We start from the raw sequence: 57,671 nt of genomic DNA on the forward strand, positions 1-57,671 counted from the left end.
TAATCATGCCATACACTGATGGCTTAACACTGTGATTTTATTATTATCTTCTTTTTTAGTTATTAATTTAAAAACTATTCTGTAATAACTCGTTACTTTTTATCGCATTTTCGCCATCTATTTAATGATGATTTTTAATTTATTAATATAAAATTGAGTTATTTAATTATAATTCAGATTGAGTACAGATAATCTCCTTATCTTGATACTGACTATTCTCTACTTTAAATTTCATTTCTAACATTGGGATCTCAATATCATTTTTAATTTTGCTATGGAATTTACATGAAGGGAAATAATTTTCTTTATCAAAAGATAATTTTATATAAAAATAGCCTTTTCCACGGGAAAAAATCCTAAAATCTGCGGAGTATAACTGATAATCTGAATAACGCTTATCTATTTTTCCATAATCTATTAATGGTAGTCTGTACCTTTCATTACTAATGGTTACGGGGATCTTAGATGTTATTTTGTACATGGTGTTATCACGGTAATCAAGATTTAATGATGTGGTATATTCCTTATCATCAGGTAATGTAAACTCAATCACACCAATATTTTCTTTGGAGAGTAGAAGGTCTTCTTGTGTTAATGTAATTTCTGTTTTCATTATTATAGTTTTTCTGTTTTGGTAATACTTATTTACCTCTTTACTCCTTTCTTGATTTATTCTAATTAAATCTATAGGGCCAATAAAGATAAGTCCTCCATAAGGTGAACCCATAATGCAACCACTTAATAAACTAACAATGATAATAAGGATCAATCTTCTTATAAAGTACATATTTTTCCTTATTTAGAACGCAATAACGAATATCGATTTAATAGTTGTTTAAAATGATTATCTATCTGTTGATATTCATAGTCTGAAACTGCATTTTGTGTTGGTTGCTTTTCAAGTAAGCGTAGCTCTTCTTCTAAGGGTTTAGCTTGATTGAAATGTTGGCGAGCTTTGAAAATAATAGATTTAAGTTCAGAGCCTGTAATGTAATTTTTAGGATTACCATCAAAGCTATCTAACCTTTGGCTTAATCCATCAAGTTCAGTCATGCCTTTAGACCATTGATTGAGTTGTTCATCCGTTGTGGCATTTATTTTTAGATTATTTTTCCAGAGCTGCGTAAATGATAAAAGCTCTGGATTATCTTCATACTGTGCATTCAAATAACTGATTACTTCAAGTCCATAATTTTGTGCCCATGTGGGAGAAAGTAATGCGAGTTCATCTAAACGTTGTTGTATCACGTCAATCTGTTCAGAATTGAGCGTTCTTATTATGTTTCTACCATTTGCGGTTTGTTGTTCAATAAGAGAGCCTGCGTGGGCATTAATGGTTGGAATATAAGGAAATGCATCTGTTAGATTGTTATTTTTTAATTCAGATAACCAAAAATAAAATAGGATAATAAAAAATAAACTACTGGTTAGTGTGCCAATTAAAATCCCTCGCCATAACTCCTGACGATATGTCTTTTTTATGGGAGGCTGTAATGAGATGGAAGAAGATATATAGGTTTTGGGGGGTGTAATACTTTCATGAATATTTTTGGGTGTAGATAAAATCACATCGATAATTTCAGATGGCTTTTCTTCTTTATTGACAGTGGAGGATAATTCAGGAATATTAAAATTACTATCTAATGTGTCTGCATTCTCTAATTGCTGTGCTTGAGCAATAACTAAGTTCTCTAAATAATCAAATTGAACAAGATGTTTAATTTCTAAAGTTTGAAGGTGATGATTGATATTCTTTAATAATTCTTCAATTTGATAAAGAATAGATAAGTCGGAATAGACAAAAGTTGTACCACGAATACCAGAGACTAACTGTTGGCTTAAGGATGAAAGAATATTGATACGAGTATGTGTTTGTACTGGCCATAATGTTTGCCAATGTTGAGTCAATAGTTTATGAATAAGGTAAAGCCCTTCATTTAGGCCATCAAGTCCAGCTTGGTGTTGACGACATACGACAAACCAAGAGGCGGTCTGAAGATCGACACCATTTTGATTAAATAAAGAGATACACAATTCATGGACATACTGCCAATTAATATCTGGGCGAGCTGGATGAAAACGTTTATCAATTTCTTCTTTAATAGCAAGAAATTGATTAAATACACGAGGATCACCTCCAATTGAAAGTGAATCTAAGTAAGAATTCATAGTTGCCTCAGTTAATTTAAGGTCTCAATAATATAAAAATAAATCTAAATAAAGAAAATTAAGAATAAATAGAAAGAAATAACATCATGATAAATAAAATTGTTTTTTTAAATGGTGGAGAAATATTCTTCCATCAGGTGAAAACTCAGTACCATAACGTATAAGTCCTCTTTCATGTAATTCAATATCTAAAGAATAACACAATTTTCCAAATTCATTTTCAGGTAATATACCTAGTGTTACTGATTTTATTCTAGGTTCATATTTTAGTAATGTTGTTGATAATATAGACATTACTTTATGCGAACTTCCTGGTAGTCCTTGAATTATTTTGCTCATATCAGGTAAACCGTAATCAGGCAGATGTTTTAGTGTTCCTGCTCGTGAATTTAATATTCGACGAATATTATCCATAACAGAAAGAATAACCTGATCTTCTTCTGATATAGAATCAACAGGTAACCCACCTGAAAAATAACCCGTTAGCATTTCATAAAGAGAGGGTTGTGGCATCGTTATTTTTTATCCAAAGGTTGTAATGTAAGAGTATTTTCAGCAAGTTCAATTTTTCGTGCTTTATCAGGATCGAGTTCATTTTTAGGAATAACAATTCGCCAGTTATTTTTAGCTTCATCTGGTGTGTGAAACATTGTGGCAATAGCAACAAATTCGGTTTCTTTCTCCATTGGCATATCGAGAGAAATAGATTCTCCTGGTCGAATGCGTAGATCTTTTTGTGCTAATAAAGAGGATTTTAAAACATCATTATTTTGATTAAATAGTGAGAGGTAATCACTATTATTAAAAGTATCTTCTGACTTTAGTTGGAATACTCGAACAATAACGGAAAGTGATGAACCATTATCATCGGTATTAAGTGCTTCTCTTGCAATAAAATCCAAATGTAATGTTTTGATTTGTTTATAAAAAATAGATTTAGTTAAAGAGACAGTACCATCACTGATGGTTTGAGTTAAACCACAACCTGCGATTGCAAATGTTACTATAAATAACAGTGCCAATCGGTGGGCGCGAGAAAGAAATGTTTGCGATTTAAAATTGATAATTGCCATATTCATCACTTTTATAATGTTGAGTGCGGGGGGTTAGATATTGGTAAAAGCCAAGTCCAATGGTGATAAAAGACGCTGTTAGTGTTTCAATCGGTTTGTGAGGTCGCATGACCGCGGTTCTACCTAATTGCACGCCTTGGTTTTTAGAAGTACTCAATGTTGCATCAGGTAATAAATTTCTAGGTAATGTTAAACGGAGTCGCGCATTAACCCTTGATCCCAAATAAACGCGAAGTAGTGCCATAAAGTCTTGATAAATACTGCCATCAGGTAACCAACCTTTTGCTTCTTCCTTATTTTCAGTGTGTAGTTTTATTAATACTTGGCTATTTACATCAATAGCATAGCGACCTAAAACGGGCTTATTTTCTAGTGTTATCGGTTGTAAGCACGACATGGTTATGGGGGGGGCGAGCGCAATTCTTCGAGGATCATGAGGCACAATACTGACTTTTGTTGATGGCGCTAATAATTTTACTAACGCGCTAATACCTTCGGCTGTGCGTGTTGGTAAACGTAAGATCCCTAATAGCGCTAAAAAGCGAGATAGGGGGGATTGCACATGATTAGCACAGCCCGGAATACCTAAACCAATTAAGCCATAAAGATATTGCGATGTTTTATCTGATCCTCCTTCCCCAAACGTGGCGGGATAAGAGTATTTTCGCCAGATCCGATAAAACTGAGTTGTAAGGCGATGGTTAAAAATATCTAAAAAATCAGTGAGTGAATCCGTACCATCTCGATATTGTGCAATATCGTCAAGGTAAGATGTTGGAAGTGGTGATGTGATACCATAAAGTCCCAAAAAAGTAGTATGTAAGCTTGGTACTGTACTTTTTCGGTATTTATCTAGAGGATCAATCCCTTTGATCTCTGTCGCAGGAAAGCCCATACCACGATGTGGTCGAAAGCGAATGGGATCGGTTTTTGGATCATGAGAACTTCCTAATTCAGGTAATTCGGGGCTAGTTTTTTCAAGTAATTGACAAAAGCGATAAAAATTCACATAAGGTAATTTTTCGCCTAACGCCTGAATTAACGGGGTAGCTGTGGGTTGTGGCTTTCTTTCCATTGAATTCGTTTTCCTGTTGGCAAGATAATCAGAGTTAATTGATTAAAAAGATGAACATCGGCATAAAGTGCAAAAAAGCGATTAAGCATTTCACCAAATAAATGAATATCACCTTCACCATTAAAGCCATTGCTATCAATCGTGACTTCGATATCAATACCTCGTTGTAAAAAACCTTTTTCAAAGCGTTCAATTAAATGATGTTCAACATGAATAATGGCATCGAGTTTTCGATGGTTCATATCATCATCTCGCCAATCGTAAAGTGCGAGAGTGCCTCGCAGTACTTCAGCATTATCCATCATGTTTAGAAAGCTTGAACCTAAATGGCTTAGCACTCGCCAGTGGAAACGATCTTCTGAAGGAGGATAAAGAGGAAGTGTTGGCTTACACAAATTACATACAGTGAGTGGGATCTGTAAGGTTTGTTCTGTTCTATCAAGCAAGGTACTTTGTAATGCTTTGCGCGGTAATTGCCCATTAGTGCCAGTGAGTTGCAATGAAAGGGTTTCTGGCTGAGTTGCTAAATCAATCTCTTGTTTTTCTCCCCCTAATATAAGCCAAGTATCATGAAGTCCCGTAACACCACGTTTTACTCGGGTATGATAATAACGTTCAGGTGCGTTATGGCGTAACATACCTCCACGATGGCGAAAGCTGGTAAAGGGTACATAAATCGCTTCATTTGTACGTTGAGAGCCATGTACGCTATCAACGCTATAGATTTCAGTGTGTCCATCTTGAACACGACGCGGTCGTAATAAATATTCGCTTTCTAATCCATTAACAGTGAGTGGATCAGCTTCTATATTGAAAAGGTTAATAACGGGTACGCAATGTAAACGGATATTTTCCTCATTTAATGTAAGAGAGTTATCCCATAATGTATTGAGAACAATATCTAATTCAAATTCAGGTGTTTCTTCAGGAAAATGAATATCATCTAATCCATTAAGTGAAACAAACATAAACTTTTCACGGAAAGAAAAATATTCGAGTAATAATTGATAGCCACTAAATGTGGTATCTCCTTTAGGCCAAAGAGTGTCTGTATCCTGAAATCCTCCCGGTGAAAAATAGAGAGGAATTACTATTCTATCTTTTGATTGAGGGAGTTTTAGATAAGTTTTTGCAACTTGTTTAGTTAATGCTAAATGCAGTGCATTGGTTGTCGGAATATCGCCAGATAAATAAAATGAGAGTTTATGAAGGTTAATTTCAGACCAATTAATCATTTCACTGCATTTAAATTTCAGTCGAATAGTTGAACGGCCATCTGGCTCAGTCGTTAAGTTTACAGCGACAATTTTTATTGGATTAAGCGTTAAATCTTGAGTTGTTCGATAATGACAAATCGTTCTTTTAGGGCCAATAGGGCGAGAAAGTACCTCAAATTGAGCAGGAACCTTATCTGCTATTTTCATTTTTTGAATATCTGGGGCCAATTCAATAATTGATAGTGAAGGAATTGTTTGTAAATAGTGAGGCCATAATAAGCTGACAAGACCTTCTGTTAATTCAGGCAAATCATCATCAATTTTTTGTCTTAATTGCCCCATTGAGAAAGCAAAGCCTTCAAATAAGCGCTCAACAAAAGGATCGGGCGTACCTGCTTTATCTAAATCGAGCATCGCAGCTCTATCAGGATGTGCTTGTGCAAACTCTTTGGCAGCTTCTCTAAGATAACGCATTTCTGCATCAAAATAGCGAAGGGTTAAATCGTCCATTAATTTGATACCTTGATTTGTCGAGTAAAAGATTAGGAATATAAAATCGCAGAGCGAACGGGATCGATAGCGGTTAGTTCACTGAGTAGCAATTCCATTTGTTGTTCTATGTGGGACTTATCTGAGATGTTGCGTTGGATTTTTGCTCGGTAAAGGTGAAGTTGTCGTGCTTTCACTTCAAAAATATAGTTAGGCTCCCATTGTGTTAATGACATCGAAAGCGCTTTTTTATCAAGTTCTCGTAATAAGTTTAATGCCAAATCGTGACGAGCAAATTGTTCTGCTACTCGCGCCATAACGAGGTTTAATAACCATTTTTGCCTTGAAGTGCTGATATCAGGACGGTGTTGTAGCCATTTTAATGCAACCTCTATACCTTCATTATCCGCTTGAGTGATAGCTTCAGTTTCTAATGCCAGTATCGGTTCATCTTCAGATTGATGAGAGTAACTATTTGATAACCCTTGCATGGCATCAAAATTTTCTTCCATAACATGTTGTTTGATCCAACTTAATGTTACTTCGTCAGCAAAGGGCGTACCGTCTTCCCATGATAATTTTTCTAAATCAGGAAGGCGGATAAGAAACTGTTTTAAATCGTTTTTTATAATGTCAGACCATGCATTCCAAGGAGCAGGTGATTTACTGAGTGCTTGATAGAGATACCATTGCACATCTAACCAAAAATGATTAACACCTTCTGCAAAAAGCTTATCAGCTTGTTCTGCAAGTTCACCCCAACTTTGTTGTAAATAGAGACGTTTAAGTTGTGCTCTTGCATCAGTTCTTGGGGGAGAAAGGCGAGTGCAACCTTGCTGATCTTGTGGGGGAAGTTGATGAAGCGTGTCCCATCTCACTACTTTCATTAGTCTATGTCCTGCTAACCAGCCGCTAGGTTGATTGCGTAAGTAGTTAGCAAGCATTTTAGATTGATCTAATAATTCACGACCTGATTGTATTGTTTCTATTGGCGTGCTTTGTGATAAAGAAGAAGGCGTTGAAGATGGGCTATAAGTAGATTCATTTCTGCTGATATTTTGTGGTACTAATGAACTTGTGCCACCCGATTGAGCAAGGCGTTTTTCGAGTGCTTGATGTAATCCTGCAAGCTGTGGTCTTTCCGCTTCACTCCATGTTTCAAGCTCCGTTTCAATGGTGGCTAATAAGGCGATAATACGTGAAAATTCATGACGATCGACTTCAGGATAAAGAGATAAGCTATCTAAAACGCGTTGTCCTGATAACCACTCTAAAGCAGATTTTCTACTCGTGGCTCGGCTAGGTAATAGCGTGTCGTGATAGCGAATAAGCAACCCACTTAAAAGCCCTAAAGAATCGGCAAGTCCGTGTTCACCTTCTTTGTGCAAGCGTGCCCAAATATAATAAGTGACAACGCGTACATCTTTGCAGGAATTGAGCAGTAAGTTTTCAGCAAGTAAACAAATTAGCTCAGTATCTGCTCCAGAGAGCTTATTGACTTCTTCTTTCATTCGTTCAAAGTCATCTTCATAACTGGGATCATCACCCACAGGTTGGTTAGGGGTGATCGGTAATAACCAACGATCCCACAAAGCAATTTGTTGTTGAGCAAGTTGTTGCACTTTGTTTGTATCATCAGCAAAGCATGATGAGATTAAGGTATCCAATAAGGACATAGTGAGCGTATTTCCTTTTGAGATATTAGGGATGTGATTTTTATTTAATCTAAAAAGATCTTTTCTGGTAAAACAAAATTGCGTAGTTGCAAGAGTGCGATTGGACCCTCGCCCATTTCAGTTCTTAAGGTGTAATTGAGGGATTGCCCATTTAAGGTTTTCCAACTGACAGAGTAACTACTGGTGCTACCGGCATAAGGGGTAATTTTGGCATCTTCCAATAAACGAATAATGCCCCAGACGCCACGATAATCACCATAAATACGTGTCCCAGTGTTGGTGGTGATCCAGCTGAGTGATGCACCAGAGGCAACCGTATCCGCTGGCCAAACAAAGCGTTGCCATTGCGGTTGTTGGTTATCATAGATAAGAGATTGTTTATCTATCATTAGGTGGGTTTGCATAATGTCAGGTGATGTACCTGGACGTAACTCAAAGTAAAGACGCGCCTCACCATTCGCAAAAACCACATCCCCTAGGTAGCTTAATTTATCTAAGGCTTTTAAGAACTCAGGGTTAAAGGTTAAACCTTGTGCATTTGTGGTATCGGGTATCCAATGTGTACCTTCTTTATGTAAAACACCGTTAAGATGAGTTTCAAGGAAGCGCTGAATACGACCATTATCAGGGCGTAGATATTGCGCCATTAAAGGTAATGAGATTTCACTTTGTGTATTTTTGAGTGGATAGCGACCACCGAACGCCATATTCCAGTCATTAACCACGGCATTTCGCCATTGAGTGTTAATACCTTGCGAAGTGGGCGCTAATAACTGTTGCCATGCTTGAGACATGGGTTGCACAAGCAATGTATCCCCAAAGCTATTCCACTCTTGCCCAAAGCTTGCTGCAATCAAACTGCCGTAATCTCGAGTTTCTGATAAATCGACCGTTTTTCCTTCAAAAACACTTCGAGCCAACGCTTGAGACATGGCTTGTGGATCAGGGGCATTAACAACTTGTTGAAGTTTTAAGCGAACTCGAGTCACGCGTGTGAGGTAGGCTTGCAGGCTTAACGCATCACTGTTTTGCGCTGAAGATTGAGGGTCGGTAAAGGCCAGTATTGGCGCAAAAACAGGCTCTAGAGGGCCGGTAAATTCCGCTTTTTGACTAATAACCGGCTGTTGTTCTTTGTTTAATAAATCTTTGGCTGAGTTAACAAAAGAGTCTGCTAGTTTTTCTTGTTGGCGACCAGTTTTGCCTTGATAAGAAAGTGTATTCATTAAGGCAATAATGGGGGATTGTCTGACATCGCTCATTAAGGTGAGTTGATCAATAGTATCGGAGAGACTTTGTGTTTCTCGCCACTGTAAGCCATTGAGAAAGCTTAACCAACTGCCTGAAAAATCATTAAAATAGCGTTCTGTGAGATTTTGCTGGAGCTTTTCAGGTGAGATATCAATATCGGTCTCTTTTTGTGTGTCACTTAACACCCAATCTATTTCTTCTCGTCTCTCATGAACGGCTTTTTTAATCGCGGGTTCAATCGATTCTTCCCATGCTTTACGCGTAAAAATACCGGGTACGGTTTCAGTGGTACTGAGTAAGAAACTGACATCGGTATCCCCCGTCATATCATCTAAGGTCATATCCGCAAAGTTATGCTGTGCTTGTTGTAAGATTTTTTGGTAAAGCGCAGATTCACCATTACGTTGACCAATTTGGCGAATAAGAATAGTTCGGCTTCCGGCAACTAACGTACGATTAGGCTTGATTGTCCATTCATGGTGATAAGGTAATTGAGAGGCATAGAAGGTTAATAATTCCGTTCCTAATGTTTGCCATTCCCCTTCTTTTAATCCGTTATAGTCAGGCCAAATACTTAATGCACTTTCAGTGAAGAATGCAGGGTCAATACGAGAAGGATCACCCATCATCAAATAGGCTTTTAAGGCTTGATAAGCGGATTGAGCGCCTTCAATTCGTTCCGCACTGTCAGGTGGGAACCGCATAAACGCGTGAAGATAATTTTCAAGATGTTGTTGGGTTGAATCGCGTAATAACGGCAACATGGATTGGCTATAAACCGGCCATAGATGACTAAGCAATGCGTTATTACTGCTTAATCCAAATCGTAACCAAAATGGGACAGAAGTTTTCTCTCGATAGCTTAATAAACCGAGTGTTTGTTGTAAGCCATATTGTGCCTGTAGGCGGGCAAATTCAGATTGATGATTGTCTGTTGCCAACTGCGCTTGTTGCTGACTTTGGGTAATTAATTGGCGATTCATAAAATAAGAGACCACCATTCCAATTCCCCACAGCGTCATAGCGATTGCGACGGTATATTGCAAAATACGTTTGGAATTTAGACCTAAAGGCGAGGCTTTTAACTGATAGGGTAGTTGTGAATTTGCTGTAATTAACGCTTTCCAATGGGGATTGGATGTCCACTGATTATTCTTTGATAAAGTTGCAGACACATTATCATAAATAGGTGTACTAAAGAGTACGCCAGCGAATGGCAATGAGCGATAACCCGATAAAAGTGGTGCTAAGTTATTGGCGAGCTTTTCACATCCTTCATGTTGAAGAAAACACGCTAATGCTAGTAGGTAAGTTTGAGTTGGGTTATGCAAGACAGCGTGTGTGCCTTGTTCCATTAATGCGGGTAAAAGCGTTTTTAAGTCATTAGAAAGTGTTTCAGATGTCGCTTTTAAAGGTGCTGAATAAAGAACTGTGGGCGCTTCATTTGTTGTTATTTCACCGTTGTTACTGATATTCCAAAGCCAAATGGGGGCTTGCCAGCGTAATTGACGAAAGAGCTGGTGGAAATAACGGCTAGCGGTATCTGTATTGGTCGGATTTAAGTGATTAAATAAGGAATGACCAAGCGGTTGTTGCGATAAGTTATTTTCTGACACCCAAATAACCGCATCGAGCGGACGACGACGGCGCAGTTGTTTTAAATCTTGGATTAAATTTTCATCAATACTTTGATGGATATCGCCACCATAGATAAGCAACGTTCCATTGTTTTCTTGCCAGATATCCGTTGTTAGATTAGGAGTGAGTTTTTCTATAGAAGTCGAGGTGCCGATGAGGAGTATGCGTATTAAATTTTTTGAATTACGTTGACCATATTGTTTAAATATATCATCAATAAATGAATTATTTTGTTTGTTTATTTCTGGTAATGTTTTTGTATTATATAAGAATGGTTTACTGAGTAATGGAATGACTTTTTTCCAACCATAAATAAAAAAAGGAAAAGCTAATAATAAAACAACCCAATTGGAAAAAGTAAAAAATACAATTTCTTTAGGTGAGTAACTGGTTTCTAATATTTCATTACCAAAAAGGTAATAAAGCATACTTAGTGTAAAAAGGGATATTGTAAGAACAGTAGCATAAATAATAAATAAATCCCGAGTTGAAGAAAGCTTATCATTGATTTTCATCTTTGAGAATAACCCCTGCTATATATTGATCGTTACAATATCCAGAAATCCATCCACAACTATTAACATCGTTATGCATGCAGTGTAGAGCAGCAAACGAAATAGCGATAAATGGTGATGAGCAAGTACTATCACCGAAGTAATCCTGTACAATATTGTCGGCTGAATAGAGTGATGTTGATAAAAAAGCATAAGATGCTTGAGTATTAATCGATATATTTATTTCTGGTAATTTCTCCATCCCTGAATATTTAATAATTTGAGACGCTAATTCATTAGCATTTTCATTATTTGATATTTCACAACGATGTAAATGATAGGCTTTTTTATCAGGAAGTATTGTCCATAAAAAACCAGTTTCACTTAATTTACCTGCATTGATATCATCAAAAATATTAGAACCGCCAACAAGGTTGTAATGTTCTGACTTATAATGAAGATAGTAGTTATCAATAATGATATCTAAAGAATCTATTGAATCGATAAATATGGTTTTTAATGGTGGTAATATATGATGATCTTTTAGATGCTCAATAAATTTATTTAGACTACCTTGACTACCTTTCCAGTAAAAATTATCTATTTTGATATTATCAATATTATTTTCTTCAGTATTTATAAAGTGATTAGCTAGTAATTTAGCAATCATTTCTTCTCTGTTTTTTTTATCTCCGATGAGTGCTGAACAGGGAATGCACTCTTGCTCCTCCTCTATTATAGAAGATGGAGGTATCGGTTTATCTTTTAAAGCCTGATGCCATTTATATTGGTTTTCACCCAAAGAGCCAATAACAACTGAATTTTTTATTGGTATTGAAGCACTATGGTATAACCACCATTTTTTACTGTCTTCATCAAATTGTTTTTTAAATAACTCATTGTTATGATTGTTTAATACTTTTAAAAATAAATAAATTAAAAATAAGAATGATGAAATAAAGATAGGAATGATAACACTAGAGATTAAAATAAAATATTTATTCTCTACTTTACTATTTGATAAAATAATATTAGTGAAAAAAAGAGAGAAACCAATAAATATCAATAACCACTTTAATAGTTTTTTCCAATTTATCGGTTTGTCTTGGGTAAACTCAGGGTAACGCGGAGGATATCTCACGATATATCTCCTGATCTTTTAGAGATAAAGTTAAAATAAATGGGATTAATGCTAATTTAAGCAATTGATAAGACTTTTTTAGTATCAATAACTTGAGTTAAACTATTTATAACACCTTCTGTTTTTTCAACAATAGATTGAGCTATGGCAATTGATTGTACAGGGCCCGCATTTTTAGTAGGTTTAACATCTTCAGGATTAAGGGGAAGTGCTAATCCTGTTATTGCATTTACTACTTCATATTCCATTGACATAACGCCTAATGTACCTGTAAAAGCACCTAGTGCATTTTTAATGTTTTTTTGCCTCACTACATACGCCATACCACCAATAAATGTGGCTATACCAATTAATTTTCCCGCTATTGCGACAGGTGATAAAAATTTATTTGTTTCACTATCAGCATAGATCATTCTATAACTAAAATAGCTTGCCCAAGGTTCTCTAGATTGTAATGCATCATGCATAAACCAAGCACGAGAATCATGAAATTGGTTATCAAATAAATCTCTTGTTAATAATGCATCAGGATCAGGAGTGTTATTTTCTTTAAATAAAGGAAATCCATAACCTTTTTTATAAATATCATCACCACTTTGTTTCATATGAAAATATTCAGCTTTCTCATCGTCAGTATTTACTAAGCACATTATATTAGTTAATAAATTATCGACAGAAAACTGTTTCCAATTTCTGACTTCTCTTCGTTCATCGTAATAGTCCGCTTTAAATTCTTCAGCACCTTCTCTTAATTGTGTTTTACCTAGCATGGGCTCATAAATACGAGGCCCCATAAGATCTCCTGGTGAAATGGTATCTGTACCTTGTTTTATTTTTTCTTTCTGTTGTTCTTCTATCTTCTCTTTAGTTTTCTCCCATTTTTCTTTATCTTCTTTGATCTTTTCAGTGCCATGCTGTAATGCATTTTTATAAAAATCTTGATTAAACAGATTCATATCGGCATATCTATCGATACGCCAAGCTGTCATCCATGCCATTTGTTTTTCGACGACTTTTTCTAATGTTGTATTTGCACGGCAAGCATTGAAAGTTTCCGAAAAATGAGTAGTAGTCACTTGAGGTAATTCTAAAGTAATTTTTCGCCATGCGTTAAAGCGTTGAATTAGAATTGGGTTGATTTCAAATAAATTGAGAATTTCTGGTTCTACAAGCTCACTCATATTCTTTTTTGAAACTGTTAATGGAGATTTTACCGCCACATTAAGGGGGGAACCCGCTTGAAATGCTGAAAGATAAAGGTCATGTAAGACGATTTGTGAAGCTAACATTGAAGGATCATTAAAGGCTTTTCCTTGATCTCCTACCAAATATCCCCCTCCAATATCGGAGTGAACACCTGGATAAACCACTTCTTCAATATCGGATATTTTGGGATAACGGCCATAATTATTACCATTAATATTCTTATTATTCACAGATGTATCTGCTTTATTTTTTTCATTCTCCCAATTTGAGGGTCGTCTTACTGTATCTAGAGGAAAACAGAAACGTTGCTCATGAGCAGAAACAAAATGGCGACAGCACTTAATAAAGTTAGGAAAGATTTTTTCACTGGGGAGTTGTTGAGTGCCATTTGCCCAATCCATATGACCTGAAAAGAAAGGTGCTAAATGCACTATACCCACAGAGGGCACCGTATCCAAAATACCAAAAAATTCAACTTTTACATTAATACCACATAATTGCTGAGCGGGTTTATCAGCGCCTTCAGGGGTATCGAATAACTGTGTTACCCAATTAACAAAGGTTCTTGCTTCCGCCGCGCCACGTGAGAAACCGTAAACATAAAGTTTAATCGTTAAAGTTTTAGGTTTAAGTTGCAATCCTTCAATAATCTCTTTTTTATTAATTAGAGAATGGATAACCGCACGGCGACGATCTTTACCACTAATAGGGAGATATGTTGGGGTTGCCATATCTTTCAAATACATTCTACATTCAGATATCTCTAACCTCTTATTACCAGAAGCTACACTTAATGTATTGGCTAACATTAATAATGCCCAATTAATACGATTTTCTCCCCCTGTTGCAAATATTAAGCCCATATTAGTAAAATTATATTCTGCTATTTCAGGGAAGGCAGTACCAACACCGGGCATATAATATTTAAAATATTCTCTTTGTTTTTTATCTGGGTTATTTTCATCTTCATACGTTGTTTCAAATAATCGGGTAATATTGGTGGCGGTTTTAGGCTCAGCCGCCATATCTTTTTCTCGATTATTATTGGTGCCATCAAAAAAGAAACTAATATGCAGATTTCGACAGCAGTTATTTTTTACACTAGCAAGGCTAGAGTTATGATTTCGTTTCTCTTCTTCTCGTATTTTATAATTATTTTCTATTTGTTGTTGAGATAATTCCAATCGCCCATCATCAGGGAAATGATTAGGTACCCAAACTGGTTCTGCTTTTATTTCTTCAAACATACGGTGGGCTCCTTCATATTATGAGGTTCATTAATCGGGTATTCAGGATCACCATAGCTATAGCAAGAAGTGGTAATTTTCACCTCATTACAAGGTAAAAAATGAACATCGACACCACACACTTCTTTATCATATTGTGGGATTGGCACCCAAGTTTCGTGACTGGAGGTATTGTCGCGTAACTCTTGTTTCCAACGTTGATAAGCTTCTACTTGACTAAATTTAGGGGCAGGAGAGAGTTTATTTTTATCCACTTTATTCCATTGAATATGCGCGACTAAATTAGGACGCCATTTTTCGGGGATCATCACACAACAGACCGTGCCGCCAATACTGCCATAACCTTCATTAATCGAAAAACCGGTAATACTGTATTGAGTGTGGTTATAGCCTTGAAGCCCGGCTCCCAAGAGGGAGTTTTCTGGTTTTGTGCCCCAAGAGCCCGCATTGGCACAACCGGAAAGTAACAGAGAAATGATCAAGAGCGTGGCAAGTTTAGGGTAAGTGTACCAAAAGGTTATTTTTGAGGACATACGGTTGGCTCCTTCATTTTCATTGGTTCGGTTATTGGATATTCGGGGTCGTGATAGCTATAACAGGAAGTAGTGATTTTCACTTCATTACAAGGTAAGAAATGCACTTTGACGCTACAAGGTTCATCATATTGTGGGATTGGCACCCAAGCTTCGTGACTGGAGGTATTGTCGCGGAGTTGTTGTTTCCAGTGTTTATAGGCTTCTACTTGGCTAAATTTTGGAGGTGGTGGAAATTTGCTGGTATCGACAGTTTCCCATCGAATATGCGCGACTAAATTAGGACGCCATTTTTCGGGGATCATCACACAACAGACCGTGCCGCCAATACTGCCATAACCTTCATTAATCGAAAAACCGGTAATACTGTATTGAGTGTGGTTATAGCCTTGAAGACCTGCTCCCAAGAGGGAGTTTTCTGGTTTTGCACCCCAAGAGCCCGCATTAGCACAACCGGAAAGTAACAGAGAAATGATCAAGAGCGTGGCAAGTTTAGGGTAAGTTTGCCAAATGGTTATTTTTGAGGACATACGGTGGGCTCCTTCATATTATGGGGTTCATTAATCGGGTATTCAGGATCACCATAGCTATAGCAAGAAGTGGTAATTTTCACCTCATTACAAGGTAAAAAATGAACATCGACACCACACACTTCTTTATCATATTGTGGGATGGGCACCCAAGCTTCGTGATAGGTCGTATAGCGGTCTAATTCTTTTTCCCAGTGATTATAGGCTTCGACTTGATCAAAATCAGGAGCAAGAGGTATTTTGCTCTTATCGAGTTTCTCCCACTTTATGTGAGCGATTAAATTAGGACGCCATTTTTCAGGGATCATCACACAACAGACCGTACCGCCAATACTGCCATACCCTTCATTAATCGAAAAACCGGTAATACTGTATTGAGTGTGGTTATAGCCTTGAAGCCCGGCTCCCAAGAGGGAGTTTTCTAGTTTTGCACCCCAAGAGCCCGCATTGGCACAACCGGAAAGTAACAGAGAAATGATCAAGAGCGTGGCAAGTTTAGGGTAAGTTTGCCAAATGGTTATTTTTGAGGACATACGGTGGGCTCCTTCATATTATGGGGTTCATTAATCGGGTATTCAGGATCACCATAGCTATAGCAAGAAGTGGTAATTTTCACCTCATTACAAGGTAAAAAATGAACATCGACACCACACACTTCTTTATCATATTGTGGGATTGGCACCCAAGCTTCATGACTGGAGGTATTATCGCGTAGCTTTTGTTTCCAGTGTTTATAGGCTTCTACTTGGCTAAATTTTGGAGGTGGTGGAAATTTGCTGGTATCGACAGTTTCCCATCGAATATGTGCGGTTAAATTAGGGCGCCATTTTTCGGGGATCATCACACAACAGACGGTTCCGCCAATACTGCCGTAACCCCCATTAATTGAAAAACCTGAAATTTCAAATTGAGTATGGTTATAGCCTTGAAGCCCGGCTCCCAAGAGGGAGTTTTCTAGTTTTGTGCCCCAAGAGCCCGCATTAGCACAACCGGAAAGTAACAGAGAAATGATCAAGAGCGTGGCAAGTTTAGGGTAAGTTTGCCAAATGGTTATTTTTGAGGACATACGGTGGGCTCCTTCATATTATGGGGTTCATTAATCGGGTATTCAGGATCACCATAGCTATAGCAAGAAGTGGTAATTTTCACCTCATTACAAGGTAAAAAATGAACATCGACACCACACACTTCTTTATCATATTGTGGGATTGGCACCCAAGCTTCATGACTGGAGGTATTATCGCGGAGTTGTTGCTCCCAGCGATTATAGGCTTCGACTTGGTCAAAATCAGGTGCTGGTGGAAATTTGCTGGTATCGACAGTTTCCCATCGAATATGTGCGGTTAAATTAGGGCGCCATTTTTCGGGGATCATCACACAACAGACGGTTCCGCCAATACTGCCGTAACCCCCATTAATTGAAAAACCTGAAATTTCAAATTGAGTATGGTTATAGCCTTGAAGTCCTGCTCCCAATAGGGAGTTTTCTGGTTTTGCACCCCAAGAGCCCGCATTGGCACAACCGGAAAGTAACAGAGAAGAGGCGAGAACTAATAATATTATTTTTAATTTAATCATTTTATCCACTTTATTTTTATAAAATAAGAATGACATATAAATAATTAATTTATGATTTGATACTTATATTAGAAAGTGAACTTACTAAAGTACAACCACAAGCACAATGGTGCCCTTCTAATGCAACTGCTCTTTTATTTATTGTTGAATTTTTTGCGCCTTCAATAATTCTATTTTCACCATGCTTATTACAAATAACCTTATCGCCAACACAAGCAACAGACTTTCCATATGCTAAATAGCTTCCTGTAATCACTTTTCCACCATAAGGATTTAAAGTATCTCCGACTCTAATTATTTTTTTCATTTTATGTTCTTTTTAAGCGTGAATTTTAAAAATAGTAATCTGAGTGGGTTAATTATTAGAATAGTATTTGCGAACATATTCTTCTATTGTACCCAAATGGTCACTATTATTGGCTTGAATAGCAAGAGCATATAGATGGTTGAAATTTTCTTCTTGAGTTATCGATGTGTTATTAAATTCAGAATATGCTCTTAATTCCTCTGCATCACTTATACAGCCAATTTTATTAATTTGTTCATCGTTAAATTGCATTGTTGGAAAAGACTTATCTTCAATCTCTGGATGATAACTCCCTAATAACCAACTCATATCATTGTCTCTATCTAGCAAGCCCCAAATAAAAGTAATATCAGTGAATCTTTTTTTTTGCTCAGGTGTGAGAATATCTTTTACTAGTGTCGGAAATACCCGTGTATCATAAAAGCGAAGTAAGCAAGATTTAAAGCCCCATTCAATTTCTGCAAGAGAAAGTAGAAATGTAGATAACATATTAAATGGAAGAGGGGATGATGTTATTAATAATCGAGGCTCTGAATAAAGTAATTCAAATAGCTCTTCTAATAAGATTAAATGTGTACTTTTATTCCACTCAATACGAATAAGTAGAGGAGCTTGTTCTAAAAAACCTTCTTCCGGCATATTAGTGAAAAGCGAAAACCATCTAATATCATTATCCATCTTGATTAAAGCTGGAACGATGGGATTTTCTAACCCAGCTTGGTCAATAACAATATCGAGATAATCTAGATGTGTTTTTTCTGAGATCAATTTTAATTGTTTTATCCATTGATCCGTTATTTCTTTTGATGGGGATTGTAATGTATTATTCACGGATAGCGACTCCCATAGCATTTTCTTGGGCTTTCTTTAAACACTCTTTACAAACAGATTGAGGAAGGTCTGGTAATGGGAAATCTTCACTCGCTGGCTCACTCCAAATATGTTGCCCTTTGAGGCTTAAACGACTCGGTGTATGAATTTCAATTTGGCCATCAGGCATTATTTTAATATATCCACCGCCACAGCCTAAAGTAATTCCATTTTTAGCAGTTAATTGAATATGACCTTGAGTTGATTGTACCGTAATATCTTTAAGTGCCGTTGCTTCGAAGATATCGCCATGTGATTCTAATTCAAAAGGACCTTTTCCAGAGACAATGCGTATTCCTTCTTTTTGAGACAACATCGAGATTTGTTGATATGCATTTACTGCTATTTTCTGTGTACTTGATAGGTGCATTTCACCTTTTGTTTGAGCATAGAGTGCTTCAACACTTTGCATAAGTAGTGTTTCATTGGTAACAATACCTATTCCTTCTGGTGCATGCATTAAAATAGAAGGTGATGCTAGTTTATCGGTGTTTTTTAAAAGATTATCTAACCCTTCTTTTTCTGGTTGGAGATTGTGATGTGCTTGTGTGATTTCTCTACAATCATCTAACTGACTTATTGCTCCCTTGACTAAAGATATTGCAGGGTCCATTGCCAGCACTTCACCACCTGCTTTGGTTTGATTATCTGCACTAATAAACAATCCTTTACCTGCTCTTATTGCTCCCCAACTATCAGTGCGTAACTCAAAACCTTCACCACGTTTATCACGATTGGCATCGACAATATGACCTAAGCTTAATTGAGATTTACCCCCATATTCGGTACTGAGTTTAATATGCTCTTCACCGCGTTTATCTTCCATTCGCAGCTTATTATTTGCAGGAGTACGAATAACGTTACGTGTATTGTTTCTATCCGTTACATGATCGGGATGGCGCGAATCATGCAATGCATGGGCGATATAAGGTCGGTCTGGGTCGCCTTCATGAAAGGCGATAGCGACTTCAGTACCTTGAATTAACGGAAAATGCATCCCATAGGTATCACCCGAATAAGGTTTTGCCAAGCGAACTGGCATACTTTCATAGCCCATGGGTTTTTCATCACGGTCGGTATCAAATTTTACCCAATAAAAACCATGTTCATTTTGGTGGGCGTAAATATCGTTATCTTTTGCACTCGTAATACGCGCAGTCAGTGTGCCTGTAATAATTGGACGAGGTTTAACAACTGGACGCCAACAAAGTGTTTCACTGTAAGGAATGGCATTAAATCGCACTTGTAGTGCTTTTTCCCGACCACCACTAAAGCGTAGGCGAGTGATTAAAATAGGTGATTGAAACACTGACGGTAATGATGAAGGTATTGCGTTATCAGTGATAGAAAGCACTTGGAGCGGTGATAAAAAGTCGGCATTACTTTCACCTTTTAAGCGGGTTTGCCGAGTAAGAAAACGTTCATGATCGAGTCTTGCCCAAAAGTTAGCAGTTTCTGCTTCAGGTGTGAGTTTATCGCCACGAGTAAGATGTCTTGCTTGGTAATGATAAACTTCACCATAGTGGATTTCATCACCTTCACCACGTGTCATATCAGCAACCGCAGATAATAATGTGTCTTGCGCTTGTCGATGGTTATAGTCTTTTGTTAATACATTTTGTTCGACCACTTGATGGTGTAATGATAATCCCCACACACTTTCTTGGTGGTTATCGCTCATACCGGAAGGGCTATTGAGTGGTAATGTTTTATCAAATATATAAGCACTTTGGCGATCGGCAAAATGGATAACTTCAGTTTGTGTTTGGTCTTGCAAATAGAATGAGTAAAAAATACCAACTTCACTTAATAGTCGTTCTATAAATTGACGATCACTTTCATTGTATTGATTAATTTGCTCGCGTTTGGGATATTCATTTTTAAGTGTAAATTCAAACTCCCAATCTTTAAAATTATGCTCACGTAAAATTTGGCTTACAACATCGGGTACAGATTGATTAAGAAAAAATCGATGAGAGCGGATTTGATGACGTAATAATGCAAAGACAGGCTCAATAACGAGTTGATAACGTGCTTCATCCACAGATCCAGATAAACGCCGAAATTGTGTGATAACACCATGAACTTGTTTGGTGATAGGCTCTTGCGTTGCCAAATCGGTAATACTGTTAATTGGCGGTGTAAAAGATAGGGTTGCACTACGACGCAAGAGTTGTTGTGGCTGTAAATCTTGAGCTTGGCAAGTAAAGGTAATTTGATAATGGTAGGTATCACTTATAGCTTCGCGTCCTGTGAAGTGTTCTACATCAAATAAAACATCACATCCTTGTACATTAAGATGATAGCGATTTTGTCCATTAAGTAGAGTCTGAGTTGTTTTTTTTAAGTTCATAGCTGAATTATATAAACACATCCCGTTTGTTTATTATTAACAAACTTTCGGTGTTTATCCTTGTGAAGGAGTTTTAATTGATATAATAACGTTTAATAATTGTAGATATTATTTTTCAATAATTACTTGTAAATCTTGCATAGTATTATTTAATTCTTCTTTTTTTTGTTGCTTAATAAGTTCTGATATTTGATTAACTAAATAATATGTTGGAGGAGGGAGTTTAGTTATATCTATAGGAGTTTCTTTTCCTGTCGATAAGTCTACAAATATAATTCCATATAAAGGTTTATATGCTATACCTAGTAGTATTATTGTATCTAAATAACTAGATGTTCCTTCAGGTTGCATAATTAATTGCATTGATTTATTTGATTTGTAACCAAAGTAGATCATTCTTGATAAAAAATAACTACTAAAAGGCTCACGAATACCACTTTCAGAGTGCATAAACCATGCACGGGAATCATGTATTTGATCATCAAGCAAACTAATAACGTTTTTAAGGTCTACATCTTGAGTTATTTTTCTCATTGATAAAGACATTATTTTTCTAAATATGATACTACTAATCGCTTTTAAGCTTAAGTATTCTTGCCTTTCATCTTGAGTTGTAGCTATGTAAACAAGCTTATTAGTAGATTGAAATGCTTTTAGTAAATCTGATTTTAATATAACGTCAGATGGAAAGGTTATTTCAGGGGCATTTTGACATTTTTCTAGATTTGTTTGGTATATTGATGAGCTTTCACCATGTACTTTTTTAAACCATTGTGCCTCTTGTTGACATTCTACTTTTGATTTTTGGTTTATTTTTATTAGAGGTGTAGGTCTGGATACTCCTTTTAAATCTTCTAATTCAAATTTAAATTCTAAAGATGCCTCCCATAACTGACCTCTAGCATTTGTTGCATCAAAAAGTGGTGGCCCTATATTTTTATCACTTGGTTTCCAATTAGAAAGGTCGGTTATTGTCTTTTTTTCTTTATCTCTGAGTGATGTTTTCTCAGCGATATCTTTTGCTTTTTTCTCATATTCTAGAGCTAACACAGCTGTAGCTTGTCTTGAAAACTTAGCATCATAGGGTTCGACTGAAATGTCAGGGTGTTGCGGTGCATTTGTAAAAAACGGTTGATACGTTAAATTAATTTCTTCACTTTGTTTTGTACCATAGCGGCCAATTCTCCAGGCTGTGATTAAAATAAGCTGAATTTCCATAGCATATTCTAAAGTACTCGTTACAAAACGTGGGGGTATAAAACATAAGGTTTCATTACTAGTAGCAGTAATATGATTAGATAAAGCAGGCTGTTCAGGTAAAGTATAGTTTCGCCAAGAATTGAATTTATTAACTAAATCTTCTGATATTGCAAATTCCTCTAGTGTCTCTGTAGATATTGTCCGAAAAAAATATTCATTTTTAATTTCTGGTAATTGTATAAAAATATCTTCTCTAATCGCTAATGGTGCCCCGGCATCAATTGCTGAGGCATACATATCATGTAATGTTATTTGTGATAATAACTCTTCACTGCCATTCATTGCTTTACCTTGATCACCTGGCGGATAACCTCCACCAATATCAGAGTGTACTCCTGGGTAAATGATTTCAACAGAATTCAAGGGATAATGGCCTTCTGGTGTCCGAATTGAGTCAACAGTAAAACATTGTCTCTGTTCATGGGCGGCAACAAGATGACAAACATTTTTGACAAGTGACGACTTTGGCAACTGCTGTGTACCACTTGCCCAACCATTATGCCCTGTAGCACCAGGAACTACATTAGCTAATCCCACTGCGGCAACAGTGTCAAATAAGCCTAGAAATTCAACGGAAACAGGTAAACTATAAATGGTTCCCAAAGGACACGGTTTTTTCCATGCGTGAGGTAACTCTTCAAAATGATAATTTAAAGATTGATTAAGCCAGTAAACAAAAGTACGTGCTTCTGCTGCACCTCGAGAAAATCCATAAGCGTAAATTTTTAAAGCGACAATATGCGGTTTTACTTTAGATATTTTCCATTTTAAAGGTTTAAGAAAATCGTTTAATTGTTTGACGGGATTATAGGTTTTATTAAATTTACTGTATGCGGAACCAACGATTAATCCTAGGCTACCCATAGCGGCGGCTCCAGTAGCACCATAAAAAGTATCAGTAGAGTCTAGATCGGTATTTATCATTGATTCAAAATTTAAATCTGTGCTCATTTCTTTAAGTAAGGCTCGTTTATCTGCTAAAGAGAGACCATCACCGGTTACTGCATGGTAAATAGCATCACAAACTTGAATTAATCCCCAACTTATTCGAGCTTCGCCACCAGTTGCAAAAATCAATCCATCAGAATAGTACTGATCTGTACCGATATCTGGAAAAGGGGTACCAACACCAGGAATATAATAACTATAGAAACCCTTATTCTTAACTTCATTCTTTTCAGGAGAAGAGGCATGATAAAGCTTAGCAACATTAGAGGGATGAGGTGGAGTTGACGCCTCAGTATCATTATAATTATTATTATTAGTACCATCAAAAAATAAACTCACGTGTAATGTTTTACAACATAACGCTTTTTTTTGTTTTTTAGCGTTTTGATAATATTCTTTTTCTTTATTTGTTAGTTTTTCATGATTAGTGCGAATTTGTTCTTTTGTGAGCGCTAAACGCCCTTTTTTAGGAAATAGAGGTGGAGCCCAACAAGGATCACCTTGTGATCTTATGGTTAAAATATCTTCAGTGGCTTCTTTTTCTTCTATCGTTTTAATAAAAATGGAGTTTAATTGTTTGGGCATATTGCAGGCTCCTCCATATCATCGGGTTCATTGACTGGATAGTCAGGGTGTCCCCATGACTTACAAGACAAGGTGATCTTGACTTCTTGGCAGGGAAGAAAATGCACTTTCACATCACAGGGGTCGTTATATTCGGGAATTTCTACCATTTTGCTATAACGACGGTAATTGGCTTTATGTAACCTCATATATTCTTTGTAGTAAGGATCATTAAATTCAGGAATATCACCAGGGTAAGCATCGGGATCGACCTCCCATTCCACTTTGACCCATTGATTCGGCGTCCATTTGGCGGGCACGACAATACAACAGGTTCCGCCACCCCCTTTGCCATAGTAGCCATTGACCATAAACCAATTTACAGAGGTACCTTTGACATGGTTAAACCCGTGTAAATTCCCAGCAAGGTAGTCATCTTGTGGTTTTTTCTTGGGGAAAAACAGTGAGCTCACGGCAACAATGACAAGAATAACACCAATGACAATAACTTTTTTACGGGTTATTTTTTCGAGCATATTGCAGGCTCCTCCATAAAGCTAGGCTCTTTTATAGGATAATCAGGATGATTGGTTGCATGGCAAGACAGGGTGATTTTTACTTCCTGACAAGGGAGAAAATGGACATCAACACTGCATGGCTCATCATATTCAGGGATTTCAACCATTTTTTGATAATGGCGATAATTGGCTTCGTGTTTTTTCATATAAGCATCAAATTTGGGATCTGTCACACCCGGTGAATCTGTAGGGTATGCATCAGGATCGACTTCCCATTCCACTTTGACCCATTGATTAGGTGTCCATTTTGCCGGCACCATAATGCAACAAGTTCCGGCTGCACCTTGCCCGTAATAACCATTGACTTTAAACCAATTCACCGCAGTCCCTTTCACATGGTTAAAGCCGTGTAAATTACCTGCTAGATACTCCACTTTCGGTTTTCGGATAAAGAGCAAATAGATCGCAAGAAGAGCAATGATTATCCCAACAAATACGAGTTTTTTGCGGGTTAATTGTTTGGACATATTGCAGGCTCCTCCATTTCTAATGGTTCTTTTATTGGATATTCGGGAAGCCAAGGGGAATAACAAGACAGGCTAATTTTTACTTCTTGGCAAGGGAGAAAATGGACTTTGACACTGCATGGCTCATCATATTCAGGGATTTCAACCATTTTTTGATAATGGCGATAATTGGCTTCGTGTTTTTTCATATAAGCATCAAATTTGGGATCTGTCACACCCGGTGAATCTGTAGGGTATGCATCAGGATCGACTTCCCATTCCACTTTGACCCATTGATTAGGAGTCCACTTGGCGGGCACCATAATACAACAAGTATCATTAGCACTTTGGGCATAATAGCCATTGACTTTAAACCAATTCACCGCAGTGCCTTTCACATGGTTAATACCACTCATACTACCGGCTAAATACTCCACTTTCGGTTGTCGGATAAAGAGAAAATAGATCGCAAGAAGAGCAATGATTATCCCAACAAACATGAGTTTTTTGCGGGTTAATTTTGTGGGCATATTGCAGGCTCCTCCATCTTTGTTGGAACCGAAATAGGGTAATTAGGGTGTCCTGGGGAATAACAAGATAATGTGATCCGAACCTCTTGGCAGGGAAGAAAATGCACTTTAACATCGCAAGGATCGTCATACTCAGGAATTTCTACCATTTTGCTATAGCGACGATAATTTGCTTCATGTAGCTTCATATATTCATCGTAAGTAGGATCATTAAATTCAGGAATATCACCAGGGTAAGCATTGGGATCGACCTCCCATTCCACTTTGACCCATTGATTCGGCGTCCACTTGGCGGGCACGACAATACAACAGGTTCCGCCACCCCCTTTGCCATAATAGCCATTGACCATAAACCAATTTACAGAAGTACCTTTGACATGATTAAACCCGTGTAAATTCCCAGCAAGGTAGTTGTCTTGTGGTTTTTTCTTGGGAAACAACAGTGAGCTCACCACAATAACGATGAATGTGAAAATAATTATAGTGAGCGTTTTACGAGTCATTTTGGCGATAGATCTTAGTTATTGTTAGTTTGGCAACTCATCACTAAAACTCAATGTAATACCTTCTTCTTCATTAAAACCTAAAATGACATATTGTGATTTTTCAGCATTGGCTTGGCGTAAAAGGAGTTGCTGGCTAAGAATAGGGAGAATTTGTTGATTAAGCAGGCTATCGATATTTCGCGCACCTGTATCTGGTAATAAACAGGCATCTACAATGGTGTCGTAGAGGGCTTCTTCGACAATACCTGTTAATCGATAGTGAGTGTAAAGTCGCTTGATCACATTTTGTAATTTCATCTCAACAATAATGCGTAGTGCCGTTGCATCAAGGGGACGGTAAATTAATGTTTGGAAACGAGCCAGTAGTGCAGGTTGAAAATGATCACGTAAAATAGGGCGCAGTGTTTCTTGTAAATCGCTATCTGTACTTAATGGTGACTCTTCCAGTTGTTGCATTAAATAATCACTGCCTAAATTTGCGGTCATTAAAATAACGGTATTACGAAAATCAATTTCACGACCTTCACCATCACGCATAAAGCCTCTATCAAATACTTGATAGAAAAGATTGAGAACATCGCGATGTGCTTTTTCAACTTCATCTAATAACACAATGCTATAAGGGCGTTTTCTTACTGCTTCGGTTAATACACCACCTTGACCGTATCCAACATAACCTGGAGGCGAGCCTTTTAATTGACTGACAGTATGTGCTTCTTGATATTCAGACATATTGATAGTGATTAGGGATTTTTGACCACCAAACAGACATTCCGCCAGCGCAATGGCGGATTCTGTTTTACCTACACCACTTGGACCCACTAATAAAAATACGCCTTGAGGGCCGTTTTCAGATACTAATCCTGTTCTAGATGCACGTAGACGTTGTGCTAACGCGAGTAAAGCACTGTCTTGTCCAACAACATATTTTGATAAGTTACTTTCTAGCTCTAATAGGCCGATTTGTTCATCTTTAAGAAGACTTGAAAGTGGAACACCTGTCCAATCGGCAATAACCGTTGCTACTGTGCGAACGTCTACATCAGGGTTTAAAAGTGGTGCTTCTTGTTGTAATTGTGAGAGTTGTTGCTGTAACTGTGCCGATGTTTCGGTATTTTCGGGATCTTGTCTGCTTTCAATTAGCTGATAGATAATCTCTTTTTCTTGCTCAAAACGCTGTTCTAAGGCTTCAAGTTGAAGTGCTAATTGGGCATCTTGAGAAGATAAATCAGATAACTTGGTTTGATTGGTTAAATTACCAATAGTGATGTCATCAAGTATCGCTTTTTGTTCTAGTTCAAGCGCATAGCGCTTGGCTTTAATGCGAGTGAGTTCTTCAGGTAAGGTATCTAAACTCATTCGAATACGCGCACTGGCAGTATCAAGTAAATCCACCGCTTTATCAGGAAGTTGGCGACCAGTTAAATAACGGCGAGATAAAGTGACTGCAGCTTTTACTGCATCATCAGTAATGTGTACGCCATGATATTTGGCATAACGAGATTTTAATCCTCGTAACATTAAAAAGGCTTTTTCATCATCAGGCTCGTCAACTTTAACGATTTGAAAACGACGTTCTAATGCAGCATCACGTTCAAAATATTGTTTGTATTCAGACCAAGTAGTTGCCGCGATAGTTCGTAATTCACCGCGAGCCAATGCGGGTTTTAATAAGTTAGCTGCATCAGCACCACCGGCTTGATTACCGGCACCAATAATTGTATGCGCTTCATCGATAAAAAGTAGAATTGGTGTGGGTGATTGTTGAACGGCATCGATAACATTTTTTAAACGCTGTTCAAACTCACCTTTTACTCCCGCCCCCGCTTGTAATAGACCTAAATCTAGAGTGCGTAATGAGGTGGTTTGTAAACTGATAGGAACATTTTTTTCTGCTATACGTAACGCTAATCCTTCAACAAGTGCGGTTTTACCTACACCGGGCTCTCCAACAAGAATGGGGTTATTTTTACGACGGCGAGAGAGAATATCGACCATTTGACGAATTTCGTCATCTCGACCAAATACAGGATCAATTTCACCCAGTCGTGCTTTTTCTGTCACATCAAGAGTGAATTTATTTAATACTGCCTGTAATGCGTCACTAAGAGTGTGACCAATAATGGCGTTATCTGTTGTTGAAGATGGCGCATTGGTTTCATTATGTTGATTAAGAGGAGCTTCAGGTAAATGATTATGTGAAGCCAATTGTTGAACTTCTGGTCTTTCATCGGATTGGGCATCAAGTAGAGGTCTTAATCGTTGTAGTTGTGTCTCACCTAATGTCATTAAAGGCCAAAGTGCGTCGAGTGGAACTAATGCAGGTTGTTTTGTCATTGTGTGTAATAAATGTACACTGCGAATTTGTTCGATATCTTCATCAAGAGAAGCAATGACCCATGCATTTTTAATTAATTCTAGTAAGGATTTGGATAATTGAGGTCGGCTACGTACAGAGCGGGGCAATTTATCAATCGCATCAAGTAAGCTTTGCCAAAGTGCAGATAAATCCCATTCGTAGCGACGTGCTAATACAGTGATATCACTTTCGCCAAGTTCTAGAATTTTTAATAGCCAGTGTTCAATAGTTACTTCTGCGTGGGCACGGGTTTGGCATAATGAGGCCGCCGCTTCTAGCGCTTTTGCACAATAAGGATTTAACCGACGCAATAGCATGACAGATTGATTTTCCATATTTTCTCCCAGTAATGAAGTCCCTATTGAGGGAATTTAGGTACGCTACCGCCCTTAGCCGTAGACCGAGGCTCATAAGGTATACTCGTCATATTTCAAGTTGTAGCGTTGTTGGCTATGCTCATTCGCACTAGCCACATACTCCAGCTCCTCGTCATATTTCAAGTTGTAACGTTGTTGACTATGCTCACTCGTACTAGCCACATACTTTTGTATGTTCCTAGAGACTCATTCCTTTGTCGCCTAGCTACACCTTGAACTATTTAGAGTATTTGCTCGTTGTGCTTCAAATAGTGTTATTACAATAATTTGCTGTTAAAACAGGCGGCTAACCGCCTGTTTATTTTGGTTTTACGCAGTAGCGCGTTCATTCCATGAATCTGAATGAATGATATTTCCGTCTTTGTAAGTCCAAGTGATTTTTTCGTAACGCAATTCAACTTCTTCAAGGTGATTGTGTTTTTCTTTAGTCGGATCTTTGATGTTGTGCATCTTAGGAGCCACTTTGACTACCTTGACGTTTTCAAGCGTAGTGTTGAAATATTCAACTTCTTGGCCTGCATCATCGATGCGATACCATTTAAACTCTGCTTTTTTCAAGGTTTGCCCAGTTGTAACTGCCTTGTATAAATACGGGCTGGAAGCATCAATTTCTTTTACGAAAATAAATGGAGTATGGATACGTGTACCGGTTAATTTGCCGGTATTGTTATCTGTTGGAATGTACAAGTTGTGATCTTGAGCGACGACTTCGATACTACCTTCACGATCTTGAACATTAACAGAGCCTTTGATATCCGCATTACCGTCATCTTTTAACCAGAGGTATACAGGAATAGCCATAATTACATCTCCTTTCTAGGGTTTAGTTGCCACCATCCTTCAGTGGCGTAAGGTCATCAGCTAATACCTGACAAGCATCGGCTTGAGGTATCAGGCGAATTTCAACTCGACGATTACGAGCCCGACCATCGAGTGTTGAATTGTCTGCAACAGGCTGATGCTGACCATATCCTTGCACTGCAAAGCAAGATGGTGCGATATCACTGGTTTTGATCATCCAATCACGCACGGCTTCAGCTCGTTTAAGAGAAAGTTTTTGGTTTAAATCAGGATTACCGGTGTTGTCGGTGTAGCCTGAAATGACAATTAACCAACCCGGTTTGGCTTTTATATTGATAAGCGCATCAACAAGTACTTTGGTGGCCTCATTTTTTAATTCGTATTGACCAGATGCGAAGAGGGCAAGGCTATCTAACGTCACCATTTCAGGAACTTCTTGCACGATGATAGGAGCTGGTGGCAGTGGTGGAGCCCATGAACTAAGCAAGGCGTGCAAGTAAGGTAAGATGTTATTGCCTTGATATAACGCTAAAGAGTAGCGAGCAGGAATACCTTCTCTTTGCCAATGAGAGAGAAACGTTGCATCTGAAAGTAACTGTTGATAAGCCACTTTTTTAGGTTCTAAATTCTCATCAGTAATACTTTTAAAGTGGTTGATATCATGACTGTTATCGTAAATTAATTGCTTGTTGTGATGGTAGCTACCTGAGAGAGCACCAATAAGAAATAACCCACAAATTACGCCAACAACACCAAAGGTAGTTTCTATTTTTAGTAAATTGACATCGTGAGAGAGTTTATTAATCACAATGTCCGGTAGCGGTAATTCGTCGCTGTTATTTGATGCATTGGTAATAGTCGGAGATAACGTAGTTTTGTGGTGAATAAATTGAGCCCAGCTGTTATCTGAAATGTTAGGTACGGTCGTAAATTGCATCGCCCAAGCAACAGGAATAAGGCTTGGAGCACCAGATTGAGCAACAGTGAGCAAAGGAATAAATTCACTTTTTAACCAAGCAAGTAATTGATCAAGCCAAAGTGCCATAGTGAGCTGGTTTTCGGTTTGTTCAGTATTTTGTGACAACCATGTTGAAACAGGTTGTGTCGCTAAATTATCAGAGATAACCAGTAATTCTGGTTGTTCACTTAAATAGGTTATCCATGGTGTAGTGTCATCAAAATGTGAATTGAGGTAATTAACTGGGGAGTTAAGATAAAGCGTCACCCAAAAAGGTAATGTTTTACCTACTTTTTTATTGCTTTCATGAATAGCGCGACGCCAATTAAGTATTTCTTGAGTCACTTCTTCTTGTTGTAATAGTTGTTCAGGTAATAAAGCGTATAACAGTGACAATCGGCGTAATTGTAAGGGAGCAATATCAACAATATGTTGAGTGATGTTGATCAAATCGATAGGAGAAGAGGCACAAATATACCAACCTTTAGCTGTCTCTCGATAGATTTGATTTTCATGAAAAAGAGCTTGTGATTGACCACAAACAATAATAACTGCACCTTGATAATTATCAGGAGGGAGCTGGTTTGTAAGTGCATCTTTAAGGTAAGGAGTACTTTTTTGTTGGCGGAAAAACCAAACACACAAAGTCAGTGTGACGATACAAATAAATGCCGTCAGAAAAAAGGAGATCTCTTTACCAAAAGACCAAAATCCCCAAAGCAACCACAATAATAAGCTTGCTGAAAACAATGTAATACACTGTTTTATCCTGTTTTTTTGCATCACTTTCCTTGAATTACCCATTGTTGAAGTAAATTTTCTAATGACACAGAAAAGCCCCACCAGAGCATTGCAATCACCACAATTCCCCCAAACCAACCTAGCCAATAAATATGGCGGCGATTCATTCGATGCTTGGGTTTCATCACTAAAGGTAAATCACTTGATAGTGCATAGGCGGGAAGTTGGGTGTTAAGTAACTCAATTATTTGCTCTCGCTCTGGAGCATCGGTTTGGCGATATTTGCCGACAAAACCAAGCGTAATAACACGATGAAAACAGATAAGCACATCATGGTTTGGTGCGGGTTCATTTAATAGATCACGTAACCTATCCCATAGTTTGTCACCAGCTTCTAACGTATTGAAATACTTGGCTTGTAATGGGGATTGTATCCACTGTAAATAGCCATCATCACGCTCAGTTCGGTTCATCACACTTTCATCAATTAAGGCACACTGTGCATAAAGCATGTTTTCAATGGCGGATTGGGAATAGCCTTTTTCTACGAGCTGTTGGCGTGTTTTATCAATATGTTCACAGACGCGCCGATAGAAAGCTTTACCATCAGTAATTTCGGCACCTTGACGCAGCTGGCATACCATTAACCAAGTATCAGCAAAAAGCATATCAACCATGTTATTTTTAGCTGTTCTTGTATTCGTTATCATGAGCGAAGCACCGCAAAAAGTTCGAGTTGAATTTCACCTAATGTTCCCGGTACATAAAAGGCACAATGACCTGAAGACAACATGGCTTGACCTGCAGGATTATTAAGTTCAAGCGCAAAATAGTGATTTTCTAAACGCAGTGGGATAGCAGCAGGAACATGTGTTAACGGTTGTAGTGGAATACCGTTAAGTGCAACGTTAACCACACTAGCAACATCGTCATTACTGCCTGCTTTACAAAGCAATGGAAATTGCGTGATCAATAAATGAGCTGGTAATGCAGAACGTACGGAAAGATAGAAATCAGCGTCTTCGCGTAAGCGAGGATCATGCAATTCACCACGCCAGAAAGGTCCTTCTTTATCAAGGGCAATACTAATCACACGTGAAGGTAAACTCGCTTCTAATAGGGTATTAAGTAAGCTAAATAAAGGTGGAAAAACTTGTTCAGGGAATGAGTGTTGATAAAGAGGGATATCACCATTTTCATGATCGAGTGAAAATGTCAGTAGTGCACCCGCTAAACGTACTAATTCACGATAAAGAAGTTCAGGGTGGCGACCCATTGATGAGAGTAATTCGCTTAATACTGGTTCAGCGCTATTAATCGCATTGAGTAGCCAAAAAAGCGAGACATCAGCAACCGCAAAATCTGCCATTTGCTCATTATTTTCTCGACGCATAGTCATTAGGCGACGGCGCTTTGCGACTAAGCGATGCATGAATTCTGAAAACAATATGGTTAATTCATGGCTCGCACTACAACTTAATAATGGTGGAATAAAATGCTTATCTATTTCCCATGCACCTTGTGCATTGCGAATTAATCGAGACACCGGACAAGTCATATATGCGCTATTTTCTTCATGGGCATAACGCAAAGTAATACTGTGGCGTAATACAGCGATGTCCGTTTGTTCTTGCCCAATCAAATCTTGTACTTTCATCCACTCTTGATAGAACTGTTGTGGTCTATCAGAGCGGCCTTCTTGCATAAGATTGCCACCATTGGCTTGCAATAAAGGTAATGCAAGAACGATATCAAGTGCTTGATGTTGAGAGTAATGGCTGAGTTCATTGACTGGCGGTAAATTGTCAGCCAGTGTCGTATCGATTAGTGTTCCATCAGGAAAACGCACAATTAATTTTTGTGCGCTAAGGCGTGAAATAGTTAAAGCACTTTCATCAAATTCAGCACAAATCACGCCCCATGTTGATGCAATCGTCATATTGGCGATAGTGCTAATGAGATAGCTATCCCATCTTGCTTGTTGTTGAAATTGCTGAGGAGCCAAAAAGGCCCCATCACTCCAGAGGGGGCGGTATATTTTCATCCGTGCTTCACCTTATGCTTTCGCTTTTGGCATTTGAGATACTAACGAGAGATCAACATCCATTCCTTCCACTTGGAAGTGAGGAACGGCATACAGTTTCACTCTGAAAAACCCTGGATTATCTTCAATATCTTCTACAACCACTTTGGCATCGCGAAGTGGGTGAGAAGCTTGTAAATCATCACTTGGATCAGTCATTTCAGTAACTAAACTACGAACCCAATTGTTTAATTCGAGCTCTAATAAGCGACGATCTTTTGTGGTACCGATGTTTTCACGCTGAATTAATTTCAGATAATGAGCAATTCGTGAAAGGAGGAAGATATAAGGTAAACGAGCATTGATACGGCTATTTGCAGTTGCATCAGCGGTATCATAAATAGCGGGTTTCTGCGCAGAGTTTGCTGAGAAGAAACAAGAGTAATCACGGTTTTTGTAGTAGGACAAAGGAATAAAACCGAGATTAGCAAATTCAAATTCTCGAGTTTCAGGGATCATGACTTCAGATGGAATTTTGACCTGACTTCCTGTTCCTAAATCATAAAGATGAATAGGTAAATCTTTTACAGCGCCGCCAGCCTGAGGACCACGAATTTGTACGCACCAACCATTATTAATAAAGCTTTTAACCATATTGGCAGCAAAAGCAAAGGTTGCATTTGTCCACAAATATTTCTCATGATCTGGGCCTTTTACTTCTTCAATATAGTTAAAACTGCGTACAGGAACGGTTTCTGGGCCATAAGGTAGGCGACCTAAAACGCGGGGCATTGTTAAGCCAATATAGCGGGCATCGTCAGAGTCGCGGAAAGATTTCCATTTGATATATTCAGCACGGTCAAAGTAGTTGCTGATGTCTTTAATGGCAGCGACTTCTTCCATAGAGTCTTTACCAAAAAATGCAGAGCCAACAGAGCCAACAAATGGCATGTGAGCAGATGCTGATATTTTTGCAATATTGCGTAATAGTGCAATATCTTGTGGACTACGATCAAACTCATAATTAGAGATAATCGCGGCAATAGGTTCACCACCAGGGGTGTCATATTCTTCGATATATGTATGGTGATAAAGGCCACTTTGAATAGTTTCAGGGCAATCTTCAAAATCTTGGCGTAAATCGTCTTTGGCGACATCAAGTAATTCGATTTTTACATTTTGGCGAAAATCAGTGCGATCCACTAAGAATTTTAGTCCACGCCATGCTGATTCTATTTTTTGGAAATCGGCATGATGCATGACTTCATCAAGTTGCTCACTAATTTGTCTATCTAAATCTGCAATATGGTGATCAAGTAGATTTCTATCTAAACGTTCAATTCTTTGACCCGAAGATTTCAATCGGTCGAGAAAAACTTGAACAGCGACAGTAACGCGCTCATTTGCTGTTGTATCTGCCAGAGCACTATTGTCTTGGAAGATATTAATATCACTCACCTGAGAAACGGGTGTGAGGTTGATTTTCTCAAAGAGTGAGGCGTAAACACCGCTATTGGCGGGCTCATCAAGTACAGTTGTTGTACTTTTCGAAATACTTTCGCTATTAACTGACATAAGCATAATCCTGTAATGATAAAACCCAATTAGTCTTTTTTCGGTGCGAGTTGAGATAACTCTTCGCGTAATTCATCACTTAATGCAGGATCTTTAAGGATATTTTCGAGTTCACGGCGAAAAGTGATGTTATCAAGGAGGTTAGATTTCAAATCACGTAAGAGATTACGCATTGCTAACATGGCGCGAAGTTGCGGTATTTGGCGAGCAACTTGTTCTGGTTCAAAGTCTGTCATCTCTTTAAATGACAGATTGATACTTTCCTCACTACCATCATTAGCTAATGTGTTTTTTACAGTAAGGTTGACGGAAGGGGAAAATTCAGTAAGAACGCTGTTGAAGTTATTTTTATTAATGTTGACCTTTTCCCTTTCTGAAAGAACGCGTTTATCCTTTCCGTTGCTGTAATCACCAATGGCCAATAGTTTTAAAGGCAGCTCAACTTTTTTCTGTGCACCACCTGTATGTAAGTCGAGTTTTATATTTACCCGCGCTTTAGGAACTTCATTTTGAAAACTATCTGACATAATAAAATCCTTATATTAAACGAATAAAGGATCTCTTGAGAGTGGGAATATTAAGTAATTTCACTACCAAGAAATTTATCTTAAGGTATTCTTTTTATATTCAATAAAATTAAATAAATCAATTTATCTTAATGTTTTTAAGAAGTATCTCTAAAATTAAAATGAAATAGAAAGAAAGAGTGTTAAGAATTATTAGAGATATATTCTATATAAATATCAGAATATGATTTTTATATTGTATTTTATTTGAATTTTCGATGGTATATTCCTATATTGAGTCGTTTTAGTTATCTTAGTTAGTATATGTACATAGCAATACACCTTATTAATAACAATTAGGTATAATAACTCATGTTACTTTATTTGTGTGCGGATAATAAAAAAAGGAAATAAAGAAATAGAAATGAAGAAAGTGAATTAAAATAAGCGTAATATTTTACACTTATTATTTTATAGTGATTAGTGCTTATTTTATTAAGTATAAACAACCAAAATAAAAAGTTTTTACTTGTATTATTATTAAAATATATTGACCTCGAATTGTTACTGTTTTATCTGTTTTTTATAATAAATAACTATTTTTATAAACATAAATTAAAATTATTCATTTAATTTTTTATTTCTGATTTATAAAATTAAAAATAATTTATCAATCTCCTTATGACAGTATTTTCTGCCATAAATTGAAACAAAATAAGTGTTAATAATCTTTTTTTGATGAATTAACGTACAGTTTTTTTTATGTATGCATAGAGAGAAAGAAGCAGAGAATAATTAATGACTAGATTAGTGTTTATAGTGTTATAGACAATGGCTTTGATAGGTATAAAAAAGGGGAGTTAATCCCCTTTATATCGTTAATAATTAATTTAGCTATTTTAGGTAGTCTAATGGCCAGTGTTTAAAATAAATATGATTAGCTTGCCAGTCTACTTTTTCTGTATTGTCGCTTAATAAATGGCGAGCTACGGTAAAGGCAAATTCAAAACTTACGCCTAATCCTTTTGCACTGATAAATTTACCATCTACAACAACATCTTGATCAAGATAATTGCCATCGTCATATTTATCTGCCAATTTATCGCCTGTGCTGTAATTACGACCTTCAAGAAGATGATGTGCTGCTAATACTTTTGCTCCAGAAGAGCATAACGCACAAATATATTTATCTTCGGCAATATGACGTTTAATAAATTGAATAACATGCTCGTTAGCGCATAAACGATCGGTGCCTTTAGGGCCACCCGGCATCATTATTGCGTCATAGCTGTGTGTCATTTTTTCAGTTAATAGAAAATCAGCACTGATTTTAGTTTCAAAATAAGTATTTAATACCAAGGTATCCATGCAAGAAAGCACATCAACATGAATATCAAGACGGCGCATGATATCAATAAAAACAACAGCTTCACCTTCTTCAAATCCATCAGCTAATAAAACGGCAACCTGTTTCATTTTATTTATCCTTTATCTGTTTTTAGTAATGAGTGGATACTCTGAATATGATTAACAATGGTTTCTTTATCTTGTTTATCAATCGTATCAGCTGTGGCAATCCAGCTTCCTCCGCAAGCAACAACTTGTGGAATAGCAAGGTAATCACTCACGTTATTTAAACTAATTCCACCCGTTGGCATAAATTGCATTTGTGCGTAAGGTGCCGCAAGTGCTTTTAATATTTTTATACCGCCAGAGGCTTCTGCTGGAAAGAATTTAACTAAGGTTAAGCCTCTTTCAAGAGCAACTTCTATTTGGCTTGGACTGTTAATTCCCGGCACAATGTCGATGCCATTATTTAGACAATAATCAACTGTACTTGGGTTATAACCTGGCGAAATGACAAAGCTTGCTCCGGCTTCTTTTGCCATATCTGCTTGTTGTGCTGTTAATACTGTTCCTGCGCATAAAATAAGCTCAGGAAAATGCTCATGCATTAGCTTAATCGCTTTAACTGCCGCAGGTGTACGAAAGGTGATTTCGGCAACAGGTAACTGATTTTGGGTTAGAATTTCACCCAGCCAGATTGCATCTTCAGCGCGATTAATTTGGATCACGGGGATCACTTTCAGTGAGGAAAGTGTATCAACAATTGACTGTGTCATAGTTATCCTTGATTAATGTATAGAATGAATCGGTGACTTTATGAGGGATGATGGCGCCATGATGTTGAATAACGAGCCCGGCTAATGTATTTCCCCATAAACAGCAAGTTGGTAAGCTGTGATTTTGTAGCCAAGCAGCAATAAAGCCAGCATTAAACGAGTCGCCTGCAGCGGTAGTATCAACAACAAGATCAATCGGTTTGGGAGAGATATAGCCGGTATCTATGCCATCGGACCAGAAAGCGCCATGAGCACCGAGTTTGACAATCACGTTTTGATTACCCCATTGATGAAGGCGTTGTGCAATATCTTGTTCTGTCAAAACGGGTTGTTGCCAAAGCATTTGCTCATCATCACCCGTAACTAAAGCGATATCGCTAAGTCTGTACAATTTTTCAAACCACTCTTGTGCATGAGGTATTGAATCCCATAAGCGAGGTCGATAATTTGAATCCACAATTAAAGTAATCCCACGCTGTTTAAGGTGGATTAATTGCGCGAGTAGAGACTCTTTTCCTTCCGGCGTTAAAATAGCAAGAGAAATTCCGCTGAGATAAATCACACTATTATCAGGAAGTGCATTAAGATGTGCTACAAAGCGGACATCAGTTGCAATATAACGTGCTGCAGCATCATTACGCCAATAGTGGAAGCTACGCTCACCATAAACATCAATTTCAATGGCATATAGGCCGGGGATTTTTTCGGGAATAGTAATAACAGATTGGCAGTTAATTCCCTCTTCTTCCCATGCTTTTTGCATTAAGGCACTGTAAGTATCAGTGCCTAAACCTGTCATATAGTACGGATGTAATGTAGGGATAAGTCGCGCTAAGTACAGCGCTGTATTTAGCGTATCACCACCAAAGCGCTGTTGTTGTGGTAAAAAAGGTTGACCACTAAGCTCTATCATACATTCGCCAATAATGGCGACAGCTCTATTTGTTTTCACAGTTTCCCATCACTTTTACAGACACGAATTTTATCTGCAACCACTGCTTTCATTGCGGCTTTACCCGGTACAAGGTAATGACGAGGATCACTTGCATCAGGGTTATCCAAGAAGTACTGCTTGATTGCGTTAGAGAAAGCTATTTTCAGTTCAGTTGCGACGTTAACTTTGCAAATACCCAAGTCAATACAACGGCGCACATCTGCATCAGGAATACCGGACGCACCATGAAGCACTAAAGGGATGTCTGTTTTTTGACGAATAATTTCTAAGCGAGCAAAGTCGAGATGAGGTTCATGTTTGTACATGCCATGTGCTGTACCGATTGCAACGGCTAATGAGTCAATTCCTGTTGCTTTGATAAATTGTACCGCTGAATCAGGATCGGTGAATAAGGCATCTTTTGTATCAACGATAAGATCATCTTCCTGTCCTCCAAGACGACCTAATTCAGCTTCTACAGTGCAATCCCAATGATGGCAGAAATTGACAACTTCTTTGACGATGCGAATATTTTCTTCGAAATGAAAATGAGAGGCATCGATCATAGCGGATCGCACACCTGAAATAACTTTATGACAGATATCAGGAATATCTTCATGGTGATCTAAATGTAGGGCAACAGGGATACGATATTGTTCTGCGGCTTGCTGACAAATAGAGATCAAATAATCACTACCTGCATAAGCAAAGGTGCTTGGTGTACCAGCTAAGATAACAGGTGATGCCATTTCAGCAGCCGTTTCCATCACAACTTGAATAGTTTCCAAGTTATGAATATTAAAAGCAGGCACAGCATAATTTTCACGCTGTGCTTTATTGAGCATATTACGAGTAGAAACCAGATACATGTTTGCCTCTCATCTTTCGTTTAATTACGAATTATAATAAACGAAAGTAATAGAAAGGTAAAAGATCTAAATCACATTTTTATTGCCTTCGTACTGAAAGCAAATGAAAGATAACTAGAAAAAATGGGCCATTTTAGAGCTATAACTGGTGATCCCTTTGCGTAATAAGTTGTTTTTTGGTCGTCTTGATTGTCCTATCACGGTTTCAGCGACTTTTTGTGCTAAGGTCTGTTTTTCTAAACGGCGAGTTAACGGTGTTTGTTTTTCCGTATAATCTTCACAAAAAATGACACTCACTTCTTGTGTTGCTTTCACTCCAGTTACTAAAGCTTGGATAGATGGAATTTCGAAACGAAAGTTATCTTTTTCGATAGGCAAAGGAAGTGAAGGCGTTTGCCATAAATTGATACGATCAGCACAATAAAGCGCGATAATCACGGCGCGTAATGACCAAAAACTACTAGCAGGACCACTGTAGTTATCAACCAAACGAGGATCGTGAGTAAATAAGCCTTGAGTAGGGGCGCCATTTTTTAATGCGCCTTGAGAAATGAAATAACGTAGACTACTTTCAAAAGCGCGTTTTGCCTCGCCTATTTTCACTGAAGGACAGTGTAAATCGACACCTGCTAATAATGGAGCAGAAACCGCAAGGCGATAGCAGGCACTACGACCAAAAAAAGGAATACCTTTTGGCGTCATAAAATAAAGGTAGTGCTGATTAAAGGTATTAAGTGATTGAGTAATAAATGTCGTATCAAATTGAGGATCAATTTGCGCTAACCAATACAACGAATAGTAAAAACCCCACGCATTGTAGTAATCATAATTACCTTTTGCACCATCACGAAACCATCCATCGCCAACATAAAACTCTTTTAATCGTTCATAGCGCCAATGGGCAATCGTGTCTTTTCCTGTGAGTGCTTTAATAACGAATTGGACGGTAAGAGGGAAGAAATGCCAGTTATTATCGACAATCTTGCAGTGATTAACTTGTTCGAACCAAGCAATAATTTGTTGTTGTGTTGCGAGTGTTAATGTATCCCATACCCATTCACGGCTTATCCAAAGAGTAAGTGCTAAATCAGATGCTTCACAAATTCGTTGATCGTAATCTTCAAGTTTTCCCCAATATCCTTTATGAAGTGGATCAGTGCCATGAATAAAGCTTTGTTTGATCATTGAAGGTAAGTTGAAAGATTGCTGATTTAATCCCATCAACATACTTTTTTTGCTACTAACAGTCCATGCAGCAAGTAGAGGAAGTACTCTGCTAACACCTTCAAGAGCATCAGTTCTTGCCGTTTGTTGCCCTGGACTTCCTGGGTAATAAGCATGAGAGTAACCCCAGACTTGGTAATGATGAAAAGCCTGTGTGACATACTGTGTCAGCATTTCACATAAAGAGAAAAGCGACCGATTTTCATCATTAAAAAAGTCAGTGATTGTTTTATCATAGCGACGATAAGCCGATTTTCTGACTAATCGTCGAATGATATTTTCCTTAAATAAGCGTTGGTAGATTTCTACGTTTGGGTGCTCATAAGGGAGTTTGGGTCGTGCTGAAGATGCAATTTTAATAGCCATTTTCGTATCTCAGAAAAAAGACGCATCCTTGCGAAACAAAACGGAGGTTGAATATTAAGGTTTTGCAGAATCCACTAATATTTGATAGTGATCTTGTCCCCAAAGAACAGGCTTTGGCTTATCTTTGATCCACTGGTAATACGCATTTTTTAGCTCTACCACTTTTTGTGGATTTTGTTTGGCAAGATCAATAGATTCGGACGGATCGTTTTTATCGTTAAAAAGTTGAGGCTGATTTTTCCCGTCATCATAAAAATAGAGCGCCCATTCACCGTCACGTACAGCCCAAGCACCTTTAGAGAGTTTTTCTAAATTAGGATTTGTAGGCGGTGTTTTACGTTGATAGGTTATCCATTGGTGATATCCATGCCAAAACTCTTGGTTTTCTTCGCTGTAATGTTTAGTGCCAGGACCTGCCCAATAAAGGTAGTTGTGAGGGGATTTTGTTGTTTCACCTTTCAGTAAAGGCATGATGTTTTTCCCTTCAACATTTAGATTGCCAGGAATAGTAATACCTGCTGTTTGCAGCGCAGTCGGTAAAATATCAAGTGCAGAGATCATCTCATCACTTTTTGTGCCAGCAGGAATAGTTCCGGGTTGATAGGCAATAAAAGGCACTCTAACGCCACCATTAAACATTTGCCCTTTAAAGCCTCTATCCATCGCATTCATTGGCATTGGTGATTCATTAACTGCGCCATTATCTGATAAGAAAAAGATCAGCGTGTTTTCTAACTCACCGTTTTCTTTTAACTTTGCAATAATTTGACCAATTCCTTCATCAGCTGCATTTAAGGCTGCGAAGTATTTGTCTGCTTCAACATTACCAGTATCAAATTTCTCCATATATTTAGCGGGTGAAGCTTGTTCTAGTGGAATATGAGGAACACTGTAGGAGAGATTAATAAAGAAAGGTTTATCTTTGTGTTCATCAATAAATTTTAATGTTTCATCTGTTAAAAGATGCGTGGTATAGCCCGGAGCTGGGACATTGACACCATTACGCCAAAAAGCAGGCGAATTCCATAAAGCTACACCTGATGCGTAATAGCTAAAGTCATAATCAAAACCACGCTCATGAGGAGCATAACCTGCTTCTGGCGTTGAAATCATGTTATCGTGATAATCACGTGTTTGCTTACTTTCATTAATTTTCGGTTTGCGAATAACTTTTGCATTATGCCATTTACCAATACTGGCGGTGGCATAGCCATTTTCTTGGAAAAGTGAAGGTAATAGTTTGATATCTTGGGGAATACCTAAAATGGCATCGTCATTACTGTAAGTACCAAAGCTTGCTGGAGAGCGCCCAGTAAAGATACCCGCTCGGGAAGGGCCACAAACAGGATGGGCAACAAATGCATTGGTCATTTTAGCGCCATTTGTGGCCATTTCACTGACATTGGGCATAGCAATGCGCGCCGCTTCTACCATTTTATTTATATCGCCTTCATAACGTGGCGGTGTGGATCTTTGCGCTAATGCATTAACATCTAAGGTATCCAGTACAAAATCAAGTTGTCCTGTACCTAAATCATCCATCACTATCAGTAAAATATTCGGCTTTTCAGGTGTACCACCTGCATTGGCTGATATTGGGATGCTTAAACACGACGTGGCAATCAGCCCCGCGAGTAAGCTTTTTTTAACAGAAGGTAAGATCACGGATTGTCTCCAGAATAAACAAGATAAAATAAAAAGAGTTACTTTAAGTAGTTTTTTTTCATCGCAGGAAGTGCATCACTAGCAAGACCTCCGCGTGAAATAGCTTGTTGCATTAATTGCATGCCTATCGCGGTATGGTGAAATATTTTTTTATAAGAGCGACATAGGTAGTTATGGCGATGTTTTTCGCCTTCAATAGCAATAATGCGATGTTTAGGGCAACCGCCATAACATAAGCTTTGCACTTCACACTGTTTGCAAAGGCTAGTTTGTTTATCATATTTATTTTGACCAAAGCGCTGTTGCTGTTTTGATGTAGCTAAATGAGCAAGGCTATTTTGATGAATATTGCCCAAATTATTGGCGGGATAAACATAGTGATCACAAGAGTAAACATCACCATTGGCTTCAATGATCAATGCCTGACCACAGGTTTTAGATTGAATACAAGTTGATGCGGGATAACCCATCCATGTGCCTAATAAACTATCAAATAAGCGGATATATATTTTCCCGATATCGCCTTGCCGTACCCATTCATCAAATACTTCAGCCATAAATTGCCCATAGCCTTCAGCTGGAACAGAAAATGGCGCTAATTGTGCATTAGGGCCCGGAGCATAATGTCCTCCGTGAGTATGAGGAAAGCGTCTATCGACTTCGACAATGGGAATAAATTGAAAGAAAGTGGAACCTAATTCTTTTAAAGCTTGATAAGTTTCTTTTCCTTTATTCCAGTTTTGGTCATTAACAACAGTGAGTGTGTTAAATTCGACTCCATATTCATTGAGTAACTTAATTGCACGTTTTACTCGTTCAAAAGTAGGGCTTCCATTGACCGAAATACGATATTTATCGTGAACAGCTTCAATACCATCAATTGAAACGCCTAATAGAAAGTGATTATCAGCAAAAAATTGCGCCCACTGGCGATTAATGGCGATTGCATTGGTTTGTACACTATTTGTAATCGTTTTGCCGTTAGCAAATTGTTTTTGATATTTGACAACTTTTTCAAAGAAAGCCAATCCTGCAAGCGTTGGCTCTCCGCCTTGCCAAGAGAAATCAATCTGATCGCCACCGTGTGATTGAATATAATCTTTAATATAACGACGCAGCACACCATCAGGCATGACTATATGACCAGCCTCTTTTTCTTCATCTTGAAAAATATTTTCTTTTTCCAGATAAAAGCAGTATTCACACTTAATATTACAGTGGTAGCTTGTAGGTTTTGCCATCATATGAAAATAAGCAGGTTGATTTAATGCCATTAGTCATTTCCTGAGTTTCTTTTTTATCCTGTTACATTACGTAAAATTTATCAAAACAAAAGAGATTAAAATCACAAATACGAAACATCGAAAGTAATTGAAAGTTATTTTCGAAAGATTAGAGTGTGGGTTTTCGATTTTAGTACTTTCGGTTTGATACTATTTCAGGATTTATTGACTATTTGAGCTATTTATCTTGATTTATTTTTCGAAAATAAATGAATGCAGTGAAGTTTTACTCTGTATTTTTTGATATATAGCTGTATTAAATCTATATTATTGTGTTTTACATAGCGATATATGGTGTAATCATAAGTATAGTGTTGCGTTATATCATTTTATTTATTGGAAACTGATGGCCTCAAGGCTATTATTGAGGCTACACGAAAATAATCGTAAGCAATCGATGATGATTCGAAACTTTGTGAAAGAGATCAAAAGTTTTGTTTTTTTGCATTGTCGGTAAAAATTAGCGTAGTAAACTACATTCGAAACCAATCGAAAGAAAGTCCTTTGGTTTCGTAAGGAGACGAAAGTGAAAGCGGCAGTTGAGAGGCGTATGGAAATCCTCGATATGGTAAACCAACAAGGTAAAGCCAGAGTCGAAGATCTCGCTGAATTATTTAAAGTCTCAAGTGTCACTATCCGCAGCGATCTAAGTTTTCTTGAGAAAAATGGTTATATCGTTCGCTCTCATGGTGCAGCAATTCCTAATACAGGATTTATTGCCGAATTGAGTATCCACGAAAAACGTGGGCAAAACGCGGGCATAAAAACATTAATCGGGAAAGCTGCCGCAACGCTGATAAAGGATGGAGACACCGTCATTCTTGACTCGGGGACAACTACTCGCGAAATCGCGACACATTTAAAGTCGCGCGAAAATGTAGTGGTCATGACTAACGGTCTGGATGTCGCAATGGAGTTAGCAAATACCTCAGGTGTGGAAGTATTAATGACCGGTGGTGTATTGCGAAAAAGTGCGTTGTCTTTTTCAGGCTCACAAGCTGAAAATAGCCTTAGAAATTACCGGTTTGATAAGGTTTTTCTGGGGGTTGACGGATTCGATTTACGCGTTGGTATTACCACACACAATGAACAGGAAGCTAGTCTTAACCGTTTAATGTGTGATATCTCAGAAACGATTATTGCGGTTGCAGATTCTACGAAATTCAGTAAATGCAGCTGTCATATGATCAGAGAATTTGGTGATATTGATATATTAGTGACCGATTCAGGTATCCCTGAAGAATATATTCAGGAACTGAAAGAGCACAAAATCGAAGTGATTATCGTCGACGATAAGGCATCGTAATTTGCTAACTCCATTAGCAACACCGCCGGTGTTGATTATGGAGTTAGTATTTAATGCATCCTTTAGAAAAGATTGTTCAGCAACACAAATCAGGCAAACAGAATGGCATTTATTCTGTTTGTTCTGCCCACCCTTTAGTAATAGAAGCAGCTCTATTACAAGCGCTGGATAATGATTCCTTTCTGCTAATTGAGGCCACCTCTAATCAGGTTGATCAGTTTGGTGGTTATACGGGAATGACTCCCGCTGACTTCTACAAATATGTCATTGAACAAGCTGAAAATGTGGGTTTTCCTATCGAGAAACTTATTCTTGGTGGTGACCATTTAGGGCCTAATCGTTGGCAACATCTTAACGCTGAAGAAGCGATGGCAAATGCAGATGTGTTGATTGCACATTATGTTGCCGCGGGTTTTAAAAAAATTCACCTCGATTGCAGTATGTCTTGTGCTGATGATCCTATTCCTTTAACGGATGAAATTGTGGCGTCTCGTGCAGCACGCCTTGCTGTGATTGCAGAAAACACAGCAAAAGAGACATTTGGCACAAGTGATATTGTTTATGTTGTTGGTACAGAAGTTCCCGTTCCGGGCGGTGCCGCTGAAGAACTTGATACTGTTGAAGTGACTTCACCTGATGCTGCACGTAAAACATTAGAGTGCCATCGCCAAGCTTTTCAAAATATGGGCGTTGGTGATTGTTGGGAACGCGTTATTGGTCTGGTTGTGCAACCCGGCGTTGAATTTGATCATACGGGTATCATTGATTATCAATCAGAAGAAGCACAAGCATTAAGCCAAGTGGTAAATGATTATTCTCATCTTGTTTTCGAAGCACACTCTACGGATTATCAAACTAAAGAAGCTTATAAACAGCTAGTTCATGATCACTTTGCTATTTTAAAAGTAGGGCCTGCATTAACTTTTGCAATGCGCGAAGGTTTATACGCACTTTGTTCTATTGAAGAAACATTATTCCCTCAAGAACAGTGCTCTAAATTACGTGAAAAAATGGAACAATTGATGTGCCGTGAACCGGGCTTTTGGCAAAAGTACTATCATGGTGATGAGCGTCAACAAGCCTTTGCTCGAGTATATAGTTTTAGTGATCGCATTCGTTATTACTGGCCGGATGCTGAGATTAATGCCGCCATCGACACATTAATGGATAACTTATCCGTTAAACCTATTCCATTACCGTTACTAAGCCAATATCTGCCTTATCAATTTACCCAATTTAGAGAAGGCATGATCGACGGATCACCTGAGTCTTTTGTTATTGCGAAAATTCGTGATGTGTTATCGGTTTATGCCGATGCGTGCTATGTCCATTAATTGAGGGAAACCATGGAATATTTAAGTTATCAGACCGCTCAATTAGAGCAACTGAATGCATTTTGGACTGCAAAAGAAATTGAGCAACAACCAGAATGTTGGAAGAAAACATGGCAATCAGTAAAAGAAAAACGTGCTGATATTGAAGCCTTTCTAAATGAAGCGCTGGCAGTACCTCATGCGCGAATTATTTTGACTGGAGCGGGTACGTCTGCATTTGCTGGGAAAGCATTGGCTCCTATTTTAAGTGGTCATACAAAACGTCGTGTCGATGCGATTGCAACAACCGATTTAGTGGCTGATCCACAAGAATATTTAGCAGAAGACATTCCTACTTTATTGATTTCTTTTGCACGTTCCGGAAATAGCCCTGAAAGTGTGGCTGCATTAGATGTTGCGACTGAATGTCTATCACAATGTTATCACTTGGTGCTGACATGTAATGCAAGCGGCAAGCTTTATGAGTATTGCCAAAATAACAGCAGTGCATTGGCATTGTTGATGCCTGAAGAGTCCAATGACCGTTCTTTAGCAATGACCTCTAGCTTTTCATCCATGATGATGGCTGCGGTAACTATCTTTTTAGGTGATAACGTTTTTAGTGATTCGATTGCTCCTTTTTTTAGTCACTATAAAGCGCAGTTTAATAAAGCAAATCAAATTATTAGAGATAAATACGCGGGTAAGTTTAAACGGGTTATTTATCTTGGAAGCGGTGGATTGCAAGGTTTAGCGCAAGAAGCTGCGTTGAAAATGTTAGAGCTTACAGCGGGTAAAGTGGTTGCGAGCTTTGATACTCCATTAGGTTTTCGACATGGGCCTAAGTCTATCGTAAATAAAGAAACTTTAGTGGTGATGTTTTTCTCTAATGATCCTTATACACGTCAATATGAGACTGACTTATTACGAGAGGTTATTCACGATAATGCATCAGGCAAGGTGATCGCGATCACCGCACGAAATGATAACTCTTTCTCACCAGAGAGTTTTGTTTATATTCCTGCGTTAGAGAACTGTTCTGATGTGGCGCTATTGTTCCCTTACTTGATGTTGGCGCAATCATTCGCATTTCACAGTTCCATTGCACTAGGGAATACGCCTGATAACCCATCTCCGACAGGAGAAATCAACCGTGTTGTACAAGGCGTCACAATTTATCCGTTCTCACACAAAAAAGACGACACACAGTCTGCTTTAAATTAATAAAATATAATAAGAGAGCTAATCATGAACACACCGAATATTGTCTGGACCCGCATTGATGAACGTTTACTCCATGGTCAAATCCGTATTACATGGGGTAAACATACAGAAGCAAACCTGATTTTAGTGGCTAATGATGATGCAGCAGAAGGCCCTAATGCCGCATTTATGCAAGCAGGAATGAAAGCATCAGCAGGTGGTGAATACGCTGTTCGCTTCTTCTCTATTCAAAAAACTATTGATGTTATTAGTAAAGCATCTCCTCGTCAGAAAATTTTTGTTTTGTGTAATAACCCGAAAGATGTTGCCCGTTTAGTGGAAGGTGGCGTGCCCATTACTCACTGTAATGTTGGCAATATGCATTTTCATGAAGGGAAACGCCAAATTGCGAAAACCGTGTCAGTCAATGATGCCGACATTGAGGCGTTTAAAAGCCTCGTTGCAAATGGGGTCACTTGCACAATCCAAAACACTCCCGATCAGACACCCGTTGATGTGTTAGCGCTCGCATCAGCCTGATAATTTCCTGAACAAAAAACCTGCATTAGCAGGTTTGAGGATTATTTATGATTTTTGAAGCTTCTTTAGTGGCTTTATGGGCCTTTTTTTGCGGTATAGATAAGTATGACGTTGCATTAAATATTCACAGACCACTCATTACAGGGCCTGTTGTTGGTCTGATTATGGGTGATATGCAGGTTGGATTGATTGCAGGTGCAACGTTAGAACTCGCGTGGTTAGGATTAGTTCCTAACGCAGGCGCTCAGCCACCTGATGTGACTTTAGGTACGATTGCTGCGGTTGCTTTTGCGGTAATGACAAACCAATCACCTGAAGTTGCTATGGGGATTGGTATGCCTATTGCGGTGTTAATGCAAATGCTCGTGATTGGTTTCTTTGCTATGACGGCTTTCACAATGGGGAAAGCGGATAGATATGCGGAAAGAGCTGATGCTGCCGGAGTTTCTCGGCTACTTATTATCACAATTACGGTACGTTCATTACTCTATGCTTTAGTCGCCTTTGTGACGGTCTACTTTGGTGAACATGCGGCTCAATGGATTGATGAGAATACTCCAAAAGTGTTGCTTGAAGGCTTAGGCATCGGAGCGAAAATGGTTCCTGCTATTGGTTTCGCAATGTTGTTGAAAATCATGTGGTCAAAAGAAGTTGCAGGTGTGTTCTTCATTGGTTTCGTGATGACAACCTATCTAAAACTCCCAATTATGGCGGTCGCTATTTTAGGTGCATCAGCCGCCGCGCTCTACTTCTTCTTTAGTGGTAATAACAAAAATACAAGTCAGCAGAATGAGGATTTCGAAGATGGTATCTGATAATAGCACCGCATTGAAAACGCAGGATAAAACAGAAACGGGTTCTTTGATTGATGGCATTGACGAATATCAAGATACCACTGTCAGAAAAGTTATCACTAAAGGCGACCTTTGGAAGTGTGCATTCCGCGGTTTATTTATGGAAGGTAACTTTAACTTTGAACGTATGCAAGGTGGTGGATTTGCCTTCTCGATTATCCCAGCCTTAAAGAAAATTCATGGGAACAATAAGCGTGACTATGCAACATCACTGAAAAACCATCTGCAATTTTTTAATGCCAGTCCTAAGCTGTTCACCTTTTTATTGGGTACAGCCGTTGCAATGGAAGAAAACAAAGAAAAACCATCGACTGTTAACGTCATGAAAGTTGCGGGAATGGGGCCTACAGGGGGGATCGGTGATGCTATCGACCATATGACCTTGATGCCACTGACATTAGCGTTGGGCGCATCTATTGCAATGGAAGGTTCGATTGCGGGACCTTTTGTTTTCTTCTTTTTATATCAAATTGTGCACTTTTTAGTGTATTTCGGGCTGATGTTTATGGGTTATCGCGCGGGAACCGCTGCGATGGTCAATATGAGTGATGCCACTGAAAAGCTGGCTAAAGCCGCCAATATTATGGGGATTTTTGTTATCGGTGCGCTGAGTGCAACTTTTATCAAGGTGCAAACCACCGCCTCGCTGGAGCTGGGAGGAAAGGTGGTTGAATTACAAACTGCGCTCTTTGACAAAATTATGCCGAACTTATTACCTCTGTGCTTAGTTTTTCTTATGTACAAAATGGTGAAAAGCACCGGTTTTTGGGGCAAGCCTCCGGTATTGATTTTCTCAACTCTTGCATTTGGCGTTGTCGGTCACGTATTAGGGTTCTTATAACAGAAAGCCTTTATAGCCGTCGTTATTGTCAATCGAAATACATTATTAACTTGCTATAAACGGGCAGGAGGGTCTTCTGCTGCCCGCAAGGAGTCACTCATGATTGGTCTTATTGTTTCAGGACATCTTAATTTTGCCTCTGGTATGGCATCAGCTGTAAAAGCGATTGCTGGCGAGCAGGAAGATATCGCATTTATTGATTTTGTTGAGTCAATTTCTCCTGATGAACTTGAAGAAAAAATGCGTGAAGCGATCAACTCAATGTCATGTCAGCAATATCTATTCCTAACAGATTTACCAGGTGGAACCCCTTGTAATCGTGCAATGGCCATTATGATGCAAAATCCTGCCGTTGAAGTATTAGCGGGTGTGAATCTACCGATGATTGTTAATGCAGCTTTCGAACGAGAAGGATGTTCAATATCAGAGTTAGTGCAAATATTACGCGAAATAGGTCAAGACAGTATTCAAGATATTCGTGAGCAATTGGCACAAATAGACAGCAATGATGTTGAAGAAGAAGACGGTTTATGAGCCAGCAATATGCCATTTTAGCCGATCGAACTTTTACACCAGAAGGTATTCGTTATCTTTGCTATGTCCGTGTTAAAGGCGATGTCATTGAGTCAATCACTACGCAAGCACCAACAGATTGCCCCATTATTCGCCTAAAAGGGAAATCGTTATTACCCGGTTTTGTGGATATTCATATTCATGGCCGTGAAGGTGCCGATGTAATGGATGCGACTCAACAAGGGTTACAAACTATTGCTGATGCTTTAGTGAAAACAGGTGTAGTTGCATGGGTTGGTACAACTGTTACTGCGCCTATGGATGATATTCGCCAAGCATTATCACAAGTACGTGAGTTTTTGTCGGAACCACAAACTTCTGGCGCACAGTTACTTGGGAGCTTTTTAGAAGGGCCTTATTTTACTGAGCGCCATAGAGGCTCTCATCCTGTGAAATATCTAAAAGCACCAACGATATCAGAGCTAGAAACATTGCTTGAAAGTGCGGGGGACACATTATTGCGTGTCGCTGTTGCGCCGGAAGCACAAGGTTCGATGGAGGCGATTGATTGGTTGGTCAATCGAGGCATTAAGCCTAGTGTGGCGCATACAGCGGCAACTTATGAACAAACATCAGATGCTTTTTTACATGGTGCTGATTGTGGCGTGCATTTGTATAACGGAATGACGGGACTTCATCATCGTGAACCGGGATGTTGTGGTGCCGTGTTGTATCACAATGTATTGGCGGAATTGATTGCAGATGGCATTCATGTTCACTCCGTTATGATGCAATTAGCGTATCGCATGAAAGGTTATCAACAACTCGCTTTAATTACAGATTGCATGCGTGCTGGGGGATTACCTGACGGTGATTACACGCTGGGCGCTCAAACAGTTAGCGTCTCCCAAGGTCAGGCAAAAACAGCAGATGGCTCTTTGGCTGGGAGTACATGTAGTTTAGACAGTGCATTAAGAAATATGGTGCAACTAGCACATGTTCCTGAATGGGAAGCAGTACAAATGGCAAGTGCGATCCCAGCTGAGTATCTCGGTATCGGCGACAAATTGGGTTATATCAAAGTTGGGCGACAAGCCAGCTTTGCTGTGGTGGATGAATGTTTTCATCTCACCGATACATTCATCAGAGGAAATCATATTTACTCTGTATCCGGGGAAAATGTATAGCTTTTCAGTTATGCACCCATCAGTAAAAATGAGGTATTTATAATGGAAATTCGTCAGCCAATTCATAGTGAACATGCTAAAAGGCTTGATACAGAAGGACTTCGCAAGGAGTTCCTGATAGAAAACCTATTCTGTGAAGGGGAAATGAATCTCACTTATAGCCATATAGATCGTATTATTGTTGGCGGTATTGTTCCTACAACACAGCCTTTAGCATTAATGGCGGGTAAAGCCTTAGGCGTTGATTTCTTTTTAGAAAGACGTGAGTTAGGTGCCATTAATATTGGCGGTGCTGGTAAAGTGGTTGTTGATGGTGATGTCTTTGACATTGGTCCTCGTGAAGCGATTTATATCGGAATGGGCGCTAAAAGTGTCGAATTTACCAGTGACAGTGTAGAAACGCCTGCACGTTTTTATATGAATTGTGCACCAGCTCATCATACTTACCCAACACGCAAAATAACGCAGCAACAAGCATCACCAGAAAAAATTGGTAATGCAGAAAACTGTAACGTTCGTACTATTTATAAATTCTTACACCCTTCAGTTTTGCCAACATGCCAATTATCTATGGGGATGACGGTTCTTGAACCGGGTAGCTTATGGAATACCATGCCTTGCCATACTCATGAACGCCGTATGGAAGTGTATCTCTATTTTGATATGAAAGATGACAATGTGGTTTTCCATTATATGGGAGAGCCAACGGAAACTCGTCATTTGGTTGTTCGTAACGAACAAGCAGTGATAAGCCCTAGTTGGTCAATTCACTCTGGTGTGGGCTCAGCATCTTATACCTTTATTTGGGGAATGGTCGGTGAAAATCAGGTCTTCCACGATATGGATCATGTGGCAATGAAAGATCTGAAATAACCATAAATAGTTATATTTTCTTCTTACCCTACATATAAAAAGGTGTGGCTATAAAGCCACACCTAAGAGGTTATTGTTATGAATTTATTCGATTTAAATGGCAAGGTTGCTATTGTTACAGGTTGTAATACCGGGTTAGGTCAAGGTATGGCTATTGGTTTAGCCAAAGCAGGTGCAGATATTGTTGGCGTTGGGATCCAAGATGCACCAGAAACTCGCCAACAAGTAGAGGCACTGGGGCGCCGTTTTCATTACATTACGCAAAATTTAATGAAACAAGATGGATTACAAGCGCTGGTGGATGAAGCCATTTCTGTTATGGGGCGCATTGATATTTTAGTAAATAATGCCGGTATTATTCGTCGAGAAGATCTTTTGGAGTTTGGTGAAAAAGATTGGGATGATGTGATTGATATTAATCAGAAAACACTATTCTTTTTATCCCAAAAAGTGGCTCGCCAATTTGTGAAACAAGGAGAGGGTGGCAAGATAATTAATATTGCTTCTATGCTCTCTTATCAAGGTGGCATTCGTGTGCCTTCTTACACCGCAAGTAAATCTGCAGTAATGGGACTAACTCGCGCATTGGCGACTGAACTCTCTCAGTACAATATCAATGTAAATGCAATTGCTCCGGGCTATATGGCAACAGATAACACGGCCGCTCTGCGTGCTGATGATGCTCGTAATGCCGCTATTGTAGAACGTATTCCTGCTGGACGTTGGGGAACACCTGAAGATGTTGCAGGTCCTGCGATTTTCTTAGCCTCTAAAGCCAGTGACTATGTTAATGGATACACCATTGCCGTTGATGGTGGTTGGTTAGCTCGTTAATTTCATGGAGAAATAGGATGGAACACGCTAATACAGAGACTTTGCAAAGAGAGCTTGTATTACAAAACATGAAGCGAGTGTATCGTTATCAATCGGCTAATCAAGTTCGCAGTGTTCGTCGCCGTAGTGGTAAAACCCGTTTTATTAAAGACACAGATTGGGAACGTGGTGTTTTATGGAGTTGTGTAAGTGCAGCATGGCAAGCTACACAAGATGAAGAATATCTTAATGGCATATTGAATTACACATTACATACAGGGTTTAGAACAGGTCCTAATGCGCGTTTTGCTGATGATCATGTTTGTGCACAAGCTTATCTCGCTATTAGCCCGCTTTTTGAACAACCTGAAGTGATTGAACCAACAATCAAAGCATTTGATATCATGCTCAATGAGCCAAAGCCTGGCCGTGAAGATTGGTGGTGGTGTGATGCACTTTTTATGGCGCCTCCAGGATTTGCTGCATTAGCCGAAATCACCAATGAGCGACGTTATTTAGATTATATGCACACAGCTTATTGGGATGCGATTGACCATTTACGTGATCCTAAAACAGGGCTTATCTTCCGTGATCATCGCTATATTCCTGATGGTCAAGGCAATGAATTGCGTGAAGCTAATGGTGAAAAAGTATTTTGGAGTCGTGGTATAGGTTGGGTTTTAGCTTCGATACCGCGTATCTTAAAATATATGCCTGATGATTATCATGGCCGTGAACGTTATATTGCATTATTTAAAGAATTAGCGACCTCCATCCTAGATTATCAACATGAAGATGGTTTTTGGCGGACTAGTTTACTCGATCCTGATAATTTTCCTGCACCAGAAAGTTCAGCAACAGCGCTATTTTGTTATGGGTTAGCATGGGGAATTAATCAGGGAGTATTAGAGAAAGATGTGTATTGCCCCGCATTAAATAGAGCATGGTCAGCATTACAAACCTGTATTCATGACAATGGCATGATAGGTTGGGTTCAACTTCCGGCATTTAACCCTCGTGAAGTGAAGTTCGAACATAATATGGATTATGGTGCTGGTGCTTATTTATTAGCAGGAAGTGAAGTTTTAAATCTTTTGTAACATTGCTAGAGCTTTGATATTGACGCTTTGTTGTTTTTCTTGCGCTTTACATGCCTTCCGCGCAATATTTTCCTATCTAGGATGCCGACCAAAAATAAGGTCGGCTTTTTTATTTTTAATATAATAAGAGGTAACAGATTACTGTTACCTCTTATTATAAATTTGGGTGCTTAGATTAAACCGTAATCACTTAATGAGAAAACTGCGGGGGATTAATCCCCCACAAGGCTAGTGTTTATTATTGATAAACTTAAACTGAACATTTATATATTCACTATTAATGGTGAAATTCTCGATTGGATTATTGTAGAATAAAATTATCAGTAATACCGTGATATTTATACTAATAACAATCACACTAATCAGAGAATATTTGTTCATCTTCTTGACAGCTCCTTTATAAGGAGGCAGAATCAAATTGTTAGGGTTTGAGTCCGCCTCGGTGAATATAAAATATATTTTCCGGGGCTTTTCTCTTTCTGGTGTTTGCAAAATGCTTGAACCAGATTGATCCAAGCACCCGCGCAGAGGATAACAAAATAAACATCGAGCACAACACATTTATTCTCAATAATAAAGCTATCGATTTGTTTTTTCTTTTTTAAATAATTAATTTATTCGTTAACTTGTTTTTAATTTTTTAATAAAAAAGAGTCTCGATATTTTTATACCGAGACTCTTTAGTTTATAAAGTTACGAAATTTACTTAACTAAATTAATAACAGTAGGTGTTGCCTGTATTGTTGTTGTCGTAATAAGAGTGTTGTTATTGTGGTGCTTAATAATAACACCGGGTTGAGGTGTCGTTAATTTCCATATTCCTTTTACGGTAATAGTACTATTTGTTGATTGCGATTCTGCTGTAAGCCAATGACGAGAATAAACACTAACTTCGATTTGATCACCTTTATCATCAAATTGATCTTTTTCTCTACCTTGATATAAATTTAAATCAGGATTAACAATACTTAATGTTAATTGCTGATTTTGTATTTTAGCCATGACCATAACCGGCGCATCACTGGATAATAATGTTGCATCCGCTGACTTTAACTTAGTGGCTTCAAAAAAAGCATATCCCTCTTCTTGGGTTATTTTATCTTTTACCGCATGAAGCTGATCATTATGTTGTAATACTGTGTATTCGGGAGCTTTATTATTTTGTGCTTCGATAGCTATTGCATATTCATAATTTGCATTACTCGGTGCTTTACCATGAGAAATAACAGCTGTTGCAAATAATTGTTCTGTTGGTTTTGAATTTCTATCATCAAGTGAATGTTGTTTTTGATAACTAAACTCTACGGTTTGTCCTTTAGTCAGCTTATATAAATTACCGGCAGGATCAATTAAAGTATCTGCATTATTTAAAGTTAACTGAGTACCTAATTGATTAATCTCTTTGCCATTAATTATCACTGATTGTAATTTAGGAACAGCGAACTGGAATAGTGTTGTTTCTGTTGAATGTTGCTTATCATCATTTTCAATACCTGAGCCTAAAGCGATCACTCTATTATCAAATAAGAAATAGGATTTATTTGCCTTCAAGCTCTGTTGTTGATATTTACTGTGGCCATGTAATTTCATAGCAAACATACTGTTGTTATTTAATGTATTGGCACCAGAATAACTCTCAGTTGAAAGCAACATTTCTTCAATACCCGCACTAGGTAATTGATTAAGTTTTGCCTCAAGTTCGTTATATGGAAGATGAATTGTGGTTGTTCCTGGGTATCGATTCCAATCCCATCCGGCATGGCTAAACCCTGATTGAGTTAAATCAGCTGGAATAATTTCTAATTGTCCATATTGTAAATAGCGTCCATAACGATTGTTATTCTCATAACTTTCATTACCAACAAGATAGCGACTAAAACCACGAGCAATTGCAAGCCAGCTTTGTTGTGGTGACTGGGCTGATGCTCTGCGTTGTATTGCCATTGACGCATAATTCATTGCCCATGCACCAACAGGTTCATTTTCAGCCTTAATACCTTCAAAATGTGCTTTGTTATCTAATTTTGCATAAGCGGCAGATAATGTGGGATCTAACTTCTGTTTACCATCAGGAGTTCCTGCTAAGGCCATCCATTTAAATGGAGCTATCCCAATTTTATGTAATCCTGTGGGATGACGGCCACTTAATACCACAGGAATTTGTGTCTCTTTAGTGTAGATCCGCATTTTTAAAAGAACATCTTTTAAACGCTCATGAGCTGAAGTTGATAAGCGAAAAGGAGAGTCACTTAATGCATAAACACTCGGTGCTAAACCCCCAAATGCGTCTTTAGCGTAGGCTGGATAATGTTGTGAATGATGAAAAATAGAACCATCGGATTTGAAACCACCGGCAACGCCTTTTGAACTTAGTATGGTTTTATTGAGCCAGCTTTGCAGTTGTGCTAAAGCTTGTTGGCGTTGTTGATAATCTGGCAACATCAGTAAGCTTTTTATCATCCACTGTAATTGAGTATTGAGAATATCAACGTTCGCATCAACGATTTCATCATCTTTTTCGAAAATTCGTCCAGTGGCGTTGTACCACATCATCGCTTGTTGAGTGGGTGCTAAAAGGTTGTTTTTTGCGAGAATATGACGACCAATAAACCATGCATCAAAAAGCTCTCTGGTTTGATAGCCAACATGAGTAATAATTTGATAACCACTACCTCGTGTAAAACCTTGTTCAAGAACGTAACGAGTTCCTAATAAATAGAGATCTTCTAATTTTTTTCGATCGGTTGCTGATAAGGAATTACTACGCAAGTAAATAGCAGTTTGAAGAAGTGTTTTACCCACATCTCTTAGCATATTAGCATCAAGCAATGCTTGTTTTGTCTCATCACTAAATACACCTTCGACTTTCATAAAGTTTTGCCGGTTAGGATGATCTAGTGCTTTCCCTGTTATTGAACCATCAGCGTGTTGTGTTAATTCTAATTTTTCCCAGAGCGCTAAATTTTTATTTAGCATGTCAGAGGTGATTTTTTTCTCACTACTAATTCCCTGATAATACTCAAAACGCTGGTAAATTGATGCCATCTCAGCTTGATCGTCATGAAATTCGGTATCGAAATTTAGAGTTGGATAATGCGCTTTAAACATCTGATCGTACATCAGTAAAGCACTCCAGTTTTTACTGACCATGGTATTTACTGCATTATTTACGTACGGTGTTTGATAGTCAGGAACTGCCCAACGATTATCTAAAGGTACACTCATAATAATTTGATCAAAAAATAGAGTTCCAGCCTGATTTGGGGCAGCTATCACTAATTGATCAAATTGACCTGTTGCTGTGCCTTGCATATCACGAAAAGGAATTGCAATACCTCTCCATCCCGTAAAATCAAGTTGAGTATCGAAACTTAATACAATTTTATTATTTTGTTTAAATGCAAATGTTAATGGGGAAGATTGAGGTTTCTCATTATAAATCCACATCATAAAAGTGAGTGGTGTCGCTGTATTTTTATCATCTTGGTAATTAACAATATTATTTAGTGTTAATGTTGTTTGTGGTTGATATTGCCATTTGAGTGATTGTTCACCATCTTTAGCATGCTGTTTGCTCAGTGATAATTGATTATTATCTGAAGTGGTGAGGGTATTAGGTATTTCACTCTCAAAGAGATAAATATCACC

The 57,671-nt window shown here is 38.3% G+C and carries 49 protein-coding genes (1 of these 49 running past the window's edge); 11 read left to right on the forward strand and 38 right to left on the reverse strand.

What is annotated here, in order from left to right:
- Positions 1-166: 166 nt before the first annotated feature.
- The 37 genes from DK857_RS02750 to DK857_RS02930 all read right to left on the reverse strand — a co-directional run bounded on the left by DK857_RS02750 (position 167) and on the right by DK857_RS02930 (position 43,471).
- Positions 167-727 carry a hypothetical protein gene (locus DK857_RS02750; protein ID WP_157957592.1) on the reverse strand — a complete coding sequence of 187 codons (561 nt, stop codon included), beginning with the start codon at positions 725-727 and terminating at the stop codon, positions 167-169.
- A 68-nt stretch (positions 728-795) separates the two neighbouring features.
- Positions 796-2,169, reverse strand: a complete 1,374-nt coding sequence (locus DK857_RS02755; protein WP_109401483.1) for a VasL domain-containing protein — start codon at positions 2,167-2,169, stop codon at positions 796-798.
- An 84-nt stretch (positions 2,170-2,253) separates the two neighbouring features.
- Positions 2,254-2,682, reverse strand: coding sequence for a type VI secretion system baseplate subunit TssE (tssE, locus tag DK857_RS02760; protein WP_088494841.1), 429 nt, complete (start codon positions 2,680-2,682; stop codon positions 2,254-2,256).
- Between the two features lie 2 nt (positions 2,683-2,684).
- Complete coding sequence (gene tssJ / locus DK857_RS02765) at positions 2,685-3,242, reverse strand: type VI secretion system lipoprotein TssJ (RefSeq protein WP_109401484.1); 558 nt, start codon at positions 3,240-3,242, stop codon at positions 2,685-2,687.
- On the reverse strand, positions 3,223-4,317 hold the full coding sequence (gene tssG, locus DK857_RS02770) for a type VI secretion system baseplate subunit TssG (protein WP_109401485.1): 1,095 nt from the start codon (positions 4,315-4,317) through the stop codon (positions 3,223-3,225). The genes tssJ and tssG overlap by 20 nt, the downstream gene beginning before the upstream one ends.
- Positions 4,281-6,044, reverse strand: coding sequence for a type VI secretion system baseplate subunit TssF (gene tssF / locus DK857_RS02775; protein WP_109401486.1), 1,764 nt, complete (start codon positions 6,042-6,044; stop codon positions 4,281-4,283). Before tssF ends, tssG begins: the two co-directional genes overlap by 37 nt.
- Positions 6,045-6,076: 32 nt before the next feature.
- Positions 6,077-7,699, reverse strand: a complete 1,623-nt coding sequence (gene tssA, locus DK857_RS02780) for a type VI secretion system protein TssA (RefSeq protein WP_109401487.1) — start codon at positions 7,697-7,699, stop codon at positions 6,077-6,079.
- Between the two features lie 44 nt (positions 7,700-7,743).
- The gene (locus DK857_RS02785) at positions 7,744-11,100 is read right to left on the reverse strand and encodes an ImcF-related family protein (protein ID WP_109401488.1); all 3,357 of its coding nucleotides are present in this window, start codon (positions 11,098-11,100) and stop codon (positions 7,744-7,746) included.
- Positions 11,087-12,220: a hypothetical protein gene (locus DK857_RS02790; RefSeq protein ID WP_109401489.1), complete on the reverse strand. Its 1,134-nt coding sequence runs from the start codon at positions 12,218-12,220 to the stop codon at positions 11,087-11,089. The genes DK857_RS02785 and DK857_RS02790 overlap by 14 nt, the downstream gene beginning before the upstream one ends.
- Positions 12,221-12,276: 56 nt before the next feature.
- The gene (locus tag DK857_RS02795) at positions 12,277-14,673 is read right to left on the reverse strand and encodes a T6SS phospholipase effector Tle1-like catalytic domain-containing protein (RefSeq protein WP_109401490.1); all 2,397 of its coding nucleotides are present in this window, start codon (positions 14,671-14,673) and stop codon (positions 12,277-12,279) included.
- Positions 14,658-15,206, reverse strand: coding sequence for a DUF3304 domain-containing protein (locus DK857_RS02800; RefSeq protein WP_109401491.1), 549 nt, complete (start codon positions 15,204-15,206; stop codon positions 14,658-14,660). The genes DK857_RS02795 and DK857_RS02800 overlap by 16 nt, the downstream gene beginning before the upstream one ends.
- Positions 15,191-15,736, reverse strand: a complete 546-nt coding sequence (locus DK857_RS02805) for a DUF3304 domain-containing protein (RefSeq protein WP_109401492.1) — start codon at positions 15,734-15,736, stop codon at positions 15,191-15,193. The genes DK857_RS02800 and DK857_RS02805 overlap by 16 nt, the downstream gene beginning before the upstream one ends.
- A complete protein-coding gene (locus DK857_RS02810; RefSeq protein WP_109401493.1) occupies positions 15,721-16,269 on the reverse strand; it encodes a DUF3304 domain-containing protein in 549 nt (182 codons plus the stop codon). Before DK857_RS02810 ends, DK857_RS02805 begins: the two co-directional genes overlap by 16 nt.
- On the reverse strand, positions 16,254-16,802 hold the full coding sequence (locus DK857_RS02815; RefSeq protein ID WP_109401494.1) for a DUF3304 domain-containing protein: 549 nt from the start codon (positions 16,800-16,802) through the stop codon (positions 16,254-16,256). The genes DK857_RS02810 and DK857_RS02815 overlap by 16 nt, the downstream gene beginning before the upstream one ends.
- Positions 16,787-17,314 carry a DUF3304 domain-containing protein gene (locus DK857_RS02820; RefSeq protein ID WP_227003107.1) on the reverse strand — a complete coding sequence of 176 codons (528 nt, stop codon included), beginning with the start codon at positions 17,312-17,314 and terminating at the stop codon, positions 16,787-16,789. The genes DK857_RS02815 and DK857_RS02820 overlap by 16 nt, the downstream gene beginning before the upstream one ends.
- A 49-nt stretch (positions 17,315-17,363) precedes the next feature.
- Positions 17,364-17,621, reverse strand: coding sequence for a PAAR domain-containing protein (locus tag DK857_RS02825; protein ID WP_109401495.1), 258 nt, complete (start codon positions 17,619-17,621; stop codon positions 17,364-17,366).
- Between the two features lie 48 nt (positions 17,622-17,669).
- Positions 17,670-18,452 (reverse strand): DUF4123 domain-containing protein, encoded by a 783-nt coding sequence (locus tag DK857_RS02830; protein WP_157957593.1) that lies wholly within the window; start codon positions 18,450-18,452, stop codon positions 17,670-17,672.
- Positions 18,445-20,844, reverse strand: a complete 2,400-nt coding sequence (locus DK857_RS02835) for a type VI secretion system Vgr family protein (protein WP_109401555.1) — start codon at positions 20,842-20,844, stop codon at positions 18,445-18,447. Before DK857_RS02835 ends, DK857_RS02830 begins: the two co-directional genes overlap by 8 nt.
- Positions 20,845-20,952: 108 nt before the next feature.
- Positions 20,953-23,637: a T6SS phospholipase effector Tle1-like catalytic domain-containing protein gene (locus DK857_RS02840; protein WP_109401497.1), complete on the reverse strand. Its 2,685-nt coding sequence runs from the start codon at positions 23,635-23,637 to the stop codon at positions 20,953-20,955.
- Positions 23,622-24,152 (reverse strand): DUF3304 domain-containing protein, encoded by a 531-nt coding sequence (locus tag DK857_RS02845; protein ID WP_109401498.1) that lies wholly within the window; start codon positions 24,150-24,152, stop codon positions 23,622-23,624. The genes DK857_RS02840 and DK857_RS02845 overlap by 16 nt, the downstream gene beginning before the upstream one ends.
- Positions 24,137-24,661, reverse strand: coding sequence for a DUF3304 domain-containing protein (locus tag DK857_RS02850; protein ID WP_109401499.1), 525 nt, complete (start codon positions 24,659-24,661; stop codon positions 24,137-24,139). The genes DK857_RS02845 and DK857_RS02850 overlap by 16 nt, the downstream gene beginning before the upstream one ends.
- Positions 24,646-25,170 (reverse strand): DUF3304 domain-containing protein, encoded by a 525-nt coding sequence (locus DK857_RS02855; protein ID WP_109401500.1) that lies wholly within the window; start codon positions 25,168-25,170, stop codon positions 24,646-24,648. The genes DK857_RS02850 and DK857_RS02855 overlap by 16 nt, the downstream gene beginning before the upstream one ends.
- Positions 25,155-25,673 (reverse strand): DUF3304 domain-containing protein, encoded by a 519-nt coding sequence (locus DK857_RS02860; protein WP_109401501.1) that lies wholly within the window; start codon positions 25,671-25,673, stop codon positions 25,155-25,157. Before DK857_RS02860 ends, DK857_RS02855 begins: the two co-directional genes overlap by 16 nt.
- Positions 25,674-25,697: 24 nt before the next feature.
- On the reverse strand, positions 25,698-28,370 hold the full coding sequence (tssH, locus tag DK857_RS02865) for a type VI secretion system ATPase TssH (protein ID WP_109401502.1): 2,673 nt from the start codon (positions 28,368-28,370) through the stop codon (positions 25,698-25,700).
- Between the two features lie 351 nt (positions 28,371-28,721).
- On the reverse strand, positions 28,722-29,213 hold the full coding sequence (locus tag DK857_RS02870; RefSeq protein WP_023583757.1) for an Hcp family type VI secretion system effector: 492 nt from the start codon (positions 29,211-29,213) through the stop codon (positions 28,722-28,724).
- Positions 29,214-29,235: 22 nt separating this feature from the next.
- A complete protein-coding gene (locus DK857_RS02875; protein WP_227003108.1) occupies positions 29,236-30,954 on the reverse strand; it encodes an OmpA family protein in 1,719 nt (572 codons plus the stop codon).
- The gene (gene tssL, locus DK857_RS02880; protein WP_109401504.1) at positions 30,954-31,622 is read right to left on the reverse strand and encodes a type VI secretion system protein TssL, short form; all 669 of its coding nucleotides are present in this window, start codon (positions 31,620-31,622) and stop codon (positions 30,954-30,956) included. Before tssL ends, DK857_RS02875 begins: the two co-directional genes overlap by 1 nt.
- A complete protein-coding gene (gene tssK / locus DK857_RS02885; RefSeq protein WP_109401505.1) occupies positions 31,619-32,956 on the reverse strand; it encodes a type VI secretion system baseplate subunit TssK in 1,338 nt (445 codons plus the stop codon). Before tssK ends, tssL begins: the two co-directional genes overlap by 4 nt.
- A gap of 12 nt (positions 32,957-32,968) precedes the next feature.
- Positions 32,969-34,516, reverse strand: a complete 1,548-nt coding sequence (gene tssC, locus DK857_RS02890; RefSeq protein WP_109401506.1) for a type VI secretion system contractile sheath large subunit — start codon at positions 34,514-34,516, stop codon at positions 32,969-32,971.
- Positions 34,517-34,539: 23 nt separating this feature from the next.
- On the reverse strand, positions 34,540-35,037 hold the full coding sequence (gene tssB, locus DK857_RS02895; RefSeq protein WP_088494861.1) for a type VI secretion system contractile sheath small subunit: 498 nt from the start codon (positions 35,035-35,037) through the stop codon (positions 34,540-34,542).
- Between the two features lie 873 nt (positions 35,038-35,910).
- Positions 35,911-36,492 carry a DJ-1/PfpI family protein gene (locus tag DK857_RS02900; RefSeq protein WP_109392812.1) on the reverse strand — a complete coding sequence of 194 codons (582 nt, stop codon included), beginning with the start codon at positions 36,490-36,492 and terminating at the stop codon, positions 35,911-35,913.
- Positions 36,493-36,497: 5 nt separating this feature from the next.
- Entirely contained in the window at positions 36,498-37,139 is a 642-nt protein-coding gene (locus tag DK857_RS02905; RefSeq protein WP_109401507.1) for a bifunctional 4-hydroxy-2-oxoglutarate aldolase/2-dehydro-3-deoxy-phosphogluconate aldolase, read from the reverse strand.
- Complete coding sequence (locus DK857_RS02910; RefSeq protein WP_109401508.1) at positions 37,120-38,091, reverse strand: sugar kinase; 972 nt, start codon at positions 38,089-38,091, stop codon at positions 37,120-37,122. The genes DK857_RS02905 and DK857_RS02910 overlap by 20 nt, the downstream gene beginning before the upstream one ends.
- Positions 38,088-38,942 (reverse strand): tagatose bisphosphate family class II aldolase, encoded by an 855-nt coding sequence (locus tag DK857_RS02915; RefSeq protein WP_109401509.1) that lies wholly within the window; start codon positions 38,940-38,942, stop codon positions 38,088-38,090. Before DK857_RS02915 ends, DK857_RS02910 begins: the two co-directional genes overlap by 4 nt.
- 114 nt (positions 38,943-39,056) lie before the next feature.
- Positions 39,057-40,532, reverse strand: coding sequence for a DUF2264 domain-containing protein (locus tag DK857_RS02920; RefSeq protein WP_109401510.1), 1,476 nt, complete (start codon positions 40,530-40,532; stop codon positions 39,057-39,059).
- Positions 40,533-40,586: 54 nt separating this feature from the next.
- Complete coding sequence (locus DK857_RS02925) at positions 40,587-42,197, reverse strand: sulfatase family protein (RefSeq protein ID WP_109392816.1); 1,611 nt, start codon at positions 42,195-42,197, stop codon at positions 40,587-40,589.
- A 38-nt stretch (positions 42,198-42,235) separates the two neighbouring features.
- Positions 42,236-43,471 carry an anaerobic sulfatase maturase gene (locus tag DK857_RS02930; protein ID WP_109401511.1) on the reverse strand — a complete coding sequence of 412 codons (1,236 nt, stop codon included), beginning with the start codon at positions 43,469-43,471 and terminating at the stop codon, positions 42,236-42,238.
- Between the two features lie 535 nt (positions 43,472-44,006).
- On the opposite strand from DK857_RS02930, the gene agaR reads away from it, so the two are divergent.
- The 11 genes from agaR to DK857_RS02985 all read left to right on the forward strand — a co-directional run bounded on the left by agaR (position 44,007) and on the right by DK857_RS02985 (position 54,023).
- The gene (agaR, locus tag DK857_RS02935) at positions 44,007-44,786 is read left to right on the forward strand and encodes a transcriptional repressor AgaR (RefSeq protein WP_109401512.1); all 780 of its coding nucleotides are present in this window, start codon (positions 44,007-44,009) and stop codon (positions 44,784-44,786) included.
- 53 nt (positions 44,787-44,839) lie between these two features.
- Positions 44,840-46,120, forward strand: a complete 1,281-nt coding sequence (kbaZ, locus tag DK857_RS02940; RefSeq protein WP_109392818.1) for a tagatose-bisphosphate aldolase subunit KbaZ — start codon at positions 44,840-44,842, stop codon at positions 46,118-46,120.
- Positions 46,121-46,132: 12 nt separating this feature from the next.
- Positions 46,133-47,323: an SIS domain-containing protein gene (locus DK857_RS02945; protein WP_109392819.1), complete on the forward strand. Its 1,191-nt coding sequence runs from the start codon at positions 46,133-46,135 to the stop codon at positions 47,321-47,323.
- A 24-nt stretch (positions 47,324-47,347) separates the two neighbouring features.
- Positions 47,348-47,842: a PTS N-acetylgalactosamine transporter subunit IIB gene (gene agaV, locus DK857_RS02950; protein ID WP_023581440.1), complete on the forward strand. Its 495-nt coding sequence runs from the start codon at positions 47,348-47,350 to the stop codon at positions 47,840-47,842.
- Positions 47,843-47,889: 47 nt separating this feature from the next.
- Entirely contained in the window at positions 47,890-48,657 is a 768-nt protein-coding gene (gene agaW, locus DK857_RS02955; RefSeq protein ID WP_098942137.1) for a PTS N-acetylgalactosamine transporter subunit IIC, read from the forward strand.
- Positions 48,647-49,537: a PTS system mannose/fructose/sorbose family transporter subunit IID gene (locus DK857_RS02960; RefSeq protein ID WP_072063421.1), complete on the forward strand. Its 891-nt coding sequence runs from the start codon at positions 48,647-48,649 to the stop codon at positions 49,535-49,537. Before agaW ends, DK857_RS02960 begins: the two co-directional genes overlap by 11 nt.
- A gap of 99 nt (positions 49,538-49,636) precedes the next feature.
- Positions 49,637-50,071 carry a PTS galactosamine/N-acetylgalactosamine transporter subunit IIA gene (gene agaF / locus DK857_RS02965; protein ID WP_109392820.1) on the forward strand — a complete coding sequence of 145 codons (435 nt, stop codon included), beginning with the start codon at positions 49,637-49,639 and terminating at the stop codon, positions 50,069-50,071.
- Positions 50,068-51,237 carry an N-acetylglucosamine-6-phosphate deacetylase gene (gene nagA, locus DK857_RS02970; RefSeq protein WP_109401513.1) on the forward strand — a complete coding sequence of 390 codons (1,170 nt, stop codon included), beginning with the start codon at positions 50,068-50,070 and terminating at the stop codon, positions 51,235-51,237. Before agaF ends, nagA begins: the two co-directional genes overlap by 4 nt.
- Before the next feature lie 42 nt (positions 51,238-51,279).
- Complete coding sequence (gene kduI, locus DK857_RS02975) at positions 51,280-52,110, forward strand: 5-dehydro-4-deoxy-D-glucuronate isomerase (RefSeq protein WP_098942140.1); 831 nt, start codon at positions 51,280-51,282, stop codon at positions 52,108-52,110.
- Positions 52,111-52,188: 78 nt separating this feature from the next.
- Positions 52,189-52,944 carry a 2-dehydro-3-deoxy-D-gluconate 5-dehydrogenase KduD gene (gene kduD, locus DK857_RS02980; RefSeq protein ID WP_098942141.1) on the forward strand — a complete coding sequence of 252 codons (756 nt, stop codon included), beginning with the start codon at positions 52,189-52,191 and terminating at the stop codon, positions 52,942-52,944.
- A gap of 17 nt (positions 52,945-52,961) precedes the next feature.
- On the forward strand, positions 52,962-54,023 hold the full coding sequence (locus DK857_RS02985; protein WP_109401514.1) for a glycoside hydrolase family 88/105 protein: 1,062 nt from the start codon (positions 52,962-52,964) through the stop codon (positions 54,021-54,023).
- Between the two features lie 702 nt (positions 54,024-54,725).
- Here DK857_RS02985 and DK857_RS02990 read toward each other — a convergent pair.
- On the reverse strand, positions 54,726-57,671 hold the 3' portion of the coding sequence (locus tag DK857_RS02990; protein ID WP_109401515.1) for a chondroitinase family polysaccharide lyase. 96 nt of this gene lie beyond the right edge of the window; only the last 2,946 of its 3,042 coding nucleotides appear in the window; the start codon falls outside the window, past its right edge; its stop codon occupies positions 54,726-54,728.

Origin of the sequence: Proteus terrae (assembly GCF_003144325.1) — a bacterium.
Taxonomy (GTDB): domain Bacteria; phylum Pseudomonadota; class Gammaproteobacteria; order Enterobacterales; family Enterobacteriaceae; genus Proteus; species Proteus terrae.

Coding starts and splice junctions, on each gene's coding strand:
- DK857_RS02855 (WP_109401500.1), bottom strand. CDS start 25,170: ATGCCCACAAAATTAACCCGCAAAAAACTCATGTTTGTTGGGATAATC.
- DK857_RS02800 (WP_109401491.1), bottom strand. CDS start 15,206: ATGTCCTCAAAAATAACCTTTTGGTACACTTACCCTAAACTTGCCACG.
- tssF (WP_109401486.1), bottom strand. CDS start 6,044: ATGGACGATTTAACCCTTCGCTATTTTGATGCAGAAATGCGTTATCTT.
- agaV (WP_023581440.1), top strand. CDS start 47,348: ATGAACACACCGAATATTGTCTGGACCCGCATTGATGAACGTTTACTC.
- agaF (WP_109392820.1), top strand. CDS start 49,637: ATGATTGGTCTTATTGTTTCAGGACATCTTAATTTTGCCTCTGGTATG.
- kbaZ (WP_109392818.1), top strand. CDS start 44,840: ATGCATCCTTTAGAAAAGATTGTTCAGCAACACAAATCAGGCAAACAG.
- DK857_RS02795 (WP_109401490.1), bottom strand. CDS start 14,673: ATGTTTGAAGAAATAAAAGCAGAACCAGTTTGGGTACCTAATCATTTC.
- DK857_RS02835 (WP_109401555.1), bottom strand. CDS start 20,844: ATGAACTTAAAAAAAACAACTCAGACTCTACTTAATGGACAAAATCGC.
- tssG (WP_109401485.1), bottom strand. CDS start 4,317: ATGGAAAGAAAGCCACAACCCACAGCTACCCCGTTAATTCAGGCGTTA.
- DK857_RS02905 (WP_109401507.1), bottom strand. CDS start 37,139: ATGACACAGTCAATTGTTGATACACTTTCCTCACTGAAAGTGATCCCC.
- DK857_RS02810 (WP_109401493.1), bottom strand. CDS start 16,269: ATGTCCTCAAAAATAACCATTTGGCAAACTTACCCTAAACTTGCCACG.
- kduI (WP_098942140.1), top strand. CDS start 51,280: ATGGAAATTCGTCAGCCAATTCATAGTGAACATGCTAAAAGGCTTGAT.
- kduD (WP_098942141.1), top strand. CDS start 52,189: ATGAATTTATTCGATTTAAATGGCAAGGTTGCTATTGTTACAGGTTGT.
- DK857_RS02860 (WP_109401501.1), bottom strand. CDS start 25,673: ATGACTCGTAAAACGCTCACTATAATTATTTTCACATTCATCGTTATT.
- DK857_RS02870 (WP_023583757.1), bottom strand. CDS start 29,213: ATGGCTATTCCTGTATACCTCTGGTTAAAAGATGACGGTAATGCGGAT.
- DK857_RS02985 (WP_109401514.1), top strand. CDS start 52,962: ATGGAACACGCTAATACAGAGACTTTGCAAAGAGAGCTTGTATTACAA.
- DK857_RS02805 (WP_109401492.1), bottom strand. CDS start 15,736: ATGTCCTCAAAAATAACCATTTGGCAAACTTACCCTAAACTTGCCACG.
- DK857_RS02825 (WP_109401495.1), bottom strand. CDS start 17,621: ATGAAAAAAATAATTAGAGTCGGAGATACTTTAAATCCTTATGGTGGA.
- tssE (WP_088494841.1), bottom strand. CDS start 2,682: ATGCCACAACCCTCTCTTTATGAAATGCTAACGGGTTATTTTTCAGGT.
- DK857_RS02755 (WP_109401483.1), bottom strand. CDS start 2,169: ATGAATTCTTACTTAGATTCACTTTCAATTGGAGGTGATCCTCGTGTA.
- DK857_RS02815 (WP_109401494.1), bottom strand. CDS start 16,802: ATGTCCTCAAAAATAACCATTTGGCAAACTTACCCTAAACTTGCCACG.
- tssC (WP_109401506.1), bottom strand. CDS start 34,516: ATGCTTATGTCAGTTAATAGCGAAAGTATTTCGAAAAGTACAACAACT.
- nagA (WP_109401513.1), top strand. CDS start 50,068: ATGAGCCAGCAATATGCCATTTTAGCCGATCGAACTTTTACACCAGAA.
- DK857_RS02875 (WP_227003108.1), bottom strand. CDS start 30,954: ATGCAAAAAAACAGGATAAAACAGTGTATTACATTGTTTTCAGCAAGC.
- tssA (WP_109401487.1), bottom strand. CDS start 7,699: ATGTCCTTATTGGATACCTTAATCTCATCATGCTTTGCTGATGATACA.
- DK857_RS02750 (WP_157957592.1), bottom strand. CDS start 727: ATGGGTTCACCTTATGGAGGACTTATCTTTATTGGCCCTATAGATTTA.
- tssL (WP_109401504.1), bottom strand. CDS start 31,622: ATGATAACGAATACAAGAACAGCTAAAAATAACATGGTTGATATGCTT.
- DK857_RS02850 (WP_109401499.1), bottom strand. CDS start 24,661: ATGTCCAAACAATTAACCCGCAAAAAACTCGTATTTGTTGGGATAATC.
- tssJ (WP_109401484.1), bottom strand. CDS start 3,242: ATGGCAATTATCAATTTTAAATCGCAAACATTTCTTTCTCGCGCCCAC.
- DK857_RS02915 (WP_109401509.1), bottom strand. CDS start 38,942: ATGTATCTGGTTTCTACTCGTAATATGCTCAATAAAGCACAGCGTGAA.
- agaW (WP_098942137.1), top strand. CDS start 47,890: ATGATTTTTGAAGCTTCTTTAGTGGCTTTATGGGCCTTTTTTTGCGGT.
- DK857_RS02960 (WP_072063421.1), top strand. CDS start 48,647: ATGGTATCTGATAATAGCACCGCATTGAAAACGCAGGATAAAACAGAA.
- tssB (WP_088494861.1), bottom strand. CDS start 35,037: ATGTCAGATAGTTTTCAAAATGAAGTTCCTAAAGCGCGGGTAAATATA.
- DK857_RS02820 (WP_227003107.1), bottom strand. CDS start 17,314: ATGATTAAATTAAAAATAATATTATTAGTTCTCGCCTCTTCTCTGTTA.
- DK857_RS02845 (WP_109401498.1), bottom strand. CDS start 24,152: ATGCTCGAAAAAATAACCCGTAAAAAAGTTATTGTCATTGGTGTTATT.
- DK857_RS02785 (WP_109401488.1), bottom strand. CDS start 11,100: ATGAAAATCAATGATAAGCTTTCTTCAACTCGGGATTTATTTATTATT.
- tssH (WP_109401502.1), bottom strand. CDS start 28,370: ATGGAAAATCAATCTGTCATGCTATTGCGTCGGTTAAATCCTTATTGT.
- DK857_RS02840 (WP_109401497.1), bottom strand. CDS start 23,637: ATGCCCAAACAATTAAACTCCATTTTTATTAAAACGATAGAAGAAAAA.
- DK857_RS02945 (WP_109392819.1), top strand. CDS start 46,133: ATGGAATATTTAAGTTATCAGACCGCTCAATTAGAGCAACTGAATGCA.
- tssK (WP_109401505.1), bottom strand. CDS start 32,956: ATGAAAATATACCGCCCCCTCTGGAGTGATGGGGCCTTTTTGGCTCCT.
- DK857_RS02930 (WP_109401511.1), bottom strand. CDS start 43,471: ATGGCATTAAATCAACCTGCTTATTTTCATATGATGGCAAAACCTACA.
- DK857_RS02900 (WP_109392812.1), bottom strand. CDS start 36,492: ATGAAACAGGTTGCCGTTTTATTAGCTGATGGATTTGAAGAAGGTGAA.
- DK857_RS02920 (WP_109401510.1), bottom strand. CDS start 40,532: ATGGCTATTAAAATTGCATCTTCAGCACGACCCAAACTCCCTTATGAG.